This window comes from Ilumatobacter sp. (genome assembly GCF_041688325.1).
Taxonomy (GTDB): domain Bacteria; phylum Actinomycetota; class Acidimicrobiia; order Acidimicrobiales; family Ilumatobacteraceae; genus Ilumatobacter_A.
Map to the genome: position 1 here is coordinate 1 of NZ_JBDNIJ010000353.1, position 57416 is coordinate 57416.

General features: G+C 62.1%; 53 protein-coding genes (1 of these 53 running past the window's edge). 28 read left to right on the forward strand and 25 right to left on the reverse strand.

What is annotated here, in order from left to right:
* Window positions 1–843, forward strand: an 843-nt coding sequence (locus tag ACH2EI_RS18215) for a peroxidase family protein (protein WP_395161071.1), incomplete at its 5' end; no start/stop codon positions are given.
* Window positions 844–868: 25 nt separating this feature from the next.
* On the opposite strand, the gene ACH2EI_RS18220 is transcribed toward ACH2EI_RS18215, so the two are convergent.
* From ACH2EI_RS18220 to ACH2EI_RS18255, 8 genes are all read right to left on the reverse strand, one after another.
* Window positions 869–1462 carry a hypothetical protein gene (locus tag ACH2EI_RS18220; RefSeq protein ID WP_395154465.1) on the reverse strand — a complete coding sequence of 198 codons (594 nt, stop codon included), beginning with the start codon at window positions 1460–1462 and terminating at the stop codon, window positions 869–871.
* Window positions 1463–1507: 45 nt separating this feature from the next.
* The gene (locus ACH2EI_RS18225) at window positions 1508–2710 is read right to left on the reverse strand and encodes an isochorismate synthase MenF (RefSeq protein ID WP_395154464.1); all 1203 of its coding nucleotides are present in this window, start codon (window positions 2708–2710) and stop codon (window positions 1508–1510) included.
* A gap of 11 nt (window positions 2711–2721) precedes the next feature.
* Window positions 2722–3429, reverse strand: coding sequence for a ubiquinone/menaquinone biosynthesis methyltransferase (locus ACH2EI_RS18230; protein WP_395154463.1), 708 nt, complete (start codon window positions 3427–3429; stop codon window positions 2722–2724).
* 21 nt (window positions 3430–3450) lie between these two features.
* Window positions 3451–4017 carry a hypothetical protein gene (locus ACH2EI_RS18235; protein WP_395154462.1) on the reverse strand — a complete coding sequence of 189 codons (567 nt, stop codon included), beginning with the start codon at window positions 4015–4017 and terminating at the stop codon, window positions 3451–3453.
* Entirely contained in the window at window positions 4018–5268 is a 1251-nt protein-coding gene (locus tag ACH2EI_RS18240; RefSeq protein ID WP_395154461.1) for a hypothetical protein, read from the reverse strand.
* A gap of 10 nt (window positions 5269–5278) precedes the next feature.
* Window positions 5279–6484, reverse strand: a complete 1206-nt coding sequence (locus ACH2EI_RS18245) for an SPFH domain-containing protein (RefSeq protein WP_395154460.1) — start codon at window positions 6482–6484, stop codon at window positions 5279–5281.
* Between the two features lie 102 nt (window positions 6485–6586).
* On the reverse strand, window positions 6587–8242 hold the full coding sequence (locus ACH2EI_RS18250) for an acyl-CoA synthetase (protein ID WP_395154459.1): 1656 nt from the start codon (window positions 8240–8242) through the stop codon (window positions 6587–6589).
* Window positions 8243–8253: 11 nt separating this feature from the next.
* Window positions 8254–8709, reverse strand: coding sequence for a MaoC family dehydratase (locus ACH2EI_RS18255; protein WP_395154458.1), 456 nt, complete (start codon window positions 8707–8709; stop codon window positions 8254–8256).
* A gap of 26 nt (window positions 8710–8735) precedes the next feature.
* On the opposite strand from ACH2EI_RS18255, the gene era reads away from it, so the two are divergent.
* On the forward strand, window positions 8736–9608 hold the full coding sequence (era, locus tag ACH2EI_RS18260; protein WP_395154457.1) for a GTPase Era: 873 nt from the start codon (window positions 8736–8738) through the stop codon (window positions 9606–9608).
* Between the two features lies 1 nt (window position 9609).
* Here the strand turns inward: era and ACH2EI_RS18265 are convergent, their stop codons facing one another.
* Complete coding sequence (locus ACH2EI_RS18265; protein WP_395154456.1) at window positions 9610–10335, reverse strand: GerMN domain-containing protein; 726 nt, start codon at window positions 10333–10335, stop codon at window positions 9610–9612.
* Window positions 10332–11720, reverse strand: a complete 1389-nt coding sequence (locus ACH2EI_RS18270) for an ATP-binding protein (protein WP_395154455.1) — start codon at window positions 11718–11720, stop codon at window positions 10332–10334. Before ACH2EI_RS18270 ends, ACH2EI_RS18265 begins: the two co-directional genes overlap by 4 nt.
* A 241-nt stretch (window positions 11721–11961) precedes the next feature.
* Between ACH2EI_RS18270 and ACH2EI_RS18275 the strand changes: the two genes are divergently transcribed.
* Window positions 11962–12645, forward strand: coding sequence for a response regulator (locus ACH2EI_RS18275; RefSeq protein ID WP_395154454.1), 684 nt, complete (start codon window positions 11962–11964; stop codon window positions 12643–12645).
* A gap of 1 nt (window position 12646) precedes the next feature.
* Here the strand turns inward: ACH2EI_RS18275 and ACH2EI_RS18280 are convergent, their stop codons facing one another.
* Genes ACH2EI_RS18280 through ACH2EI_RS18290 form a run of 3 tightly spaced genes read right to left on the reverse strand, consistent with a single transcriptional unit; the run spans window position 12647 to window position 16098 of the window.
* Complete coding sequence (locus ACH2EI_RS18280) at window positions 12647–14464, reverse strand: AMP-dependent synthetase/ligase (RefSeq protein WP_395154453.1); 1818 nt, start codon at window positions 14462–14464, stop codon at window positions 12647–12649.
* A 21-nt stretch (window positions 14465–14485) separates the two neighbouring features.
* Entirely contained in the window at window positions 14486–15328 is an 843-nt protein-coding gene (locus ACH2EI_RS18285) for an alpha/beta fold hydrolase (RefSeq protein WP_395154452.1), read from the reverse strand.
* Window positions 15328–16098, reverse strand: a complete 771-nt coding sequence (locus ACH2EI_RS18290; RefSeq protein ID WP_395154451.1) for an enoyl-CoA hydratase-related protein — start codon at window positions 16096–16098, stop codon at window positions 15328–15330. Before ACH2EI_RS18290 ends, ACH2EI_RS18285 begins: the two co-directional genes overlap by 1 nt.
* Before the next feature lie 66 nt (window positions 16099–16164).
* Between ACH2EI_RS18290 and fbaA the strand changes: the two genes are divergently transcribed.
* The gene (fbaA, locus tag ACH2EI_RS18295) at window positions 16165–17247 is read left to right on the forward strand and encodes a class II fructose-bisphosphate aldolase (RefSeq protein ID WP_395154450.1); all 1083 of its coding nucleotides are present in this window, start codon (window positions 16165–16167) and stop codon (window positions 17245–17247) included.
* 119 nt (window positions 17248–17366) lie between these two features.
* Window positions 17367–18419, forward strand: coding sequence for an isopenicillin N synthase family dioxygenase (locus tag ACH2EI_RS18300; RefSeq protein WP_395154525.1), 1053 nt, complete (start codon window positions 17367–17369; stop codon window positions 18417–18419).
* A 29-nt stretch (window positions 18420–18448) separates the two neighbouring features.
* On the opposite strand, the gene ACH2EI_RS18305 is transcribed toward ACH2EI_RS18300, so the two are convergent.
* Window positions 18449–20353 carry an ATP-dependent DNA helicase gene (locus ACH2EI_RS18305; RefSeq protein WP_395154449.1) on the reverse strand — a complete coding sequence of 635 codons (1905 nt, stop codon included), beginning with the start codon at window positions 20351–20353 and terminating at the stop codon, window positions 18449–18451.
* Window positions 20354–20426: 73 nt separating this feature from the next.
* Here ACH2EI_RS18305 and recO point away from each other — a divergent pair, with 73 nt between their 5' ends.
* The 4 genes from recO to ACH2EI_RS18325 all read left to right on the forward strand — a co-directional run bounded on the left by recO (window position 20427) and on the right by ACH2EI_RS18325 (window position 24622).
* On the forward strand, window positions 20427–21212 hold the full coding sequence (recO, locus tag ACH2EI_RS18310; protein ID WP_395154448.1) for a DNA repair protein RecO: 786 nt from the start codon (window positions 20427–20429) through the stop codon (window positions 21210–21212).
* Between the two features lie 136 nt (window positions 21213–21348).
* Complete coding sequence (locus tag ACH2EI_RS18315) at window positions 21349–22659, forward strand: glycine--tRNA ligase (protein WP_395154447.1); 1311 nt, start codon at window positions 21349–21351, stop codon at window positions 22657–22659.
* A gap of 16 nt (window positions 22660–22675) precedes the next feature.
* Window positions 22676–23452 (forward strand): indole-3-glycerol-phosphate synthase, encoded by a 777-nt coding sequence (locus ACH2EI_RS18320; protein ID WP_395154446.1) that lies wholly within the window; start codon window positions 22676–22678, stop codon window positions 23450–23452.
* A gap of 45 nt (window positions 23453–23497) precedes the next feature.
* Window positions 23498–24622 carry a ResA-like WAxxUGC motif-containing protein gene (locus ACH2EI_RS18325; RefSeq protein ID WP_395161073.1) on the forward strand — a complete coding sequence of 375 codons (1125 nt, stop codon included), beginning with the start codon at window positions 23498–23500 and terminating at the stop codon, window positions 24620–24622.
* 47 nt (window positions 24623–24669) lie between these two features.
* Here the strand turns inward: ACH2EI_RS18325 and ACH2EI_RS18330 are convergent, their stop codons facing one another.
* From ACH2EI_RS18330 to ACH2EI_RS18340, 3 genes are read right to left on the reverse strand one after another with little or no spacing between them, the layout of a single operon-like run.
* Window positions 24670–25518: an SDR family NAD(P)-dependent oxidoreductase gene (locus ACH2EI_RS18330; protein ID WP_395154281.1), complete on the reverse strand. Its 849-nt coding sequence runs from the start codon at window positions 25516–25518 to the stop codon at window positions 24670–24672.
* Window positions 25519–25570: 52 nt separating this feature from the next.
* Complete coding sequence (gene ctlX / locus ACH2EI_RS18335) at window positions 25571–26515, reverse strand: citrulline utilization hydrolase CtlX (RefSeq protein WP_395154282.1); 945 nt, start codon at window positions 26513–26515, stop codon at window positions 25571–25573.
* A complete protein-coding gene (locus ACH2EI_RS18340) occupies window positions 26515–27570 on the reverse strand; it encodes an ornithine cyclodeaminase (RefSeq protein WP_395154283.1) in 1056 nt (351 codons plus the stop codon). The genes ctlX and ACH2EI_RS18340 overlap by 1 nt, the downstream gene beginning before the upstream one ends.
* A 103-nt stretch (window positions 27571–27673) precedes the next feature.
* On the opposite strand from ACH2EI_RS18340, the gene ACH2EI_RS18345 reads away from it, so the two are divergent.
* Complete coding sequence (locus ACH2EI_RS18345; protein ID WP_395154284.1) at window positions 27674–28105, forward strand: Lrp/AsnC family transcriptional regulator; 432 nt, start codon at window positions 27674–27676, stop codon at window positions 28103–28105.
* 166 nt (window positions 28106–28271) lie between these two features.
* Window positions 28272–28925, forward strand: coding sequence for a phosphoribosylanthranilate isomerase (locus ACH2EI_RS18350; RefSeq protein WP_395154285.1), 654 nt, complete (start codon window positions 28272–28274; stop codon window positions 28923–28925).
* 27 nt (window positions 28926–28952) lie between these two features.
* Here ACH2EI_RS18350 and ACH2EI_RS18355 read toward each other — a convergent pair whose 3' ends face one another.
* Both ACH2EI_RS18355 and ACH2EI_RS18360 read right to left on the reverse strand, forming a co-directional pair.
* Window positions 28953–29465, reverse strand: a complete 513-nt coding sequence (locus ACH2EI_RS18355; protein ID WP_395154286.1) for an RDD family protein — start codon at window positions 29463–29465, stop codon at window positions 28953–28955.
* 37 nt (window positions 29466–29502) lie between these two features.
* Window positions 29503–30168, reverse strand: a complete 666-nt coding sequence (locus tag ACH2EI_RS18360) for a nitroreductase family protein (RefSeq protein ID WP_395154287.1) — start codon at window positions 30166–30168, stop codon at window positions 29503–29505.
* A 97-nt stretch (window positions 30169–30265) separates the two neighbouring features.
* Between ACH2EI_RS18360 and betA the strand changes: the two genes are divergently transcribed.
* The 3 genes from betA to ACH2EI_RS18375 all read left to right on the forward strand — a co-directional run bounded on the left by betA (window position 30266) and on the right by ACH2EI_RS18375 (window position 34741).
* On the forward strand, window positions 30266–31963 hold the full coding sequence (gene betA, locus ACH2EI_RS18365) for a choline dehydrogenase (RefSeq protein WP_395154288.1): 1698 nt from the start codon (window positions 30266–30268) through the stop codon (window positions 31961–31963).
* The gene (gene betC, locus ACH2EI_RS18370) at window positions 31960–33480 is read left to right on the forward strand and encodes a choline-sulfatase (RefSeq protein WP_395161075.1); all 1521 of its coding nucleotides are present in this window, start codon (window positions 31960–31962) and stop codon (window positions 33478–33480) included. The genes betA and betC overlap by 4 nt, the downstream gene beginning before the upstream one ends.
* Before the next feature lie 313 nt (window positions 33481–33793).
* Window positions 33794–34741, forward strand: a complete 948-nt coding sequence (locus ACH2EI_RS18375) for a DUF222 domain-containing protein (protein ID WP_395161077.1) — start codon at window positions 33794–33796, stop codon at window positions 34739–34741.
* Between the two features lie 827 nt (window positions 34742–35568).
* On the opposite strand, the gene ACH2EI_RS18380 is transcribed toward ACH2EI_RS18375, so the two are convergent.
* Both ACH2EI_RS18380 and ACH2EI_RS18385 read right to left on the reverse strand, forming a co-directional pair.
* The gene (locus tag ACH2EI_RS18380; RefSeq protein WP_395156792.1) at window positions 35569–35781 is read right to left on the reverse strand and encodes a hypothetical protein; all 213 of its coding nucleotides are present in this window, start codon (window positions 35779–35781) and stop codon (window positions 35569–35571) included.
* Window positions 35782–35789: 8 nt separating this feature from the next.
* Window positions 35790–38069: an aconitate hydratase gene (locus tag ACH2EI_RS18385; protein WP_395156794.1), complete on the reverse strand. Its 2280-nt coding sequence runs from the start codon at window positions 38067–38069 to the stop codon at window positions 35790–35792.
* Between the two features lie 72 nt (window positions 38070–38141).
* Between ACH2EI_RS18385 and ACH2EI_RS18390 the strand changes: the two genes are divergently transcribed.
* The 4 genes from ACH2EI_RS18390 to ACH2EI_RS18405 all read left to right on the forward strand — a co-directional run bounded on the left by ACH2EI_RS18390 (window position 38142) and on the right by ACH2EI_RS18405 (window position 41064).
* A complete protein-coding gene (locus tag ACH2EI_RS18390) occupies window positions 38142–38267 on the forward strand; it encodes a VOC family protein (RefSeq protein WP_395156796.1) in 126 nt (41 codons plus the stop codon).
* A complete protein-coding gene (locus ACH2EI_RS18395) occupies window positions 38267–38995 on the forward strand; it encodes a GntR family transcriptional regulator (protein ID WP_395156798.1) in 729 nt (242 codons plus the stop codon). The genes ACH2EI_RS18390 and ACH2EI_RS18395 overlap by 1 nt, the downstream gene beginning before the upstream one ends.
* Before the next feature lie 126 nt (window positions 38996–39121).
* Window positions 39122–39805 carry a TIGR00266 family protein gene (locus ACH2EI_RS18400; RefSeq protein WP_395156800.1) on the forward strand — a complete coding sequence of 228 codons (684 nt, stop codon included), beginning with the start codon at window positions 39122–39124 and terminating at the stop codon, window positions 39803–39805.
* Between the two features lie 41 nt (window positions 39806–39846).
* A complete protein-coding gene (locus ACH2EI_RS18405) occupies window positions 39847–41064 on the forward strand; it encodes an alpha-hydroxy acid oxidase (RefSeq protein WP_395156802.1) in 1218 nt (405 codons plus the stop codon).
* Window position 41065: 1 nt separating this feature from the next.
* On the opposite strand, the gene ACH2EI_RS18410 is transcribed toward ACH2EI_RS18405, so the two are convergent.
* Entirely contained in the window at window positions 41066–42307 is a 1242-nt protein-coding gene (locus ACH2EI_RS18410) for a hypothetical protein (RefSeq protein WP_395156804.1), read from the reverse strand.
* A 42-nt stretch (window positions 42308–42349) separates the two neighbouring features.
* Between ACH2EI_RS18410 and ACH2EI_RS18415 the strand changes: the two genes are divergently transcribed.
* The gene (locus ACH2EI_RS18415) at window positions 42350–43162 is read left to right on the forward strand and encodes a crotonase/enoyl-CoA hydratase family protein (protein WP_395156806.1); all 813 of its coding nucleotides are present in this window, start codon (window positions 42350–42352) and stop codon (window positions 43160–43162) included.
* 203 nt (window positions 43163–43365) lie between these two features.
* On the opposite strand, the gene ACH2EI_RS18420 is transcribed toward ACH2EI_RS18415, so the two are convergent.
* Entirely contained in the window at window positions 43366–44175 is an 810-nt protein-coding gene (locus ACH2EI_RS18420; protein ID WP_395156808.1) for an alpha/beta fold hydrolase, read from the reverse strand.
* 33 nt (window positions 44176–44208) lie between these two features.
* On the opposite strand from ACH2EI_RS18420, the gene ACH2EI_RS18425 reads away from it, so the two are divergent.
* The 6 genes from ACH2EI_RS18425 to ACH2EI_RS18450 all read left to right on the forward strand — a co-directional run bounded on the left by ACH2EI_RS18425 (window position 44209) and on the right by ACH2EI_RS18450 (window position 52121).
* Window positions 44209–44454 (forward strand): hypothetical protein, encoded by a 246-nt coding sequence (locus ACH2EI_RS18425; protein WP_395156810.1) that lies wholly within the window; start codon window positions 44209–44211, stop codon window positions 44452–44454.
* A gap of 1 nt (window position 44455) precedes the next feature.
* A complete protein-coding gene (locus ACH2EI_RS18430) occupies window positions 44456–44608 on the forward strand; it encodes a hypothetical protein (protein WP_395156812.1) in 153 nt (50 codons plus the stop codon).
* Window positions 44605–45246: a DUF2064 domain-containing protein gene (locus tag ACH2EI_RS18435; protein WP_395156814.1), complete on the forward strand. Its 642-nt coding sequence runs from the start codon at window positions 44605–44607 to the stop codon at window positions 45244–45246. The genes ACH2EI_RS18430 and ACH2EI_RS18435 overlap by 4 nt, the downstream gene beginning before the upstream one ends.
* Window positions 45247–45377: 131 nt before the next feature.
* Window positions 45378–49916, forward strand: a complete 4539-nt coding sequence (gltB, locus tag ACH2EI_RS18440) for a glutamate synthase large subunit (protein ID WP_395161079.1) — start codon at window positions 45378–45380, stop codon at window positions 49914–49916.
* 63 nt (window positions 49917–49979) lie between these two features.
* On the forward strand, window positions 49980–51434 hold the full coding sequence (locus tag ACH2EI_RS18445) for a glutamate synthase subunit beta (protein ID WP_395155593.1): 1455 nt from the start codon (window positions 49980–49982) through the stop codon (window positions 51432–51434).
* Between the two features lie 42 nt (window positions 51435–51476).
* A complete protein-coding gene (locus ACH2EI_RS18450; protein WP_395155592.1) occupies window positions 51477–52121 on the forward strand; it encodes a LysM peptidoglycan-binding domain-containing protein in 645 nt (214 codons plus the stop codon).
* A gap of 26 nt (window positions 52122–52147) precedes the next feature.
* Here ACH2EI_RS18450 and ACH2EI_RS18455 read toward each other — a convergent pair whose 3' ends face one another.
* The gene (locus ACH2EI_RS18455; protein ID WP_395155591.1) at window positions 52148–52840 is read right to left on the reverse strand and encodes an MBL fold metallo-hydrolase; all 693 of its coding nucleotides are present in this window, start codon (window positions 52838–52840) and stop codon (window positions 52148–52150) included.
* A 25-nt stretch (window positions 52841–52865) separates the two neighbouring features.
* Here ACH2EI_RS18455 and ACH2EI_RS18460 point away from each other — a divergent pair, with 25 nt between their 5' ends.
* The 3 genes from ACH2EI_RS18460 (at window position 52866) to ACH2EI_RS18470 (ending at window position 57126) form a co-directional block, all read left to right on the forward strand.
* Entirely contained in the window at window positions 52866–53999 is a 1134-nt protein-coding gene (locus ACH2EI_RS18460) for a Gfo/Idh/MocA family protein (RefSeq protein ID WP_395155590.1), read from the forward strand.
* 62 nt (window positions 54000–54061) lie between these two features.
* Complete coding sequence (locus ACH2EI_RS18465; protein WP_395155589.1) at window positions 54062–55495, forward strand: aldehyde dehydrogenase family protein; 1434 nt, start codon at window positions 54062–54064, stop codon at window positions 55493–55495.
* A 41-nt stretch (window positions 55496–55536) separates the two neighbouring features.
* Window positions 55537–57126: a M1 family metallopeptidase gene (locus ACH2EI_RS18470; protein WP_395155588.1), complete on the forward strand. Its 1590-nt coding sequence runs from the start codon at window positions 55537–55539 to the stop codon at window positions 57124–57126.
* 3 nt (window positions 57127–57129) lie between these two features.
* Here ACH2EI_RS18470 and panB read toward each other — a convergent pair whose 3' ends face one another.
* Window positions 57130–57416: the end of a 3-methyl-2-oxobutanoate hydroxymethyltransferase gene (panB, locus tag ACH2EI_RS18475; RefSeq protein ID WP_395155587.1), read on the reverse strand. It continues 601 nt past the right edge of the window; only the last 287 of its 888 coding nucleotides appear in the window; the start codon falls outside the window, past its right edge; it ends in the stop codon at window positions 57130–57132.

The following is a 57416-nucleotide window of genomic DNA, read 5'->3' on the forward strand; positions in this document are numbered from 1 at the left end:
CACCACTACCAGTGGATCATCGTGCACGAGATCCTTCCGCAGTTCGTCGGTCAGGAGATGGTCGACGACATTCTCGGCAATGGCCGCCGGGTGTACACGCCCAACATCGCTCGCATTCCGCTGGAGTTCCAGACAGCGGCGTACCGCTTTGGGCATTCGATGATTCGTCCGTCGTACCGGGCGAACTTGGCTGGTGACAATGGCGATCCGTTCTTCGCGATGGTGTTCAACCCCGATGCTTCCGGCGACGACCCGGAGGATCTCACCGGCCGTCATCGTGCGGAGCGCCGCTTCATTGGCTGGCAGACCTTCTTTGACTTCGGCGACGGTGAAGTCAAGCCGAACAAGGTCATCGACACGACGATGTCGACTCCGTTGTTCCAGTTGCCGATGTTCACCATTCCGACCGCCCGAGGCGAAGACGTCGGTCCGACGTCGTTGGCCACACGCAACCTGCTGCGCCATATCACGTGGGGGATCCCGTCGGGACAGCGCGTGGCCGACGAGATGGGTGTCGACCGGCTGAGTACCGCAGACCTGAGCGACGTCGGTCAGTTGGGCGCCAACCTCGACCGGTCGACTCCACTGTTTTTCTACGTGCTGCGTGAAGCCGATGTCGTGGCAGACGGTCGACATCTCGGCCCGGTCGGCGGGCGCATCGTCGGCGAGGTCTTCCTCGGTATTCTCGAAGAGGACTCAACGAGCTACCTCAATTCGACGGATCCGGTCGGTGGTGCCTGGCGCCCGACACTTGCGCAGCGCAGCGGCTCGGTCGGGATCGACTTCACGATGGCCGACATGCTCACGATCGCCGGTGTCGACCCCGAGTCCCGAGGCCAGTGATGTTGCTACCCCGGGCTCGAGTTGGTCAACGGTTTGGATCAGCGATGCGTGGGAGGCACGCCCACACCGCAAACAGCAAGATCGGCACGGTGACGGTGTGCGACAGCGTCATGAGTCTGATCGCTGTCGCGCCGAGGTCCCATCGATCGGTGACGACGAATTCGACATCGCCAAGAAAGAGCTGCGAGTAGCCGACCCCAGCGTCTTGGTAGCTCTGGCCAGGCAGTTTGATTGCGTTGAAACGGATCAGTGACCCGGTGAATGAGCCGAAGAGCGAGAGGCTGAGGCCGAACAGCCAGAGCCAGGGGACTGAAAACGACACCTTGTAGGCGTACCAACCGCCGCCTGCGAGGGCAACGATTCCTCCGAATGTGCTGAACAGCGAATGAGCGGCGGCGGCACCCGTTGATGGGGTGGTCTGCTGGCGGGCGCCGCTCCCCGGAGCGTGATCAAACCACGAAGGGTCGGATTTGTGGGCAAAGAACTGCCAGACGCCGGTGATCGTCAATCCAGCGAGCATGATGAACGCCAGGACACCGAGGACTCGCACGATGCGCTGCTGCTCGATCGTCAACGTCGAACGGAACGTTCCAAGAACGCGGTAGACCCGGTCGAACATGCGAGAACCGTATCGCTCCGGCGGGCGCTGGGCCCGGGCCCCGTGCTACGGCCGAACGAGGGCGCTGAGCATGGCCTGGAACTTGGCCTGGGTCTCGGCGAGTTCAGACAACGGCTCCGACTCTGCAACGATGCCGCCGCCGGCAACCAGCCTGGCAACAAGTCGGTCGTCAGACAGTTCGGCGCAGCGAATGGTCACCGCCCACGTGCCGTTGCCGGCGGCGTCGACCCAGCCGACTGCGCCGCCGTACCGGCCGCGCTCGAAGCCCTCGACTCGCTCGATGAGCTCGATTGCTTCCGACCGGGGGTGGCCACCGAGTGCCGGAGTCGGCGACAGTGCACGCACGAGTTCAATCACACTCGGCCCGGGCTGGCTCAGCATGCCCTCCATTCGGGTCCCGAGGTGCTGCACGTTGGCAACCGAGACAATGGACGGCTCTGGCTCCCAGTCGAGGTAACTGGCCCAGGGCAGCAGCGTGTCGTGGACCTCGTCGATCACGATGCGGTGTTCGATCTGGTTTTTCGTGCTGGCCTGCAGCTCGAGGGCAAGTGCCGCATCGTTGGTGGGGTCGCCGGTACGCGGCGTTGTGCCCGCGAGCGGATGCGAACGGACCACTGCGCCATCGACTTCGACGAGGAGCTCGGGTGAAGCACCGATCAAGCCGTCAATGGAGTACCGGTAGCTCGATCCGAACGACGCCTTAAGCCGACGAAGCACCGATCCGATATCGATCGGCTGGTCGGCGGTCACGGTGATCGGGCGGGCAATTACTGCCTTGGTGAGATGCCCGGCACGAACGGCATCACGCGCTGCTGCGACCGCTGCCAAATATGTGCCGATGGGCGCACTGTGGCCTATCGAGTAGTTCGTCGCAGACGGGGTCGGCTCGACTGGTGCGGAGAGCGCGTCGGTCGGGTCGGCATCGTCGAACATGGTGACCCACTGCGTGCCGTCCGCGCGCTTGCCGACAAGGACGGCGGGAACGACGAGATCGCCCTCGTCGCCTGGTCGGAAGGGCACCGAACCCAGAGCGCGCGGAGTAACACCCTCGACGGTAGTTCGGTGCTTGATGGCGGCGAGCCATGCGACTGCTTCGTCGATAGGAATACGTGCAGCGATACCCCGGCCGGCGATGCCGACTCCGTCGCGAACGAACAGGAACCCGTCGCTCCCTGCGACGTCATTGAGGTCGGGGGTTATCCCGTCTGAGCCGATCAGTTCGGCGAGCGGTCGAGTGACTGCGTGCATTACAGCCGCGGTCAGGCCCGCGTGCCGACCATCAACTGGGTGAGCCCGCCTGACAGTTGAGCATGTTCGGCGTCGGCAAACCCGGCGTCGTGGAGTGCGCTGATCATGGTGGCGGGTTCAGGGAGATAGGCAACGCTCTTCGGGAGGTAGGCGTAGGCCGGCCCGTCAGACAGCGCCGCGCCGATCTTGGGAACGATCTTGCCAAAGTAGATGCCGTTGCCCCAGCGGACGACGCGGTTCTTGGGAATGCTGACATCGAGGAGGGCGATTCGGCCGCCGGGCTTGACGACTCGGCCCAGTTCGTTGAAGAACGTCGGCAGGTCGAGCAGGTTGCGAAGTGCAAAGCCGCACATCACACCATCGACCGAAGCGTCAGGGACCGGAAGTCGCAGGATGTCGGTCTGGGCTCGTGGGCTACCCGACCGATCGGCAGAGAGCATCCCGAAGCTCAAATCCATCGAGACTGGCGACATACCAGCCTTGTTGAGGTCGATGCAGAGGTCGCCGGTACCGCTTGCGAGGTCGAGCACAGTGCTACCGGCTGGCAGAGCAAGATCGCGGACGGCACGCTTGCGCCAGCGGACGTCGAGGCGGAACGAGATGATGCGATTGAGCCGGTCGTACTTTGGTGCGATTGCATCGAACATGTCACGAACAGCAGCGACCTTCGCTTCGCCCTCCGGAAGCTTTTCGGTATCCCAAGAACGTGTGTTGCTCACACGCTCAGGCTAGGGCAGGGCTCAGCCCGTTGCCTTGCCCTGCTCGACGTCCGGCATGCGTGGGGCCAGTGTCCCGCTGACAGAACGGTCGAGGGCCTCGACCTCTGCTCGCGCCTCTGCGAGTGCCTGGAGTTTGACGTCAGCGTCGGAGACTGCTTGTTCGAGCAGTTGCTTCGAGTCGCTGACCGTGGTGCTCTTGATGAGCGTCGCAACGGCATCTTCCAATGCCGCGACCTGTGATTCGAACTCGGCAACGGCGCCAGCGCGGTGGCTGGTGGGCAAGCCAGCGGCGGCGACGAGTCGTTCGTCGATGGCCAAGGCCTCGCTCTCGATTTGCTTGGTTTGCTCGGCGAGGCCGAGCTCAACAAGCCGAGGGTTACCGTTCGCTGCACGTACGGCGTCGCCGAGACGACGATGCAGTTTGGCCTCCGGGGAATGTGCGCCGGCCCACGATGCGGGCGCGGGCGACTTCATGCCGGGGACCACTTCGTTCTGCTTGGCGAAATCGCGTTTGCCGCGCACCGAAAGAGCTACGCCGAACCCGACGATGCCGACAACAGCAGCCAGCAGGATCAAGGAGATGATCATCTAGCCACCACCTCCGGCCGAGACAGCAACGGCAATCAGGGCAATCACTAGGACGGTGATGATGATGGCTGTAATGATCTTGACCTTGCTGAACGGGCGGGCGCCGTGGACCTCGCCGGTGACGCCGTTGATATAGACCTGGAACGGCTTGTTCTCGTAGATCACTGTGAGCAGCCAGATCGGCAGCAGCAAGTGCTTGTAGGTCATCTTGAGCCAGTTGATGTTCAGCGAGTGAATGTCCTGCTGATCGCCACCGATGTTCTGCCGGACGGTTTGACGGATTTCGGTCTCCATCTGAGTCGTTGCCTCGGGGAGGCACTCTTCGACATCGTTGTCGTAGGTGCGCGCGAGGTGGCCTGCTGCGTACTCGGCCGAGTACGGCTTTGCATCCTCGGTCGGCCAGGGCTCGAGCTTCGCTATCCGTTTGCGTTCGAATCCCTCGTTCGCAAACACGGTGATGTCGTCGAAGCTGTTGTTCACCTGCCCGCGCGCCGGGCTCCACCGTGTACGAGTCTCGGTGCGACGGTCATCGCCTTGGCCGACGGTGACCGTGTAATTGTCGCCGCGCCGGCCGGTGTAGTTCGTGCGCGTGTCGGCGTCGTACGTGAAGTAGGCCGTGTAGACGCTGGAGAACGCGCCGGTGCGGCCGTACGTCTTGAACTCGGACGGAGCGAACCAGCGCTTGCTGATCCACTTCTCGATCAGTTCCTTGGCCTGCTTGTCATCGATGGAAAAAGGCAGCACGCCATCGACCGGGATGCGGTTGGGTGCGTCTTGCACGTCGTCGCGCTGAATCGGCGTGGCGCAGTACGGGCACTTTTCGGCAGTGAGCGTGCCGGAAAACGTGGTGTGCCCGCCGCAGTTCTGGCAGACGATCTCCTTCTCGACCCCGACGAAGTTGTCCTGATGGGCCTGCTTGCCTGATTTGATGAGCTGCAATGCAGCGCGGAGATCGTTTTCGCTGACCTGGCCCTCGACGCCTTCGACGAGTTCGTGTGTGTTCCCGCAGTGCGGACACTTCAACAGTTGCGACTCGATGTCGAAATGCAGCTCGCCGCCGCACGCCCCGCATGGGTACGTGCGGCTGTCTTCGGTGCTGTGCTTGATAGCCATTGAGGCGAGTGAGGGATCAGCCTCGACGGGTGCCGCTTCGTTGCCGGTCAGCGGTGGCGGCGGAGCAGGCAACGGTGGTGGTGGTGGATCAGGCAACGGTGGTGGCGGTGATACTGGAGGAGGAGGCTGGTTACTCATCGGGGGAGGCTCACTCTGCTGCAGCTGATGTTGGCGGCACCGGTGGCGGCGTGGCGCTCGTTGGCGGCATGGGCGGCATGGGCGGTGGAGCCGAGAACAGAGCCTGCAGATCGGGAACCGACTGGGCCGGAGCCCATGCGGCCATTCCCTGTGCCCAGACGAGGGTGGGGCCGGTGACCTGTCCGTTCTGGATACCGGCCTGCATCTGGGCCATGTTGTACGGACCACCGGACTGGCCACCGTGATCGACGTGGTACATGGTCTGGCCCGGCAGTGGCGGGGGAGCGGGTGCCGCAGCAGGAGCGGGCGTGGCGGCTGGCTGCTGATTTCCGGCCATACCCGGCATGCTCTGGGCCATCTGGCCGGCCATCATGGCGCCCATCCCCATCTGCATCATGTCGCCCATGACCGATCCGCCTTCGTTCTGGGCAGCAGCGAGCATGGAATCGGCGACTTGAGCCTGCTGGTACTTGTTCAGGTCGACGTTCTCGACGAAACCGGATGCTTCGACGCCTTTGGCCACACCGCGGGTCATCGCCTGCGTGATCTCGTCGGGCAGCGAGATGTTCATCGTCATCTCAGGGATGGAAAGACCGAACTCGTCGTCGACGCGCTCTTGCACGAACTCAGCAAGCTTGGCGGACAGCGCAACTTGCTGGCCCTGCAGGTCGATGGCGCCGAGGCCCGTCGCAAGGACCATGTCGGAGAACGCCATCGAGATGACTCGACGCAGCAGCTCGGCAATTTCGTCGGCTTCGACGGCTGAGTCGGTGCCGATGACTTCCTTCAGGAAGATTTCGACGTCAACAATCTTGACGACACACAGCCCGTTGGCTCGGATCTGCACCATTTTGAAGTCGGGGTCGCGAACCGTGACGGGCTGGGGGGTGCCCCATCGCAGGTCGGTGACCGGCCGGGTGTTGATGAAGTAGACCTCGCTGCGGAACGGGCTGTTGAAGCCGTGCTTCCACCCTTGCAGCGTCGACATGATCGGGAGGCTTTCGGTCGTGAGTTCGTAGTGGCCGGGCTCGAATTGGTCGGCCAACGCGCCGCGGTACACAAAGACGGCCTTCTGGCCCTCGCGAACAATGAGTTGTGCGCCATTCTTGATCTCGTTCTGGTAGCGCGGGAAGCGCCACGCGAGGGTGGATCGTGAGTCATCCATCCACTCGATGATGTCAACGAGTTCGCCCTTGAGTTTGCCGAGAAGACCCATGTCAGGCCGCCCTTTCGCGTGTTCGTGATGTCCGATGGAAGTTCTGTATCTAGGTTGTCACCATAGAGGTCAGCTGTGTTGTCGTGTGGCGATTTGCTCAGATCACGTGCTGACGAGTGTTCTCGCCCATCGATAGTCGGCTTTACCACTGGGTGACCGCACAACGTGGTCGACGCGGATGATTGCCTTGGGCAGTTTGTATCGCGCAATGTGGCGTTCCGCTTCGGCAAGGAGCGCAGCGTCATCGGCCTCGTGACCGTCGCGAATTCTGACAACAGCCACAACTTCGCTCCCCCATCGTTCGCTTGGGCGTCCCGCTACCACGCAGTCATAAATTGCCGGGTGGGCTTTGATTGCGGCTTCGACCTCTTCGGCGAAAATTTTCTCGCCGCCTGAGTTGATCGTGACCGCGTCGCGACCGTGGAGTTCGACGACGAGATTGTTCGGATCGTCGTCTTGGAAGCGAGCCCGGTCGCCCGGGACGGCGTAGCGCCGGCCGGCGACCGTTGGATAGGTGCGCTGCGTCTTGGCTTCGTCGCCGAGGTAACCGAGCGCCAACCGGCCGGTCTTGGCGAGCCAGCCGGTCTCGTGGTCGGTCGGGTCGAGCACCCGATCGAGGTCAGCAGACAGCAGCACATTGCCGGGCGTGAGTGCGAAGGTGCCCGTCGAGGCGGTGCCGCCGGCGGACACGTGGGAGACCTGCCCGCCGGCCTCGGACGAGCCGAGCCCGTCGACGATCATGACGGTTGGCAGATGCTGAAGGAATTCGTTCTTGAGTGAAGCCGACAGGGCAGCTCCGCCGGAGAGGATGACCGTGAGCGACGAGAGGTCGTACGCGTTGCGGCCAGTCGGAGATTCCAATTCATCGAGCAGTGGTCGTGCAAAGGCATCTCCGACGATCAACAAGAAGTTGAGGCGCTCGTGCTCGATCAGTGACCACACGTCGATTGGATCGAGCCGTTCCGGAACTGACTGCACGAAGACGGTGCCGCCACCAAGCCATGTACGGAAACTCATCCAATGTCCGGCGCCGTGCATGAACGGGGGAGCAAGGAGCGCCTGCAGACCGGTGGTGGCCTCGGCGACGAACTCGTCGATGGTGTGGGCCGTGTGGGAACCGCCGAAACATTCGACCATGGCGTCGCCGTTGCGCCACATCACGCCCTTCGGCATCCCGGTCGTGCCGCCCGTGTACAGCATGTACAGGTCGTCAGCGCTCCAGTCGACGGCGGGCCGTTCGGGCGAGGCCGCGGCGAGTGTTTCTTCGTACCAGACAGCCCCCGGGAGGAGGTCGTTTCCGGACTCGTCGTTGACCTGCAGGATGACGCGGAGGTGAGGCAAGAGCGGCAGCACTTCGGCCAGCGTCGGTGCGAACTGTGAGTGCACCACGATGGCGGTGGCCTGTGCGTCTGCGAGGAGGTACTGCAGTTCTTCGGCAACGTACCGGTAGTTCACGTTGAGCGAGCAGACGCGAGCCTTCAGCGCACCGAGCATTGATTCCAGGTACTCGTTGCCGTTGTGGAGGTAGATCGCGAGATGGTCTTGCCCACTGACGTGGTTGGCCAGTTCGGATCGCTCGGTATGGCAGCCAAGGCCACGGTCGAGGAGCGCGTTGGCGAGCCGCCTCGTGCGGTCGGTGACTTGTTGCCAAGTGAACCGCCGGTCGCGGAAAACGAGGCAGTACTCATCGGGCCGCGACGCAGCTATTGCTTCATGGACCGCAGCGAGCGGTATGTCGATGGGGATGGACTCGATCATCGTCTGGCGACTCAGACGTAGTAGCGGAAGATCACTTCCGCCACGCACGATGGTTTGACAGCGCCTTCGCATTCGAAAACGAATTCCTGGGTGACTTGAGCGCCGCCGGGGATGTCGTCGACGGATACGAGTGTGATGCCGAGGCGAACGTTGGATCCCACGGGTACGGGGCTGGGGAAGCGGATCTTGCCAGCGCCGTAGTTGACGCCCATCGCAACGCCGGAGACACCGAACACCTTCGGTGAAAGCATTGGGCCGAGCGACAGGGTGAGGTAGCCGTGTGCGATCGGGCCGCCGAATGGGCCAGCCGTAGCGCGCTCAACATCGATGTGGATCCACTGGTGATCGCCGGTTGCTTCGGCGAACTGCTGGACTTGTTCCTGGGTGATTTCGGTGTACGGGGACCATCCGAGGTGCTCGCCGACGAGCGTCTTCATCTCGTCGATACCGTTGATCATGCGCGTCATGGAAATGAGCCTGGCACACTAACGAAGTGACCGAAGAACCGACTGATGCCAGTGAGAGTTACACGTCAGGATTCGTGACCTTCGTTGGTCGCCCGAACGTCGGGAAGTCATCGCTGGTGAATGCGATCTGTGGGCGCAAGATCAGCATCGTTTCCGACAAGCCGCAGACGACGCGGCATCGCATTATGGGTGTGCTCACCCGCCCGACGAGCCAGTTGATCTTTGTCGACACGCCAGGCCTGCACAAGCCAGTCACCGCACTCGGCGAGCGAGTCAACGCGACGGCGATTGAAAGCACCAAAGATGTCGACATGACCTGCCTCGTGCTCGACGCCACGATGCCGTTTGGTAAGGGTGACCGTTGGGTTTCGGACCGCATCGACGTGTCCAAGGCAATCGTCATCGTCAACAAGACCGACGTGGCCAAGCCGCAACAGGTGCTTGGCATGCTCCAGGCGGCCAGCTCGCTTGGTGCCAAGGAGTACTTCCCCATGTCGGCCAAGAACGGCGAGGGCATCGGGCCACTCGTCGACTATCTCGCCGCCTCAATGCCTGAGGGGCCCCAGTACTTCCCCAACGACGAAGTATCTGACCTTCCTGAAGAGAAGTGGGTTGCCGAACTCGTTCGCGAGCAGTTGCTTGCCGTCACCCGTGACGAGTTGCCGTACTCGATCGCCACCGAAGTCGCCGAATGGGAATGGCCCCGTATCCGGGTCAACATCATCGTCGAGCGTGACAGTCAAAAGGGCATGGTGATCGGCAAGGGCGGGTTGATCCTCAAGCGTGCGGGCGAGCTCGCACGCAAGCAGCTTCCCGAGGGCGTGTACCTCGAACTCCGCGTCAAGGTCGACAAAGACTGGCAACGCAAGCCGGAACGCGTTCAGCGCCTCGGCTACTGACCTACTCAGGGACAGTTGTCCCGGTGGTCGGTTCGACTGAACTCTGATCGGGTGGTTCGACAGACGAGCGTGGTGTGCCCGGATCGAGCGAAGCGAAGTCGTCGATCGCGGCGAACTCTCGGTCGCCGCCGTCAGCTGGCACGGGGAACGGTTCGCCATCGAGGGTGAAAGCAACTTGGCCGATCGCTGTGCTGTTCTGGAGGAACGTCCACACAATTTGAGCGATTGCTTGCCGCTGGTTCCGGGCGAGGATCAGGTCGTAGACATCGGCGTCGAGATCGATCGTGATGACGCCACCTTCGACTGTCGGCTGGCCGACGATCAGGCCGCGCCGCACAAACGAGCTGAAGCCGCTGCCGGGTGGTGGGCCTTGCTCCAGTGCAACCACGAGCTGATTGAGATCGCGACGTGCGACGAGTTCGGTCTCGACGACAGTGAGCAGCCCCCGTGAAATGAAGTACAGGTCGACTATCTCGGCTGGTGCCTGCGTGGTGGTTGTGGTTGATTCGACGGTTGATTCTGGGATGTCGGGAAGCGATGTGGTGGTTGTAGTGGTCGTGGTTGTCGACGTTGTTGTCGTCGAATCGTTCAGGCCACCTGGGATCTCGTCGCCGTCAATCGGCTGGAATGTTGAGTCACCTGTCGGAACAGAACAGGCAACAGCGATGACGGCGAGCAGCTGTACGAGTACTGCTGCGAGGATGCGTCGTTTGTTCGAATGCGTCACGCGTTCACCTCGGACGGCAGTTCGACAATGAAGCGTGCTCCACCGCCTTGACGATCTTCGACCCAGGCAGCGCCACCCATGGCGGCACAGTGTTCAGCGACCAACGCCAGGCCGAGGCCCGTGCCGATTCGATGGCGAGCAGAACTGCCGCGAGCAAACCGCTCGAAGATGTGTTCTCGCTCGCCGCGTGCGACACCGGGCCCCCCGTCCTCGACGGTGATCCGCATTCGACTTCCGGCCACTGGTGCCAGCTGGATAGAGAGCGCGCCGCCGCCGTGGTGTTGCGCGTTTTCCACCAAGTTGCTGAGAATGCGTTCGTAGCGGACCTTGTCGATTGAGACCTCGGTGCGGGTTCTATTGGCAACCTCGATTGGCACGTCAGTGGCGCCATAGCGGGCGGCGATACGGCGAGTCAGGTCGACGATGTCGAGCCGCTCGAGGTTCAAGTCAGTCGCTCCAGCGTCGAGACGGGACAGCTCGAGTAGGTCGATCACCATGCTGTCGAACCGGCGCACCTGACTGACAACGACGTCGAGTGCCTGACGTGTGCGCTCGGGGACTTCCTCACGGCGAGCATCGAGCACCTCGACAGCGGCGGTGAGCGCCGTGATGGGGGAGCGCAGCTCGTGGGAAACATCGGATGCGAAACGAGCCTCGCGCTCGATACGAGTTTGAACGGCGTCGGCCATGTCGTTGAACGAGCCAGCCAGGCGGTCGAGATCGGGGTCGGATTCCTCGTCGAGACGAGTGTCGAGCCCGCCTGACGCAATTTCTTCGGCAGCGTCGGCAACGCGGCTCAGCGGACGGAGCAGGCGACGGCTGGTCGAAAAGCCGAACAGGGTCGCCAGTACGAGCGTGCCAATGCCGCCAAGGGCAAGGGCTGTAAAGATTGCGCGAAGCGTCCGCTCGGTGTCGCCGAGCGGAAATGCCTCGTAGTAGCCGACATCGAATGCACCGATGTAGACGCCGACAACCACATAATTTTGGCCATCGATGCCGACGTACGCTGTGCCGTTCCCACCTTGTTCAACGGCGCGGACGATGACTTCTGGGTAGTCGTCGACCTTCCGCTGCGTATCGGTTCCAGCTCGTGGACGTGTCGGGTCGAGCGAACCGAGGTTGGCAAAGCCGTTGTCGTCGATCCTGAATCGGAGTTCCGTGTCGACGAACACGTTGATGGTCTGAGGATTCTCTTCGAGCTGCTGGAGGAGCAGGTCGGCATGGATGATGGTCTGGTCTCGGGCGGCGGTGTTTTCGCGGGCGAGCAGCGTGCTTCGGGCGAACCCGTACGTCACGCCGATGAGGACTGACCCGGCGAACAGGGCAATGAGCGCGAAGAAAAGTGTGACGCGAGTGCGAAGGCGGAGAGAGCGTTGCCAAGCCACAGATCAGAGTGTTGCAGGTGAGCAAGGCGGGGGAGACACGTCAGCGGAAGGTTTTCGCGCTGCCGGTGAGACGCCAGGGGGAGGAAGGCGTCTCACCTGGGCAGCGTGAACAAAAACCAATATGGTCCTCCCGTGTGACGGATCAATTCGCGACCTGTGCGATTTCTGTAACAAAGCAATCGATAGCGAAAAAAATCGCAGAAAAGTGATGCCTACCTGAGGTGTTGTACCCTGCAACTTGATGGAGTCACTGCTGTTCATCGAAGACGACGATGCGATCCGGCTTGCGTTGTCGCTTGCTCTCGAAGACGAGGGCTACTCGGTGCGCCAAGCAGCGAATGGCAATGAGGGCCTTGTTGCGTTCGATGCACACTCTGCGGATCTGATCCTGCTCGATCTCCGGCTTCCCGACATGTCGGGCTTCGAGGTCTGCCGTGCCTTGCGCGTGAAGAGCATCGTGCCGATCATCATCATCACCGCCCAGACCGACACAGTTGACATGGTCGCCGGGCTCGAAGCGGGTGCTGACGACTACGTCACCAAACCGGTCGTCCCGAAAGAGCTGGCGGCGCGCATTCGTGCGCTGCTCCGTCGAGTGCACCTGCAGGACGCGACAGCGACGCCCGCTTCCAGCGTGTTCGGCGACATCGAGTTGCGCCGCGAACAAGGAATCGTGCTCAAAGATGGCCGAGAACTCAGTCTCACCAAGACCGAGTTCCGCCTGCTCGTCGAGTTCGCCGACCACGCCGGCGCCGTGCTGTCACGCGATCAACTCCTCGAACGCGTGTGGGGATACGAGTACCTCGGCGACTCCCGGCTCGTCGACGCGCACGTTCGACGTCTCCGAGTGAAGGTTGAAGAACACCCCGACCATCCCAAGCTGATCGTCACAGCTCGAGGCGTCGGCTACCGCCTGATCAACTGATCTACTTTTTGTAGAGGGCTTCGATTTCGTCGGCGAAGGTGCTGAGGATGCCGCGACGCTTGAGCTTCGAGGTCGGTGTCAGCAGGTCGGTGTCGGGGAGCCATTCGGCGCCGAGCACCTTGACCTTCTTGACGGCTTCGGCGTTGTTGAAGTCGGCCATGGCCACGATGAGGCCGGCCTCGACCTCGGCGATGACATCAGCGTTCTGAGCCATCGCGGCCATCGTGGCGGCGTCGCCTTCGAGACCATGCTCGCGAGCCCACGCCGCCGCTGCGTCGGGGTCGAGGACGACGAGTGCCGTCACGAACGGCTTCTGCTCACCGACAGCGCACGCCTGGCCGACCAGTGGGATCATCTTGAGCGCTGCTTCGAGGTTGGCTGGGCTGATGTTCTTGCCGCCGGCAGTGATGATCAGTTCCTTCTTGCGGTCAACGATCTTGAGGTAGCCCTCGTCATCGATCACTCCGATGTCACCGGTGTGCACCCAGCCCTCATCGTCGATGGACTCAGCGGTCTTGTCAGGCAGCCCGAGGTAGCCCTCGAACATGTTGCCGCCACGAGCGAGGACCTCGCCGTCCTCGGCGATTTTCATCTCGACACCGGTTGCAGGTCGGCCCACAAAGCCCGGCTTTGCAGCCGCTGACCAGGAGAGCACAGCGGTGGTCTCGGACATGCCGTAGCCCTCGCTGAGTGGGACCCCGATTGCACGGAACCAGCCGAGGATCTCGGCTGGGATCGGAGCGGCACCGGAGATACCAATTTCGACTTCGTCGAGGCCGATCAATCCACGGATGGCCTTGAAGCCGACTTCGTCGAGGAAGTTCCAGGTGGCGATCTCTTCGTCGGTGGCGGTGCCGGCGGTCATCTTTTCCATGATCGGAAGGGCCGCTGCGACACCGTCGTTGAACTGCTGCTCCTTCACGGGATCCGCAGCCATGGCAGCGTTGACACCGGCGTACATCTTCTCCCACACCCGCGGAACGCCGATGAAGATGTTCGGCTTGGTCTCCCGGACGGTTGCCGGCATCTGCGAGGTCTCGGGGCAACAGTAGACCTTGGTGGCGAAATCGATCATGTAGTAATGGCCGAGGAGGCGCTCCATGACGTGGGCGAGCGGCAGGTACGACACGTGGCGCTTGCCTGCAAAGTCGGTGATGTCGGTTTGGTCACGCATCGACTGGCCGACGGACTCGAGGGTCCAGGCCACGTTGCTGTGGCTCAACATGACGCCCTTGGGCGGGCCGGTTGTGCCGGAGGTGTAGATGATCGTGGCGGTGTCGGACAGCACGGCCGTTTCGGCCTCGACTGCCAGGTCGACCGGCTCGAAAGCGAGCATGTCGCTGTAGCGAATGATGTCGTCAGCGGCGCCTTCAGACTCGATCAGCACGGTGTGCTTGATGGTTGGGATCTTCTCGCGTACCGCATCGAAGCGAGCGAGGAAGCCGGCGTCTTCGAGGATGGCGACTGTCGCGCCGCAGTCGTTGATGAGGTACCGAATCTGGTCAGGAGCTGACGAGTTGTAGATCGACACAGGTGTGGCACCGCAGAACAGAATTGCCATGTCGAGGGCATGGAATTCCTGGCGATTGCGAATCATCATGACGACCGTGTCGCCGGCGCCGACACCGAGATCCTTGAGTGCAGCCGTGAGGCGTGCGGTGTCGTCTGCCATCTCGGCGAGCGTCTTGGACTCCCAGTCGCCTGCAGAATTCTTCCAGTTGAGTACTTCGATACTGCCGTTGCGTTCGACGTTGGTGAGGAATCGCTTCGGGAGGTTCTGTCCGACGATGCGTTCGTGCAGGTCTGCGCTGGTAGTCATTGGCCAATTATCGCATGAACCTCAGCGATCGAGAAAGTTGACCACCGCATCTGTGAACACATCGTTCTTGTCGCCGGCGATCATGTGCGCGGCTCCTTTGACATCCACGTATTCGGCGTGCGGCACCATCTCCAAGAACGCCTGGACCTCGTCTTCGGTGACCAGGTCAGAGAGCTTGCCGCGAATCAAGAGGGTCGGCATCGTGATGCGCCGGGCCATCTCCTCCAGCTCGTCGTGATGGCCGTCACGGGCATGCTCGCTGTTCAGTTGGCCGCGAGATGTGATGAAGGCTGGGTCCCAGTGCCAGTACCAGCGGCCGTCGTCGCGGTGGCGCAGATTCTTGGCCAATCCGGTCAAGTCGGTCGGCCGAGGCCGATGCGGCTGATACTCGGCAATGGCGTCGGCAGCTTCGTCAAGGCTTGCGAAGCCGTCTTCTGCCCGAGCGGACATGAAGTTGAGGATGCGGGTGACCCCGGCCTTGGCGGGCCGCGGCGTGATGTCGACGAGTGTCAGTGAGGTGTACGAATTTGGATTTCCGTCGACAGCGTGCAGGCCAGTCATCCCGCCGAGCGATGCGCCAACCCAGGCAACCGGCTCGCCGATCCACTCGACGACGTGCTGAGCGTCGGCACAGTAGGCAGCCATCGAGTAGTCGCCCTTGGCATCCCACGACGAGTCGCCGTGGCCACGGAGGTCGATGGAGATGACGCGATGGCCGTTTGCAGCAAGCTTCTCGGCGGTGCCGCCCCATGAGTGTCTCGTCTGGCCGCCACCGTGGGCGAGCAACACGGGTGTTTGGTCACCGGGCCAGTGGTCAGCGGTGAGGTGCTGGCCAGACACCGTTGAGATCTGAATGGTTTCCATCAGATGCGCTCGCCGCCCCAGATCGGCAACCGCTTCTCCTTGAATGCCTCCATGCCGATCAGCGCCTCAGGGCTGCGAAACAACTCGTCCGAGAGTCGACCCATCTCGTCGAACGCAACGTTACGGTCCAACGTTGGAACCCTTTTGAGGAGTGCTTTTGTTTCCCGAACAGCCCTCGGTGCACCGGCACGAACGCCGTCGATCAGTGACTGCACTGTTGCGTCGACGTCGTCAGTCACGTGGGTGACGAGGCCGATTGACCGGGCTTCGGCTGCATCAAACTGCTCACCGGTCAGCATCGCCGCAGCGATCTTCCCCGCAGGAACACGCTGCAGGATCGGCACGGAGATGATTGCCGCGGCCACACCGATTCTGACCTCCGTCAGCGCGAACGTGGTGGTGCTGTTGACGACCACCAGGTCGCACGATGCCATGAGGCCGATACCGCCGGCGCGCACCGCACCGTTCACGGCAGCAATCGTCGGACGCTCGGTGTCCATGAGGCGCTGGAGTGCAGTAACCATCTGATTCGGCCCGATTTCGGGGGCGTCATGAGCGGCGGCAGCACGTTCCTTCAGGTCGGCGCCTGCGCAGAATGCCGGCCCCTCGTGGCGGAGCACGATGGCTCGGGCGTCGGCCGCCTCGGCGGCGTCGATGCCTGCGTGGAGTTCGGCGAGGAGCTGGCGAGACAGTGCATTGCGATTGTGCTGGGAGTCGAGAGTGATCGTGGCGATACCGCCATCGACCACGGTTCGAACGAGTTCCGTCATGGCGCTGAACGTACTCTTCGTTCAGATGTTGGGCCATGGTCGGAGCCAACGCGTAAGGTCGCACGCGTGACTGATCTTCGTAACGATTTCCCCGCAGGTGTCCTCACCGGAGAGGCCGTGAACGAAGTGTTCGCGCTCGCCAAGGCTGAGCGGTTTGCACTGCCAGCCGCCAACTGCATTGGCACGAATTCGATGAACGCCGTGATGGAAACCGCCGGGAAGGTGAACAGCCCGGTCATCATCCAGTTCTCCACGAGTGGTTCGGCTTTCGTTGGTGGCAAGAACGTCCCGGTCGATGCTGCCAAGGCATCGATCCTGGGCTCGGTCGCCGGCGCCAAGCACGTGCAGACCATGGCCGAGGCGTATGGCGCTCGCGTCATTCTCCACACCGACCACTGCCCGAAGAGCAAACTGCCCTGGATCTCTGGCCTCCTCGATGTCGGTGAAGAGCACTTCGCCGCGACCGGTTCGCCGTTGTTCAGCTCGCACATGCTCGACCTCTCCGAAGAGCCGATGGAAGAAAACCTCGATATCTGCGTCGACTATCTGAAACGCATGGCGCCTCTCGGGATGACGCTTGAAATCGAACTCGGTATCACCGGCGGCGAAGAGGATGGCGTCGACAACTCTGATGCCAACCCCGAAGACCTCTACTCGAAGCCTGCAGAAGTGGCGTACGCCTACGAGCGGCTCATGGAAGTCAGCCCGAACTTCACGATCGCAGCAGCCTTCGGCAACGTCCACGGCGTGTACAAGCCCGGCAACGTCAAGCTCACCCCGACCATCCTCCGCGATGCTCAGGCCCACATCGCTGAGAAGTACTCGACCTCGAGCGATAAGCCGGTCAACTTCGTGTTCCACGGCGGCTCGGGTTCCTCGGCTGCTGAGATTGAAGAAGCGCTCGGCTACGGCGTTATCAAAATGAATATCGACACTGACCTGCAGTGGGCGTACTGGGACGGCATCCGTGCCTATGAGGCTGATAAGCACGACTACCTGCAGGGCCAACTCGGGAACCCTGACGGTGTCGACTCGCCGAACAAGAAGCACTACGACCCGCGGGTGTGGCTCCGTGCCGGCGAAGTGAGCTTCATTGAGCGCCTCGAGCAAAGCTTCCGTGAGCTCAACAACATCGACACACTCGGATAGTTACGTATGGGGTCAGGCCCCTTTCGCAACTCTGTGTCGGTCGGATAGCCAATCCGGGACACGCTGTGCCGTCGATTTCGACGCGATGGCTCTCCAGGCGCCACGATGGGGTGGTGAGCATGCTTGCAGCTGAGGCCGGACGAATTCCTGTGATGAGCCTGAAGCGGCTGCGCGGGAGCGACGACGACCGGCGCAGCCTCGCCGACGAACTGACGGCGGTGTACCACGACATTGGGTTTGCGGTTCTCGTTGACCACGGTCTGCCCGATGGACTGATCGCTGGGGTCTTCGACATGATGAGCACGTTCTTCGCGCTGCCCGACGAGCAGAAACGGATGATCGACAAGTCGGCATCGCCGTACTTCCGTGGGTGGGAATCTGTCGGGACGGAATTCACGAATAACCGGCCCGACATCCGAGAACAGATCGATGTGTGGAGTGAGCACCCGCCGAGCGATCAGGCTGACGGTCCGGACTACTTGCAGCTGCTTGGGCCGAACCAATGGATGCCTGAGGACGTACTGCCGGGTCAACGAGAACTCGCTCTCAACTGGTTCGAACGGCTCGGAACGCTCTCCGACGAAGTGCTCAGCCTTTTCGCCACCGGGCTCGGTCTACCGCGGGAGCAATTCGCTGCGGCGTTCGGCAACGACGCGATGTCGCTGACCAAGTTCATCAGCTACCCGCCCACACCCGAAGGCGCAGCCGGGGTCAACGCCCACAACGACACGGGCTTCGTCACCTTGCTCGCTGCCGGCGAGACGCCTGGCCTGCAGGTCCTCGACCCCACCGGTGTCTGGATCGATGTTCCGGTCGTACCGAACTCGTTCGTCTTGAACATCGGCGAGATGTTGCAGGCGATGACCGGGAATTATCTCCTGGCCACGGCGCACCGTGTGATCACCCGCGAGCCACGAATGTCGGCGGCGTATTTCCACGGCCCTTCACTCGACACGCCCCTCGATCCGATCGGGCTCGACCAGCGATTCGTCGATGCGGTCACAGCGAGCGAGCGGCACAGGTCGGCAGGATTCATGGCGACCAAAGAGCAAACCGAAGCGGGCATTGGCGACATTGCGAGTACGACGCATACAAGCACGTACGGCGAACAGCTCTGGAACTACTTCTCGCGTAGCTATCCGGACATGATGGAACGGCACCACGGCAGATAGTTGCGAAAGGGGCCTGACCCCATGCGTGACTATTCGCGGAGGGAGCGGAGGAATGTCTCGACTTCTGCTCGGTGTCGTGTGCGCTTCATTGGAGGCAGTGCCTTGACGATGTCCCAGCGGTAGCGGGCTTTGCCGAGGCGCGGGTCCATCACCGCGACGACACCCTTGTCGTCGGCGGTACGAATCAGGCGGCCACACGCCTGGGCGAGCATCATCGAGGCGCGCGGGATGTCGATTTCGCTGAATGCGGCAGGGCCGAGCAGGTCACGACGGGCCGACAGCAGCGGGTCGTCCGGCCGAGGGAACGGGATCCGATCGATGACGACAAGCGACAGTGTGCGGCCTGGGACGTCGACGCCCTGGAAGAGCCCGGCCGTTGCGAACAGGCAGGTTTCCTCCGAGTCGGCAAACGTCTTGACCAGCGCGGGCTTCGGGAGGTCGCGTTGGGTGAGGATGGGGAAGTCCAACCGGGACTTCATCTCTTCGGCAGCCTCGTCCATCGCCCGGTAGCTCGTGAACAACGCCAGCGTTCGGCCGCCCGCAGCGTTGATCAGTGCTTCGAGTTCGTCGTTTGCTTTCGCTCTGAACCCAGGGTCGTTCGGGTTCGGCAGGTGGATTGCGTTGTAGAGAATCGAGTTGGCCTCGTAGTCGAACGGGCTGCCGACATCGGCGACCTCGACTTTCTTACCGCCGAATTCCATGCCGACTCGACTTGCCAACGATGTAGGAATCGTGGCGCTGGTGAGGATGGCGGTGCGTTTGGTCCAGACGCCTTCTTTGAGCGTTGGCCCGACGTCGAGGGGCTGAATTTCGAGGCGGGGGGAGTCGCGGCTGCCTGAGACAAATGCGACGTAGCCCGCTTTGCCTTCGATGGCGACGTCGAGATACTCGATCGTTCGCCCGACCATCGTCTGGGCGCGGAGTTTGCGTTGCTTCGCGTCCTCGTTCGATGTGTCAATCGCGACCAGCGTGTTGTTGGCGTCGCCCAACGTGAGGCGAGCGTCAGTGAGCACCTCTTGCAAATCGTCAGGCAGCGGCGTCGGTAGCCGTTTTCCAAGCTCTGGCTCAAGGACATCGCGGAGGCTTGGGCCAACGTCGGAGATTCCACCAGTGATCGACGGGTCGTCGATGATCTTGCGGACCACACCGGACAGCGCGGTGAATCGCCCGGGAGAAATTTCGACACCGACCGTGTTACTCATCGTGTCTTCGAGCGTGTGCGCCTCGTCGAACACAACGACGTCATGGTCCGGCAGTACGGCGCCGTCGGCTGCCACGTTGAGCCCGTAGAGGTACGTGTTGACGACGATCACGTCGGCAGCAGCAGCTTTACGACGCGCCTGCTCGGCAAAACACGGGTCGCCGAGTGGGCACTTGTCGGCACCGGGGCATTCGTCGCTGCCGACGCTGACCGAGCGCCAGGCATTGTCGCTGGGGGACCAGTCGAGTTCGGCTTGATCCCCGGTCGGCGACTTCGCAGCCCAGAGAGCGATCTTCTGGATCTCTGCCTTTGTGACGACGGCCATCGATTCGAGTTCGAGTTGGCCTTCGCCTTCGGCGCTCACCTCGCGTAGTCGCTGCAGGCAGACGTAGTTGCTGCGTCCCTTGAGGATTGCCCAACTGAAGTCGACGCCGAGGTGTTCGGCGAGGAACGGAAGGTCCTTCTCGGCAAGCTGGTCTTGCAGTGCTTTGGTCGCAGTTGCGACGACGACGCGCTTGCCACCGGTGATGGCCGGCACAAGATAAGCAAGTGTCTTGCCAGTGCCCGTGCCTGCCTGCACGACGAGGTGCTTCCCGGTGGCAATTGACTGCTCGACGAGCCGCGCCATCTCGAATTGGCCCGGACGGTCTTCGGAGTTCTCCAGAGCGGCAGTGACGGTGGCGAGCGCAACGAGTGCGGCTCCTGGCTCGGAGCCGGCAGGGGGGTCGCTCATCAGGATCCGCACGATACCCCGTGGAGCCGACGGAGATCGGGTACCCCAACGGGCGCCGCGTGGGCCTGCTCCCATGGAAGAATGGCCCGGTGACGTGCTCGCTCCTCTCGATGGCTTGCAGGGCGAGTGCATGAGCGAGATCTATCGGGATGTGGGGGTCGTCCTGCGGACCTACAAGTTGCGTGAAGCCGATCGCATCATTGTCATCCATACACGCAATAACGGCAAGGTTCGTGCGGTCGCGAAGGGTGTCCGTAAGACCAAGTCGAAGTTTGGCGCTCGGCTTGAACCAATGAGTCACGTCAACCTGCAGTTGTACCGGGGACGCGAACTCGACATCGTGACGCAGGCTGAATCGGTCGAGCCACTCGCTCCGATGCTGTCGTCGCTCGACAGGGCATCGCAGGGGCTTGCCGTGCTTGAGGCTGCCGACCAGTTGTCGCTCGAACGAGAGCCGAACCCACGGCTGTATCAGATGATCGTCGGGGTGCTTCGGACGATTGCTGTCAAACCATCTCCGCTGAACGTGCCTGCCTTTTACTGGAAACTGCTGGCTCATGAGGGGGTTCGGCCGCAGCTCGAGGAGTGCGTGCGCTGCGGCGAATCCGGCCCGGAAACGCAACTGGTTGCCTTCGACGTGAACGAAGGAGGCGTACTCTGCCGATCGTGTCGTTCAGGACAGTCGATCAGCCCGGGCGCACTCGACCTGCTGCGCAACATTCTTGGAGGTCGGTTGGCCTACGCGCTTGCTCAGGAAGAGTCGCCAATCACGCACGAAGTCTCAGGCCTCGCGACCCGAGCCCTCGAATTCCACATCGAGCGACGGCTGAAGGCGATCGCGATGTTTGAAGCGCACTGAGGGGTCAAACGCTTCGGCCGAATCACAAGCCGAAGCCGAAGCAGTCCAGCTCGCCAGGGTGGATCGCTCAGTTGGAGTTCCGGTGACACAAATGCGCAGGGTGGGTCCGACAGTGCGCTCATAGACTCGAATGCCTATGCCGGCCACGGATCTTGATCAAATTGTCAGCCTCTGCAAACGACGTGGGTTCGTGTCCCAGTCAGCAGAGATCTACGGCGGCTTCCGCTCGACCTACGACTACGGGCCCCTCGGCTCGCTGCTGCTGCGCAATGTGAAAGAAGCATGGATCCGGTCGATGGTGCAACTGCGCGACGACGTGGTGCTGATCGACGCCGCCATTCTGGGGCCGCCGCAGGTGTGGGAAGCATCTGGGCACCTCGGCAACTTCTCGGACCCGCTCGTCGACTGCACAAACTGCAAAACGCGGCACCGCCTCGACAAGCTTGACGACCCCGATACCTGCCCCGACTGCGGCGAGAAGAACAGCTTTACCGAGGCCCGCGAGTTCAACCTGATGTTCAAGACTCAGGCTGGCCCGGTCGAAGGTGCAGGCGCCGACGCCTACCTCCGCCCCGAGACCGCACAGGGTATGTTCACCAACTTCACCAACGTGCTACAGACGAGCCGCAAAAAGCCGCCGTTCGGCATCGCCCAGGTCGGCAAGAGCTTCCGCAACGAGATCACGCCGCAGAACTGGATCTTCCGCACACGTGAATTCGAGCAGATGGAGATGGAGTTCTTCGTCCCGCCGGAAGACAGCGACACGTGGTACGAGTACTGGTGTAACGAGCGCCTCAACTGGTACATCGAGCACGGCATCCCTGAAGAGATGGTCATGCTGCGCCCGCACGACGAAGACGAGCTGTCGCACTATTCGACCGGCACGTCTGACGTCGAGTTCAAGTTCCCGTGGGGCTTCGACGAGCTTGAGGGCATCGCAAAGCGCACCGACTTCGACCTCAAGGCACACGCTGCTGCGTCGGGTGAGAAGCTCGACTACTTCGATCCGCAGACGCAAGAGCGCTATGTGCCGTATGTGATCGAGCCAGCCGCCGGCGCCACTCGTACGATGGCGGCGTTCTTGCTTGCGGCGTACGACGAAGACGAGGTGAACGGAGAAGTACGTACTGTGCTTCGCCTCCACCCGCGCCTCGCTCCGTACAAGGTCGCCGTGCTGCCGCTCAGCAAGAAGGACACGCTGACGCCGTTGGCCCACGAGATCCGCAAGCTGCTCGCCGATCGATACATGGTCGACTACGACGAGACCCAAAACATTGGCAAGCGGTATCGCCGTCAAGACGAAATCGGTACGCCGTTGGCGGTTACTGTCGACTTTGAATCGCTCGACGACAACGCCGTCACCGTTCGTGATCGCGACACGATGGAACAGGTTCGCGTTCCGATCGACCAGCTGCTGGCAACGGTGAGCGAGAAGCTCGGCTTCTAGGCGCAACCGGCTCAACATGGCTGCGACCTACCTGGACAAGATTCTCGATCGCCATCGCGAGATGGCCGCTGCCGACACGCGCCCGATCGATCGACTCATCGACGAAGCAACAGCCATGCCTGCCGTGCGTGGGTTCCGTGCTGCGTTAGCTGACAGCGCGAAGCTTGGGGTTGTCGCCGAGATCAAGCGTCGCTCGCCGTCGAAAGGCGATCTCAACATCGGCCTCGATCCGGCTGAGTGGGCCAAGATATATGAGGCCGGGGGAGCATCATGTCTCTCGGTGCTGACTGACGCCGACAGCTTCGGCGGCTCAGTCGCTGACCTGCAGGCGGCTCGTGATGCGTGCTCGCTGCCGGTGATTCGCAAAGACTTCACCGTCAGTGAACGGGATGTGCTTGACGCCCGATTGATGGGCGCCGATTGCGTGCTCCTGATTGCTGCGGCCCTCGACTCGGCAGAACTTGCTGGGTTCCACGCGCTCGCCACACAGATTGGGCTCGACGTGTTGGTCGAGATCCACGACGAAGCTGAACTTGAGCATGCGCTCGAGGCCAATGCGACGCTCGTCGGGGTCAACCAGCGCGACCTCGTCACCTTCCAGGTCGATCACGAACGGGCGATCCGAATGGGCGGAGTCATTCCCGGCCATGCGGTGAAGGTGGCCGAATCCGGCGTGCGGGGCGGCGACGACGCTCGGATGCTCGAAGCCGCTGGCTACAACGCCGTGCTTGTCGGCGAAACGCTCGTGACGAGTGCACACCCGAAGCAGGCGCTCGCCGAACTCATTGGCTGACGGCTGGTCTGTGTCCCGAAGAGTCTCGGCTCGTACGGTAGAGACATGCTGACACGGACGCTTGACATCACCGCTGCTGACTTTCTCGACGGCACCGGTTGGGACATCAAACCGCAGGGCGCATGCAAAGCAGAAGTGTGTGTGCCGTTGGCGTCGTCCAACGGTGGCTTCGACCTCGCCTCCGCTGCTGAGCGGCTCGGTATGGCGATTGTGACCGATGAGTCGAGCGGGCTGACAGCCATTGGCCCCGAGTCGATCGGCGACCGTGCGCTGGCCACAGCGCAGGCCCCTGAATTGATCTTGAGCGACTTGGACGGCAACGAGTTTCGGCTGTCGTCGCTCCTCGGGCGGAAGGTCGTGATCGTCTCCTGGGCGCCGTATTGAGGTTGCTCATTCGATCTGCCAGGTTGGCAGACACTGCGCAATGAACTCCACGACGACGGCCTCGAGATCGTCACGGTCTCACTCGAACTGAGTGGCCCCGAGGCATCGCGTCGATACATCGAAGCAGCGTCACCGGAACACCCGTCCCTGCTCGATCCGACCCACCAAATGGACGCCCTTTTCGGCGTCGTCAACATTCCCAACGTTGTGTGGATTGATGAAGCCGGAATGATTGTCCGACCGCCCGAGCCGGGCTGGCCGGGTGGCCGACAGGAGTTCCCGAAGGAGATGCTCGAGGGCATGCCAGACCTCGGCAAGGCGCATGGCGCACCTGACGAGCCTGCCGACGGCCCGGGTATGTGGGCCGTGCTCGGTTCGGGTCAGGACCGCATGTCGTACCCTGACGCAATTCGCGACTGGGTCACCAAAGGTGACGCGAGTGAATTCGTGTTGTCGCCTGACGAAGTGGTCGCCCGGTCCGAGCCGCGCAATGCCGCCATGTCGAAGGGGGCCGCTCACTTCGAGCTGGCCAATCACCTTTGGCAAGCGGGCAATCGCGATGCAGCGATTGAGCACTTCAATGCCTGCCACCGGCTGCAACCTGACAACTGGACCTACAAGCGGCAGGCCTGGTCACTGTTGGGCCAAGAACGCGTCGGTGGCGACTACGGCCGCTTCGTGCAGGGCCCGGTCAAGGGCGAAGAAGATGCGTGGCCGTTCGACTCTGACTTCCGTTCGGAAGTTTCGTCGCGAGCAGTTGGCAGCTACTACCCGAAAACGATCTAGAGGCTGGGAATGCGGTGGTTGCCGTTCTTGGCAGTGTCGTCGTTCGGCTACTTCAGTTCGCGTCGGCCGCCGGCGATCAGCGCACGCTGATACAGCCCGGCGGGGAGGCGCGATGCGATGTCGAAGAGAACGGCATCTGGGCCGATCAATGCGCGGCGACGGTTGCGTTCGACGGCCTTCAGGATCTGACGGGCGGCTTTCTCCGGAGTCGTTCGAGCCAGCTTGTCGAACTCTGTCGTGAAGTCACTCGCCTCGGCACCGACGTCGTGCATGCTGTCAGTGAGTCGAGCGTTGCGGGCGATGTTGGTCTTGATGCCGCCCGGGTGGATGGTGGTCGTGGAAACAGGGGCACGCTCGATTTCCAGCTCGATGCGGAGTGCGTCGGTGAAGCCGCGAACTGCGAACTTCGCCGCGTTGTATGCAGACTGGCCCGGGATCGACACCAGCCCGAACACGCTCGAAATATTGACGACGTGGCTGTGTTCCGGTCCGGCATCGCCAGCGGCGCGGAGATGCGGCAGGAATGCCTGGGTGCCGTGAACGACCCCCCAGAAGTTGATGTTCATCAGCCACTCGAAGTCATCGATCGATGAACCTTCGAACGTGGCCCCGAGCGTGACACCGGCATTGTTCACGATCATGTTCACGCCGTCGTGCTGGTTGGCTACATCGTCAGCCCATTCGAACATTGCATCGCGGTCGGCAACGTCGAGGTGCTGGGACGTCACTTTGACGGCATGGCCTTCGCAGAGGCCGACTGTCTCGGCGAGGCCGGAATCGTCGACATCGCTGATCGCCAGGTTGGCGCCACGCTGCGCGAGATCGATGGCGAGCGCTCGCCCGATGCCTGACCCGGCGCCGGTGATCGCTGCGGTCGTGCCACGGAAGTTCTTCATGGCCTGAGTCTCGCGCAATGACGACGAAGGGTGCCAAGCACCACGACGTTCGTCAGGCTGATTTTTGAAGTGGCACTGCTACTGGGCGTCGGTCAAGGTGAATGCCAGCGATCATGCAGCGCACGCTGCCGCCGGCGAGTTCGATGGTCGGCACGTCGAGGGGGAGCAACGTGCAGCTCCGGCTGATCACATCACGCTGTTCGTCGCGCAGGCTGTCGTAGGCCCGCTGGGAAAGTGCCAGGACACGACCGTCTCGACCGCGAAGTTCGATGGCGTTGCCGGCGAAGTTGTTGATCTGCTCGTAGCTGAGGCCGACGACGGCCCGACCCGGCGAGGTGAGGCGTTCGATTACTTCGCGCCGGCGGTGGGTGTCGGCGATCATGTCGAGGCCGACCATGACGAAATCGGTGGCGATCGTCATCATCACGTTGGTGTGATACACCGGCACACCCGCTTCGTCAGTTGCGTCGAAGGCCATCGGTTCATAGCCGAAGTTCGTGCAGAACCGTTCCAGTGCGATCGGGTTTGCACGGTTGGATCGGACCGCGTACGCCACCCGAGTGACGTGGTCGAGGACCATGGCGCCGGTGCCTTCGAGGAACACGTCGTCGTGTTCGAGCCCTGAGTAGTCGATGACGTCTTGGACGCGGAACTGCTCTTTGAGCGCGTCGATCACGTCGACGCGGCGCTCGGTCCGACGGCTCGGCGAGTACATGGGATAGATCGCGACGTGGCCGCCCGAGTGAGTCGAGAACCAGTTGTTCGGGAAGACGCTGTCTGGGCGGGTGGTCTCGTGGTCGTCGAACAGGTGCACGTCGACACCGACCGAGCGGAGCGTGGCGACAGCCGTGGTGACTTCACGCTCCGCGTCTGCAGCGATTTCGACGCCTGATCTTTGGTCGTCGAATGCTTGGAATGAATTATCGGCCGCGGTGTCAGGGTTGGGGGAAAAATGATGGGGGCGGACCATCACGACGGCGCTTGGCGCCTGGATCATCACGCACCGCCAGATAACACAGGGACCCGGGCGTCGGCGACGAGGCCGAAGAGGTTTTTGGGGTCGGAGGGGTCGGCGATGAGATCGACGAGTGCGTAGAAGTCGGTGCCGTCGACGGCGTCACGGAGGTAGCGCAGTGCTGCGAAGTCTTCAATGGCGAAGCCAACCGAGTCGAAAATCGTAATTTGGTCGGGGGAGGTGCGCCCGGCGGCTTCGCCAAGGAGCACCTGCCACAGCTCGGTGATGGGAAAGTCGGCGGGCATCTGCTGGATCTCGCCCTCGATCCATGTCTGCTCGGGGAACTCGACGAAGACGTCGCCCAGGGTGAGGATCGCAGCATCGAGTTCGGTCTTGCCGGGGCAGTCACCGCCAATAGCGTTGATGTGCATTCCCGGCTCGATCATGTCGGCAGTGAGGATGGTGGCGCTGGCCTTGTCGGCTGTGCACGTGGTGACGATGTCCGCGCCGCGGACTGCGTCGTGGGCACTCGAGGCGACGTACACGTCAAACCCGAGCGGTTCGGCGTTGCCGACAAATTTCTGCATGGCGGCGGGGTCGGTGTCCCAGATTCGCAGGGAGTTGATGCCGAGCGCTGCACGCATTGCGAGCGCCTGAAACTCAGACTGAGTGCCGTTGCCGATCAGGGCAAGCGTTGCGCTGTCGGGCCGTGCGAGATGCTTTGCAACCATGGCCGACGTGGCAGCTGTACGGAGGGCGGTCAGTACAGTCATCTCTGACCAGAAGGTCGGGTAACCGGTGGCAACATCAGCGAGCACGCCGAATGCCGTGACGGTCTGATGACCGCTGGCGGGGTTTGACGGGTGGCCGTTCACGTACTTGAATCCGTATTCCTGGCCGTCGCTCGTCGGCATCAACTCGATGACGCCGACATCGGAGTGGCTGCCGATACGAGCGCACTTATCGAACACGGGCCAGCGCCGAAAGTCGGCCTCGATGTAGTCGATCATGCCGAGCATGATGTTCTCGACACCCTCCTGTGCGGCCCAGCGCGTGATGTTCTTGACGTCAACAAATCGAACAGCAGTATCGCTCATACGACCACCGTACGACTGTGCAATGTGTAGCAGCAATGGCATAATTGTGGCAATCTGACTACTGTACTGTTCAGTATGCTCGTCTTGACCTAGCATTGTGTACATGCAGGAGCTGGACGAACTCGATCAACAGCTGATCTCGGCGCTTCGTGCCGATGGGCGAGAGCCGGTGACGACGCTTGCTCGCCGGCTTGGCGTCACCCGGGCAACGGTCAACAGTCGTCTCGATCGACTCCAGGAGTCGGGCACGGTGCTTGGCTTCACCGTCCGTATCCGCGAAGATCACGACCCGCAGTCGGTCCGGGCCGTGTCGCTCATCGAGGTCGAAGGCCGCACCACAGAAGACGTCATCAAACGACTTCGGGGTATCCCTGAGTTGCAGACGCTCCACACGACGAACGGCGGCTGGGACCTCGTGGCCGAGATTCGCACCAACTCGCTGGCCAGTTTCGACCGCGTCCTCGTCCAGATTCGATCAGTTGAAGGGGTCGTCAACAGCGAGACCAGCCTGCTGCTCACCAGCGTCCTGCGTTAAGCGCCCCGCCTTCTGACGTTTCACACCGCGGTCAGCTTGGGTTCAGAGGGTGACAGCGTTACGGGGAGTTCCAAAGGTCGACCCGGTCCAGGCATGTCATGAGTTGCAACAGCCAAGAAACAGATACCGACGCACGGGTGCTGGTGCAAGTACCGTTCGAGATCTCATGTTCGTGAAGATCTGCGGTATCACCAACGAAGACGACGCACTCCTGTCGGTAGCAATGGGCGCTGACGCTGTCGGCTTCGTCTTTGCACCGTCGACACGACAGGTTGCACCGCAGAAGGTGTACGACATCACGCGCCGATTGCCGCCCGAGATCCTGACCGTTGGTGTGTTCCGCAACGAGCACCCGTCGCGCGTTATAGAGATTGCCCACAAGGCCGGCATCAAGGCCATTCAACTGCACGGTCGTGAGACTCCAGACCAAACCAAAGAGATCGCTGGGCATTTTCGCTGGGTGATTAAGGCGTTCGCGTCAGACGACGAAAACCTTCCCAATGCAGATCGATACGGCACCGACATGCTCTTGCTCGATGCACCGAGCCCGGGCAGCGGCAAGCTGTTCGACTGGTCGATCGCGGGCGATGCACCCGACTCGATGAAGCTGATTCTCGCCGGTGGCCTCACCCCCGAGAACGTCGGGAACGCGGTCGAGGAAGTTCGGCCGTGGGGCGTCGACGTGGCGAGTGGGGTCGAGAAAGAGCCTGGCAGGAAAGATCCAATGAAAGTCAAGCGGTTCATCGAGAACGCCAAGGCACATGCGATCGAGCAGTACCGCGGCGACGACAACATCCCGTACGACTGGGATTTCGAGTAGCCAGTTCGGCCCTGCTGCTCTCTGGCTTTACGGGCTGATCACCCGGGTGCCCATAATCAGGTCATGCGCGGCGCGGCGTTCGCGGTTGGTGATCGCCACGAGCATCCCGACGAAGAAGAACAGAAAGCTCAGCGCTGACAGCAGCGTGCGGAGCACAGCACGGCGGAATGAGATCGTCTTGCCGGTTTTCGCATCGATCACCAGGATCTCGGTCGACCGCTTGCCGACCGATGCTCCCTGTGAGATCGATCGGCTGTACCAGAGGACCCACAACGCCGAGAGGGCGTAGAACACGATGCGGGTGAAGCGCAATGCCTCGGCCGAGGCGATGCATTCGCCGTCAAGGTTGGCGGTGGTGAGGCCGCAGCCGGTCATGCCGCCAGGGCCGAACCCCCATGAAATGATCCACGCAGGGACGAGAACGAGCACGCAGAACAGCATGCCGTCGACCATGATTGCCCCGATCCGCTGCGGGAACGATGCACGTACGTAGCGACTGACCAGGTGGCCGGCAGACGGTGCTGTCGACGGGTCGGCCACAAGACAAGTGTGCCACGGCGGCTTGGGCCCAGCCGGGTCAGTTGGAGTGGGACTGCAGCGGAGCGCCGTCGAAGCCGTCGATTGTTGCGAATGACGCGACTGGCTCACGATTGAGTCGCGTGGGCTGCTTCACAGGGCGACCGAGGAAGATCGTCGCAACGAGTGCGTGGTCTTTGGGGAGGCCGAGGAGGCCAGCAGCTTCTGGTTCGCGACGACTCAGGAAGGTGGTCATCACGCCCCCGAGGCCGTGATGCCGCGCCGACAGCATGAGGCTCCAGCAGAATGGATAGATCGACCCGCCGCCGGTTATTGGCGGCCGTTCGAGGTCGGCGTCCATCATTGCGATCTTGCCGAGATCGGCAGCGATAGCCAGCACGACTGGGACGGAGTCGATGTTATCCAAGAGTTCGTTGGGCTTGCCGGGCGTGATCTTGTCTGGCGTGTCGTATCCCACCACGGTGTATGGCTGGCCGCCGGCCATGCGGATCTCGAGGTACTCGTCCCACACCGGCTGCATCAGGTCGGCCAGGCTTCGCCGGAGCGGGCGGTCCTCGACGACAGCGACGCGCCACGGCTGGCCGTTGCCACCTGACGGAGCGAACCGGGCGTCATCGAGGATCGCAGCGACGGTGTCGAGCCCGACCGGCTCGTCCTTGAATGAGCGAACGGTGCCGTTGGTGCGAAGTGCGTATTGCAGATCCATAGGCGTGAACCTATGGCGTGCAGACGTTGTCAGGCGAAAAGCGGGAGCGGTTCGGTGTTCGCAACCGTGGGCACTGCCTCGATGGCAGACTGTATGGGTGTACGACTACATCATCGTCGGTGGCGGCTCTGCAGGCTGTGCGCTTGCCAATCGTTTGAGTGCCGATCCATCCAACGAAGTTCTTGTGATCGAGGCAGGTCGCCGCGACTGGAAGTGGGATGTCTTCATCCACATGCCCGCGGCGCTGGCCTTCCCGATCGGGAGTCGGTTCTACGACTGGAAGTATGAGTCCGAGCCCGAGCCGTTCATGGATGGCCGACGGGTCTACCACGCTCGCGGCAAGGTGCTGGGCGGCTCGTCGAGTATCAACGGCATGATCTTCCAGCGGGGCAACCCGATGGACTACGACAAGTGGGGCGCCCTACCCGGCTTAGAGAATTGGGATTGGGCGCACTGCCTGCCCTACTTCAAGCGGATGGAGAACTGCCTGGCCGGCGAGGAGCCGGAACACCCGGGCCTGCGCGGCGACGGGGGTCCGCTCAAGTTGGAGCGCGGCCCGGCCAACAACGCGCTGTTCGACGCATGGTTGCAAGCGGGGGTCGAAGCCGGCTTCAACCGCACCGACGATGTCAACGGCTATCGCCAGGAGGGGTTTGCGCCGTTCGATAAGAACGTGTCACGCGGTCGCCGCCTCAGTGCAGCCCGGGCGTACCTGCACCCCGTACTCGACCGGCCGAACCTGACGTTGATGACGCGGGCGCAGGTCAGCAAGGTGAACTTCGACGGCAACCGCGCGACTGGTGTCGACGTCGAAGTCGGCCTCCGCAAGAAGAAACAGACGATCGATGGCAAGGAAGTCATCCTGTGCGGCGGTGCCTTCAACAGCCCGCAGCTCCTCCAGCTTTCAGGTGTCGGCGATCGCGAGCACCTCGAATCACTCGGCATTCCCGTCGTGGCACATGTGCCAGGCGTGGGGGAGAACCTGCAGGATCACCTCGAGGTGTACATCCAATACGAATCGAAGCTGCCAGTGTCGATCCAACCGCACTTGGCGCACTGGAAGAAGCCGTGGATCGGCCTGCAGTGGTTGTTCCGCAAGGGGCCGGGCTCGTCGAACCACTTCGAGGCCGGTGCCTTTGTGAAGAGCAATCCGAATGAGTCGTATCCGAACCTGATGTTCCACTTCCTGCCGATCGCGATTCGCTACGACGGATCGGCACCGAGCAGGCCCGACGGGAGCGACGCCAAGATCGAGCACGGTTATCAGGTGCACGTGGGGCCGATGTATTCGGACGCTCGCGGCACGGTGAAGATCACAACGCGTGATCCGCGCCAGCACCCAGCCGTGCAGTTCAACTACCTCAGTACCGAGCAAGATCGCCGTGAGTGGATCGAAGCAGTTCGCACGGCGCGCAAGATTCTGACGCAGCCGGCATTCGAGCCAATGAACGCCGGTGAAATCTCACCGGGCCCTTCCGTCGAGACGGATCAAGAGATCATGGACTGGGTCGCCAAAGACTCCGAAACTGCGTTGCACCCGTCGTGCACGACCAAGATTGGCGGTGCTGACGATCCAATGGCGGTGCTCGACCCGAACTCGATGAAGGTCTACGGCACCGAGGGCCTCCGTGTCGTTGACGCGGGTTGCATGCCCAACGTCAGTAACGGCAACACCTATGCACCGACGATGATGATCGCGGAGAAAGCCGCCGACTTGATCCTCGGCAACGATCCGCTGCCTCCAGACCACACCGAGGTGTACCGCGGCGCAGCCGTCGAAGGCGGGCGTCGATGACCGAGCCGGCGGCAGGGCCGGCGACTTCTTCGACGCGACAGCAGCCGAACATTTTGCTGATCATGGCCGATCAGTTGTCGGCGCCGTTCCTGTCGATTCACGGTGGCCCGGCGATCACGCCGAACATCGATCGGCTTGCTGTCGAGGGAACGACGTTCACGAGTGCGTACAGCAATAGCCCACTGTGTGCGCCTGCTCGCTTCGCGATGATGAGCGGCCAGCTGAACAGCAGAATCGGTGCGTACGACAACGCATCGGAGTTCACGTCGAGCATTCCGACCTTCGCTCATTACTTGCGGTCTGCTGGCTACCAAACGTCGCTTGTCGTCAAGATGCACTTCGTTGGCGCCGACCAACTGCACGGCTATGAAGAGCGCCTCACCACCGATATCTATCCGGCCGACTTCGGGTGGACGCCGAACTGGGGCGACCCGGACGGCCGTTTCGATTGGTGGTTTCACAACATGGATTCGGTGCTGCACGCTGGCATTGCTGACGCGTCGAACCAGCTCGACTACGACGATGACGTTGCTCATCACAGCATCCGTAAGTTGCGCGATTTGGCACGGACTGCCGATGATCGCCCGTGGATGATGACGGCATCGTTCACACACCCGCACGATCCGTACATCGCTCGTCAGCAGTTCTGGGATCTCTACGATCATGATGCCATTCCGATGCCGTCGGTCGACCCCATCGCCGACGACGCGAACGACCCGCATAGCCGACGCCTCCGCCAGGTGATCGGGGCTGACAACACCGAGATCAGCGACGGCCAGATTCGCAACGCCCGTCACGCGTACTTGGCCAACATCAGCTTCGTCGATCACCACATCGGTGAGATGCTTGACACGCTCGACCGGCATGGCATGGCCGACAACACAGTCGTGATTTTCACGGGTGATCACGGCGACATGCTCGGCGAGCGTGGCCTCTGGTACAAGATGAGCTTCTTCGAGCACAGCGCCCGGATCCCGCTGATTGTCCGCCGGCCCGGCGTGGCTGGCGGCGAGCGGATCGACGAGCACGTCGGCCTGCTCGACATTGCCCCGACCATGCTCGACCTCGCAGGTGTCGAGGTGCCAGCGACGATGGACGGCTGCAGCGTGCTCGATGGTGGCGTCGGCAAGACCGTCGTGGGGGAGTACCTCGGTGAGGGTGCGGTGGCGCCGATCTTCATGATCCGCCGAGGCGATTGGAAGTACGTGTCGTCGCGTGCTGACCCGCCGCAACTCTTTAATGTGGCTGTGGATCCGGCCGAGTTGAGGAATCTGGCAGCCGACCCCGAACATGCCGACGTCGCTGCAGCGTTCGAAGCAGAAGTGGCTGAGCGTTGGGACGCGGCTGCGATTGACGCGGCAGTTCGGGCCAACCAAGTGGCGCGGGCGACAGTCGACCGAGCGTTGCGCCAGGGTCGGTTCGAAGCGTGGGACTACGTGCCCCAGAGCAACGCGCTCAACCAGTACATGCGCAACCACCTCAACCTCAACGACGTTGAATCCAGCCGCCGCGCCTGATTGGTTGGATTGCCGCCACCCGGCGGGGCGCGACACCCCGATCGCCGTCATCTGATGCAGAAGGCGTCTCTTCGACGAGACACTCAAATTTCTTGAGAATTTCTCTTCCAGCACAGCGCGCGGAGTGGCCCGTAACCAGGTCACCAAGACGTCGAATTGGAGGTGTGTCGATTGGCCCCTTGTGGTGGTGTTCGACCCGGTAGCGCGCGCTCGACAGGGGCCTCTGACGGGTCTGTCGCTGGGCCCACCTGTAGGAGTATCGCACCTGGTAGACGGATAGAAAGGTCGACCGACGGAGGGGAGAGTTGTACCTATGTTCGCAGAGCTAATCGGGGAGTTGACGACGTTGTCGGCTCGCGGTTCGTTTCGTGTCGGCGGCCACCGGTCGATCCGGACCTACCTCAAGGGAACGCTGAACTGTTCGGGTGCGCAGGCGAACAGAATCCGCCGCCGCGCCGACCTGGTCAACCATCATGAGGCAGTCGGCGACGCACTGCTGTCCGGCCAGATCGGCATCGACCAGATCGATCGGCTCTCCACGGCAGCATCGCATCCCCGTGCCGGTGATCAGTTCGCCGACTTCGTGCCGATCCTGCTGGAGCAGGCTGAGCAGCTCGAGTACAGCCAGTTCGACAAAGTGATCGATCGCTTCATCGACCGCGCTGACCCCGATGGTGCGTTCGATACACAAAAGTTCCACGAAGACCACCGCACAGCAAGCGTCCGTGACGACAGCGGAGTTGTCACGGTGCATGCCTCCGGTGGGTGCACGCAAGCTGCTGCCGAGATGGCCAAGATCTTCGAACTGGCGGTGCAAGCCGAGTTCGAATGCGACTGTGCAGCACGGCGTGCAGACCACGGCGACGACGCACTCAACCATCCACTCCCACGGACCATCGTGCAGCGCAAGTTCGATGCACTGCATCAGATCTTCCTGGCATGGGCGACTGTTCCGGCCGATGGCACCACACCCGACCCACTGGTCAACATCCTGTTCGACCACGTCTCGGCCGGGCACGCAATGTTCGCTCACGGCCTTGTCGACTCGCCGAACATCTTCGGGCTCCCCGACGATGTGTTCGAGGCCGCGGCAGCAGACCTGTCGAAGCATCGGTGCGAAACCACGACCGGAACGTCGGTCCAGCCCGCAGTGCCGCACGCAGCGATTGTTCACCGCAAAAGCCCGAGAAGCCGCCCAGCTGTTGGTCACCACCTGCACCCACCGCGGCTGCGACATTCCGGCGACCTTGTGCGACGTTGATCACCGCAGAGAATGGGCCAGCGATGGTGGCTCAACCGATCAGGCCAACGCGATGCCACTCTGCGGATCCCACGACCGGTGGAAACACGCGAACAAGATTCGAAGTCGACGTGCCAGTAGTGGCCGGATCTTCCTGATCAGACCCGACGGCACCACCGTTCTGCCCGTCGGCGCCCGCGAACCCGACTGGGCCGAATCACGACCATCTGAACCACCATCTGAACCACCATGTGAACCACCATGTGGACCACCATGTGAACCACCATGTGAACCGCAATCTGGACCGCATGCCGAACAGCCGTTGAACGTCGACGTTCTGTGGGAACAGGTCGGCGAAACAATCGAATTTGGCGAAGCAGCTCTGACGATCCCGCCGGGCCCCGCTGCACGGCACCGGTATTGCTACTGGTTCGACGGACACGACCTCCACCGAACGAGCTGAACACCATTCCGGAACACCATTCCGGAACACCTGAGGGGCGCAACTGTCCGGAGTGCTTGACCGATCGTTCTGGTCGCGCCTGATCGGGCTCTCGAGCGTCAGCGCAAATCGACGATCGAACGTCGGAAGGTCAGGGTCATCGTCACACGCATGGTGAACACCCCGACGACGCGCATCGTGACCTGCGCACCAAGTTGCGGCGCAAGAACGCTCGACGACCAACGAAGATCGCAATGTTCACGCCGTGGCGCATTCCGCTCCGTCTCGTCACGACGATCGAACTGACCAACATGCCAACGCCGAACGAACCGAGCACGATTGACAATGCAGTGAGCACGGTCAGGGTGACCATGAGGCGGATGGAAGTGTGTCGGGGCGTCCCGCCTCAGCGTTTGAAGAAGCGGCGCAGTGCGCTCTGGTAGGACGCGGTCAGCCAGGCGAGTGATCCGCCAAGGAAGAACAGCGCCATGATCCAACGGAAGGCCATCTCGCCACTGAAGTCATTGAAGACCTGAACGGCCCCGGCGATCATCGATGCGACGAGCACGATGACGCCGATCGACCAGATCACGCCGACTGCTCGGTCGTGTCCGGTCACTGGCAGGATCAGCCCTTCGACTTCTGGCGGATGATGTTGAGTGCCGAACCGGCCTTGAACCACTCGACCTGCTCGGGGCTGAACGTGTGCTCGCATTCGAACGGCACGATCGAACCGTCAGGCTTGACGATCTCGCACTGCACCCTCTCGCCAGGGACCGGCGGCAGCGAGATCACGTTGATGCGATCGTCTTCGCCAATCTTGTCGTAGTCGGCGGGATCAGCAAACGTCAGTGGGACCATGCCCTGCTTCTTCAGGTTGGTCTCGTGGATGCGAGCGAAGCTACGCGCAATGGCAACGAGACCCATCCGGAAGCGGGGTTCCATGGCTGCGTGCTCACGGCTCGAGCCTTCGCCCATGTTCTCGTCACCAATAACAATCCACGCCTGATCGGCCTCGTGGTACTCCTTGGCGATCTCTGGGAAACGCTGCGTTTCGCCCGTGAGTTGGTTCTTGCCGAACCCGACCTCGTAGGGCGCGCCGCTTTCTTGTGCGTATGCATTGACGGCACCGAGGTAGAGGTTGCCCGAGATGTTCTCGAGGTGGCCGCGGTACTTGAGCCATGGGCCCGCCATCGAGATGTGGTCGGTGGTGAACTTGCCCTTGGCCTTGACGAGGACCGGGAGGCCGTTGTAGCGATCGAGCGAAACAGGTTCGAATGGCTGAAGAAGTTGCAGACGATCGGACGTGGGGCTCACTGCAATCGGGATGTCGTGGCCATCTTCCGGGGGAGCGGTGAACGTGTCTTCGCCCGGGTCGTAGCCGGCGTCCGGCAGGACCTGGCCAACCGGAGCGTTGAGTTTGACCTCGGTGCCGTCGGGGGCGGTGATCGTGTCGGTGGTCGGATCGAAGTCGAGGCGACCCGCCAGTGCAATGGCCATCACCGTGTCGGGCGAGGTGACGAAGGCCAGCGTGTTTGCCGAGCCATCGTTGCGCTTCGGGAAGTTGCGGTTGTACGAGGTGACAATCGTGTTGGACTGGTTGAGAATCGACTCTGGGCGGCTCCACTGGCCGATGCACGGGCCGCAGGCGTTGGCCAAGACGGTGGCACCGATGGCTTCGAGGTCGGCCAGGAGGCCGTCTCGCTCGATGGTGGCTCGGGTCTGTTCGGAGCCCGGCGTGATCATCAAGTCGATCTTGGTCATGAGGCCCCGTGCCGCGGCCTGGCGTGCAATCGATGCGGCGCGAGTGATGTCTTCGTACGAGGAGTTGGTGCATGAACCAATCAGTGCAGCTGACGGCACGAGCGGCCAATCATTGGCACGGGCGGCCTCGCCGACGCCGGCCCCGACCTTGTGTGCAAGGTCGGGGGTGTGGGGGCCGTTAATCAGCGGCCTGAGGTCGTCGAGGTTGATCTCGATGATCTGGTCGTAGAGGGCACCGTCGTCGGCACGGAGGTGGTCAATGACCTTGTCGGCGGCATCAGCGATCGCGGCACGTCCAGTGGCCTTGAGGTACTCACCCATGTTGGCGTCGTAGCCGAACAAGGAGGTCGTGGCGCCGATCTCGGCACCCATATTGCAGATCGTGCCTTTGCCGGTGGCGGAGATCGAGTCGGCGCCGGGGCCGAAGTATTCGACGATGGCGCCTGTGCCACCCTTGACGGTGAGCTGACGAGCAACTTCGAGGATGACGTCCTTCGGGCTACTCCAGTCGGAGAGCGTTCCCGTGAGCTTGACCCCGATGACCTTTGGCCATTTGACGTTCCACGCAAAGCCAGTCATGACGTCGACTGCGTCAGCGCCGCCCACACCGATGGCGACCATGCCGAGGCCGCCGGCGTTCGGGGTGTGACTGTCGGTACCGATCATCATGCCGCCGGGGAACGCATAGTTCTCGAGGACGACCTGATGGATGATGCCCGAGCCTGGGCCCCAGAAGCCGATGCCGTAGTTGGCGCTGACCGACTTCAGAAAGTCGTACACCTCAGCGTTGGTGTCGACGGCGACACCGAGGTCGATCTTGGCGCCAACCTTGGCCTGGATGAGGTGGTCGCAGTGCACAGTCGACGGCACGGCGACTTCGGGAAGCCCGGCGGTCATGAACTGGAGGAGCGCCATCTGGGCTGTCGCGTCCTGCATAGCGACTCGGTCGGGATGGAAGTCGGCGTAGCTGTCGCCGCGCTCGAGTTCTTGGTTTTCCGGGTCAGCGAGGTGGTTGATGAGAATCTTCTCCGTCAGTGTGAGCGGACGCTGCAGACGGTCGCGTCCGATCTGGACGTTGCCCGCCAGAGCGGCGTAGACACGCTCGACCAGTTCGATAGGGGTGGTTGCACTCACGGAAGCCATACGATCGACCATAGCAGACAAGTTGTAGACAAGTGAGTGTCGGTGGTCATTCAGTGGTCGTAGGGTGCAGTCATGAGTGACAACTCGACGTCATCGCCCTCTTGGGTCGACATCGAAGGGCTGACGTATTGCCACGTCGATGACCCGTTCGGGAACCGAATCGAACTGGTCCAGGTCGATGGCGATGGGACGAACTGATGGCGCGCCGAATTCGATACCAGGAGATCGCCGTGGAACTTCGTGAGCGGGCCAAAGTTGCACCCCCTGGCTCGATGCTCCCGTCCGAATCCGAGATGTCGAAGGAGTTCGAGGCGTCACGTGTCACGGTGCGTCGAGCACTGGAACTTGTTCGCGAAGACGGGCTGATCGCAGCCCGACAAGGATTCGGGTGGTTTGTCGCCATCGAACCCGTCCGCCAGCGCCTCGAGTCACTCGGAACCATCGAGTCGCAAGTCGAGGGTGTTGGGAAAATCAGCGAACGCAAGGTGAGCGAGTTCGCATTCGAGCAAGCTCCGGCGCGAGTCCGCAAGTTCTTGAAGACTGACCAGGTGTTGCGCGTCAAGCGCGTCAACCTGGCCGACGGCGAGCCCTTCGCCATCGTCACGGTGTGGTGTCCAGCCGACCTCGGCGCAAACCTGTCGCGCCAAGATGTGGAGCAGCGGCCGTTCTATGAACTCCTCGACATCGAGTTCCGCGGTGCGACCCAGACCATTGGTGCCGATTCGGCCGAGCCTGCCGATGCCAAGCTGCTCGGTATTCCGGTTGGATCGCCGCTCCTGCGCTGCCAGCGCGTCACGACCAACCGCCAGGGCGAGGCGATCCTCGTCAGTGAGCATCTCTTCCCGGCGCACCGCACCGAGTTCGTTGTCGATCTGCCACAGGCGGAGCCCAGCATGACTCCGTCAGGCTTGCGCCTGGTCGACTGACGTCGACGGCGACTGCGTCGCCCCGGAGTGCTCGGGCTGCGCCCGAATCGCCTGCGGCTCGGGGGCCCACGCCCACGCCCACGCCCACGCCCACTGGCCTCTGGCTTCTGCACTAGCTTTTCCTCCATGGACATCCAGACACGCCACAATCCCTCTTTTTCCGTTGCACGCACATTGCTCGGTCCGAACGAGTCGCTGCGGCTTGAGACCGGCGCAATGATGGCCATGTCCGCTGATATCAACGTCGACGCCAAGATCGAAGGTGGCCTCAAAAAGGGCCTGAAGCGCAGCATGCTGGGTGGCGAGTCGTTGTTCATGACAACAGCTACTGCTGGTCCGAGCGGCGGCTGGATCGACGTAGCGCCGTCACTCCCGGGCGATGTCACCGTGGTCGACCTCGTCGAAGGTTCTCCGATGTTGATTCAGAAGGGCTCGTTCCTGTGCGCCGAACAGGGCGTCGACATCGACACCAAGTTCGGTGGGCTGAAGTCGATGTTCGGCGGTGAGGGTGCATTTCTTCTCCGGGCGACTGGTCAGGGCAAGCTCGTGCTCTCGACGTACGGTGCACTCGATCGCTTCCATCTCGAGGCGGGCCAAACCGTGATCGTCGACACGAACCACATGGTTGCCTTCGCGGAGAGCGTCACCATGGAACTGAAGAAGGCCAACGAGTCGAAGATGAAGTCGCTCAAAAGCGGCGAGGGTCTCGTGTTCAGCTTCACCGGCCCCGGTGAGCTCATGATGCAGTCACGAAACCCCGATGACTTGATCCGCTACCTCTCGGCGAACATGCCAGGCAACCGGGCCTGAGTCCGCGGCGCGCCTCGCGCCTCGCGCCTACGATCCCAGACATGGGCATGATCAAGACATTCCGGTCAGTCGTTCAGTTTGATTCGATCACGCTCGACCCGGTCGAACGCCGTTTGAAGAAGGCTGCATGCATCGACGATTATCGCAAGATCGCCAAGCGGCGTCTGCCGTTCGGTGTCTTCGATTACATCGACGGCGGGGCCGAGGACGAGCGCACGTTGGCCAGCAACACGTCGACATTCGGTGACATCGAGTTCAAACCTCGCGTCCTTCGCGACGTGAGCAACATTGATACGTCGACGACGATCTTTGGCCGGCCATCGTCGATGCCGCTCATCTTGGCGCCAACAGGATTCACTCGCATCGCTCACTCCCAAGGCGAACTCGCCGTCGCTCGTGCAGCGGCCGGCGCCGGTATTCCGTGGTCACTCTCGACCATGGGGACGCGTTCGATCGAAGAGGTCGCAGCAGTCAGCGACGGCGAGAAGTGGTTCCAGGTGTACACGTGGAAGGACCGAGGCCTCGTCAGGGATCTGATCGGCCGGGCAAAGGAGTCCGGGTTCACAGCGATCTGGTTGACCGTTGACACGGCAGTACTTGGTCGGCGTGAACGTGACGTTCGCCGCGGCATGACGTTGCCGCCGAAGATTGGCCTCGGCACGTTGATCGACGGAGCAATCCATCCGTCGTGGACGCTCGACTTCCTCCGAAACGAGCCGATCACGTTCGCCAACGTCATTGGCAAGAACGATGAAGACGGCAGCACGGCGGTGTCGCTTGCTGACCATGTCGCCCGACAGTTTGATCAGGCACTGTCGTGGAACGACATCGACTGGCTGCGTTCCGTATGGGACGGCCCGATCGTGCTGAAGGGCATCCAGACCGTCGCCGACGCGAAGCAGGCGGTCGCGGCAGGCGTCGAAGGGATCGGGTTGTCGAACCACGGTGGCCGTCAACTCGATGATGCTCCGGCACCGATCACGCTCGTCGAGCCTGTCCGCCAAGAGATCGGTGATGCCGGGACCATCATTTGTGACGGTGGTGTGCGACGGGGGAGTGACATCGTCAAGGCGCTGGCACTCGGCGCTGACGCCGTTTCGATTGGTCGACCGTACTTTTACGCACTCGCCGCCGGTGGCCAACGCGGTGTTGAGCACATGCTCGACTTCATACGGTCGGGGATGGAGCGCACGATGGCGCTCAGCGGTGTTTGTTCTCTCGCTGAAATCGATCGCGACCTCGTTCGCTGGAAGCGTTAGATCAGCCGACCTGCGGAACCAAAATCGCGCGAGGCGAATCGGATGCATCAACGAGGAAATAGGTCGACGTGCCAGCGTTGGGCACCGACACGGCGAGCCGGGTTCCGATCCCATCGGGACTTCCGACGATACTGACGAGGATCTGTCCGGCACCGGCCGTTTCGGGCATTTTGTCGGTGAAACCGACGTTCGGCAACGGAGCAATCGTCGCGTCGATTCCCCAGGCCGTGAGCCAGGCCGTGCGAGCCTCGGGGTTCTGTTCGAAGAGGGCGACATCGTCGATGAGGAACTGCCCAGCAGCTGTGTCATTGCTCTTTGACAGGATGATGAAGTCGCGGATGCTGGTGGGGAGTGCGGTCTCGAAGGTCACCAGCGAGGCGGCGTAGCTGGCCACCATTAACTGATCAGGCTCAGCCTGGGCCACATTCCAGGTTGCGCCATCGTCGATCGACTCGAAGAATTGACCGCCCACGAAACGAACGTCATTGAGTGACACGAAGTTGGCATCGAAATCTCCGGTGCTGCTGTTCACGGCCATGATCATGGTGTCATTGGGGAATGCCCAACGGAAGGTCCAGCTCTGAGCTTCGGCTGCCGAGACGAAGCCGTCGCCGATGATGTCGCCACTGGTGATGACAGCGTCGGAGTTCGGTTCGAAGGGGCCGTTCGCCACCGGGATGAGCTTGGCAATCAGTTCGTCCTCGCTGGCGTTGTCGTTGATGGCGTCAACCGTGTCCTGTGCTGCTTCGAAGATGGCCAGTTGGCCACTCTCGGCCGCCACCGCATCCGACGTCGTGTCATCAGTGTCGTCTTCCAATGTGAGCTGGGTCTGGTACACGAACCAGCCTCCAACGCCGAGCGCTCCCAACACGGCGAACTGGATCAGCCGCTTGGAGAATTTGCGGCTCTTCGAATTCTGTCGTCGCTTCCACTCAGGGATCTCCCGGGGCACATTGGCAAATGCGTCTGCGGGAAGCCCGAGATGACTGAGAGGAGGCGCGGAGTCTGCCGTTCTTGGTATGCCGGCCGGCGGGAGCGTGGGCGTGCCGAACATTGCCTCCGGGCTGGCAGGTGCCAACGGCGCCAGGCTGGGTGCGACCAATGGAGTCGCCGCCGGTGGCGGCGGGATGTCAACTGGTGCACCGTTGGGGACTTTGGGGGCGCCGGCTCGGCCGTAGGAGTCCATTGACTGCTCGCTCATGGTGTCGTCATCGGCACAACCTGACGGAACCTTGATGTCCATCGGGCTTCGTTTTTGATCGTGCCACGGTGCGACAATGGAGGTATGTCAGATCGCGTCTCCATCACTATCGACAACGGCATTGCCGATGTGCGTCTCACCCGTGCCGACAAGCGCAATGCACTCGACAGCGAGATGTTCCGCGCAATCGCTGCAGCGGGCGAGCGCCTGAAGACCGAACCAGGTGTTCGGTGCGTCGTGCTCTCTGGCGAGGGTAAGTCGTTCTGCGCCGGCCTCGACATGGGCTCGATGCAGCAGTTGGCCGGAGCGCCGCCAGCCGAAGGAGAAGAGCAAACCAACGCCGGCGACATCGATGACGGCCGAATCACTCACCTGGCGCAGCAGATCTGCTGGGTCTGGCAAGAGTTGCCGATGCCAGTCATTTCGGCTGTCCACGGGCACGCACTCGGTGGAGGTATCCAGTTGGCGCTCGGTACCGACATTCGTTTCGTCCATCCTGAGACCAAGATGTCGGTCCGAGAGACCTACTGGGGCCTGGTGCCCGACATGACCGGCACCTTCATGCTCGGTAAACTTCTTCGCCCCGACATCGCCAAGGAACTCACGTTTACAGCGCGAGTTTTCTCGGGCACCGAAGCCTACGAAATGGGCTTGGTCACACACTTGACCGAGACGCCGTACGACGACGCAATGGCGCTCGCAGCCGAGATTGCCGGGATCAGCCCCAGTGCAGTGCGCGCCTCCAAGGAACTGATCAACAACATGGCAGTTGACGGCGCAGCCGAGCAGTTCGCCGAAGAGCGTCGTTTGATCCAGACGCAGATCGGAACGCCGAACCAGATCGAGTCCGTGATGGCCAGCTTCGAGAATCGCTCACCCGAGTTCGTTGATGCCTAATCAATTTCGAAACGACGTGGCGTACACGTTCCGCGGTCGAGCCAGTGGTCCTCGGGGACGGACTCGCTCTCAAGCTTGTTGCCACAGAGAGGGCAGGGCGGTTCAGAGTTGCCAGCATCGAGGTCACTGACCTCCCGGGGCCCGGGTGAAGTCGACACCGAGGCCGGCAGGGATGCCGTCGCGCGCGGCAACCTACTCCGGCGTTAAATGTTCGACCAGAAGCGCTCGACGGTGTCCACGAAACGTTGCGGTTCGACCAGGTGTGGATAGTGGCCGTGGTCGGTCCAGACATCGATGATCGCCCCTTCGATGCGGTCACTGAGCCAGGAGCCATAGCCGTTGCCTGGGTCGATGCCGAATAAGGCCAAGTACGGAGTGTGCTTGTTCGCGTAGCCGGCAAGCGCCATCTCGACGGTCTGGCTGATTTCGTCGACCGGCTGCGTGAGAATCACATCCCAGATGCCCAGGATCACATCCTGATCGGCTCGGCGCCCGGCATTGATTCGCTCCCGCTCGGCGGCCGGCAACAGGTCGCCCTGCATCGCATCGAACATGGCGTCGACCACCTGACGGTATTGGTCAGCATCGCGCAGCATTGGTTCGGCTGGCGACAGCATCTCCTTGAATCCGTGGAGCTGAAGGGACTGGTCGATGTCGACCACGCTGGCGACGTCGGCCACGCCACCGACTGCTGACACGACGGCCCCGCCGAGCGAATGGCCGATCAGGTGTGGCGCATTGACCCTTGCGGCTGCGATGACGGCGATCACGTCACCGGTCATCACTTCGAGGTCGTACCGCGTTGCCGTACCTGACTCCCCGTGGCCGCGGAGGTCCATTGTGATCACATCGTGCGACTCGGCCAACAACGCAGTGACCGGATCGAACGACCCGGCTGACTCGGTGATGCCGTGGACGAGAACAACCGTGCTGTTGTCCTCGCCCGTCGGTCCGGTGCGGCTCCAGGCAATCGACGTTCCATCGGCTGCTGTGGCTCTGAGTTCGTGTCGCATCTCTCCAGTCTCGCAAACCCGTACCCTCGATGCGTGCCAGACGTGATCCTGCCAGCACTCAACGAGGCTGGCGAGCACGACGCATTGGCCGTCAGTGAGCAACAAAAGGGGTTCGGCGCTGCTTGCTGGGCCGGCCGGCAGGCGTCGACCTCTAACATTGTGTGTTTCATGGACTGTGATGCATCGCTCGATCCGCTCGCGCTGCCCCTGGTCACGGGCTACGCCGAGCACGGTGCTTGCCCTTGGCATGACCGACCGACGTTCGGGCTGGCCTCTTGAGATGGTGCTCCGTGCTGTCACCGCCGGGCTGAAGGTCCGCAACGTTCCCGTCGAATACACCAAACGGTCTGGCCGCTCGAAGGGCACCGGCACGATTGGTGGAACGGCCGGGACCGTCATGGACATGGGTCGAATCGTTGGTGAAATCCGATGACGGTGCCCTTCCATATCACGGTCATCGCCAGAGAGCCGGTTGCCGGCAACGTGAAGCCCCGCCTGGTTCCACCGCTGAGCCACGAGCAGGCCGCGCAGATCGCGGCCGCCTGCCTCCACGACACGTTTGCAGCGGTTTCTGATGTGTGTGCAGCTCATGATGACGTTCGGGCTGTTGCACTCATCGACGGAGCTGCCGGACCTTGGATTCCAGCCGACTACGACGTGCACCATCAGCGCGGCGGCAGCCTGGGGGAGCGGCTCGCCAATGGCTTTGCCGACCTCGGCCCCGGCCTCGTCATTGGGATGGACACCCCGTCGTCCGGCAAGCACCTTGCGGCGGCACTCGAAGCGCTCCGCGGCGGTAACGATGCGATTGGAATGACGTACGACGGCGGCTACTGGGGGATTGCCCTGGCATCGGCTGACCCAGCGGTGTTCCACAACGTGCCGATGAACACCGATCACACCGGGCAGGCACAGCTCGATGAGCTCCGCCGTCTCGGACGCCAAGTGACATTGTTGCCAACGGTGCACGACCTTGACCACTTCGAAGACATTGCGCCGATCGTTGCCGACCTTCCCGGCTCACACCTTGCATCGGTGTCAGTGTCGTTGTTCAACCGTCGGTGGGGCTGACAGCACCAGGATCACGACCGAACGATCCGGGGGAGGCGGGGAATGACCCTCTACACTGTCATTCCCCCCCGCTTGAGCCAGCGTTGTCTCGAGCATCTCGTAGCCGAACACTCGACCTCGCGGATGTGACAATGCAGAAGCCCCCTGGCCCCATTGGCCTGTACGACCCACGGCAGGAACGCGATTCCTGTGGCGTGTCTTTCGTTGCCAACTTGAAAGGCGTCCGCTCGAATGAGCTCGTCGTCACCGGCCTGAAGGCATTGACCAACCTCGAACACCGAGGTGCGACCGGCGCTGAGCCGGACTCTGGCGACGGCGCAGGCATTCTCCTGCAGATCCCGGATCGTTTCTTCCAGGAGGTCACCGACTTCGACCTGCCCGAGGCCGGCGCATATGCAGCTGGCGTCGCCTTCTTGCCGGCCGACGTTGATAACGCTGCCAAAGCAATGACTGCAATCGAGGCGAGCGTCGCCGATGCTGGCCTGCAAGTTCTCGGTTGGCGTGACCTGCCGACGAGTCCGGGTTGCCTTGGCAAGACCGCCCGCGCTGCGATGCCAACCTTCAAGCAGCTGTTCGTCTCGGATCCAGACGGCAGCACAGGCATCGACCTTGACCGCAAGGCGTTCGTCGCCCGCAAAACATCACGCCGTGAACTCGTCGGCGATCTCGACAGCTACTTCTCGTCGCTGTCGAGCCGCACCATCGTCTACAAAGGCATGCTCACCACGCCGCAGCTGAGCCAGTTTTTCCCCGACCTCGGCGACCCGCGAGTCGAGTCGGCACTGCTGCTCGTCCACAGCCGCTTCTCCACCAACACGTTCCCGTCGTGGCCGCTTGCGCACCCGTACCGATTCGTTGCCCACAACGGTGAGATCAATACCGTGCAGGGCAACCAGAACTGGATGCAGGCTCGCGAAGCCATGCTCGAGAGCCCGTTGCTGCCAGGTATCGACCGCGCCTTCCCGATTTGTACGCCCGGATCGTCTGACACGGCTCGCTTCGACGAGGTACTCGAACTCCTTCACCTCGGTGGCTATCCGATTCACCATGCCATTCTGATGATGATCCCGGAAGCGTGGGAGAAGAACGAGACGATGTCGCAGGAGCAGCGCGACTTCTATCGATTCCACGCTGCGATGATGGAACCGTGGGACGGGCCCGCTTCGGTTACCTTCACCGATGGTGAAATGATCGGCGCTGTCCTCGACCGAAACGGTCTGCGCCCCAGCCGTTACTGGGTCACCGATGACGACCTCGTCGTGATGGCCTCAGAAGTTGGCGTGATCGACATCGCTCCGGAACGCATTGTTGCTAAGGGCCGCCTGCAGCCCGGAAAAATGTTCTTGATCGACACCAAGGAAGGTCGGATCATCGGCGACGAAGAGATCAAGACCAACCTTGCGGCTCAGCATCCCTACGGCGAGTGGCTCGCCGCGGGCATGACGAGCCTGTCGGACCTCCCGAGTCGTGAGCACGTCGTCTTCAGCCACGACAGTGTGTTGCGTCGGCAGCAGATGTTCGGTTACACGCACGAAGAGCTCAAGATCCTGATCACTCCGATGGCTGCCAGTGCCTACGAGGCACTTGGCTCGATGGGCACCGACACGCCGCTCGCCGTGCTGTCAGAACGACCACGGTTGTTGTTCGACTACTTCAAGCAGCTGTTTGCTCAGGTCACCAACCCGCCGCTCGACGCGATCCGCGAGGAAGTCGTCACAGCGGTGTCGTCATCAGTCGGCCCCGAAGCAAACCTGCTTGCACCGGGCCCCGACAGCTGTAAGCAGCTGTCGCTCCCGAATCCGATCATCAACAACGACGAGTTGGCGAAGATCATCCACATCAACGACGAGGGCAACCACGAGGGGTTGCAGGCCAAAGTGCTGAGCGGCCTGTACCGCGTCGCCGATGGCGGGCCTGGCCTCGCTGCAGCGCTCGAGCGTGTGTGCGCGGAAGCATCCGATGCCATCGACGCAGGCGTACGCGTGATCGTGCTGTCGGACCGCAATGCCGACACTGTCGATGCTCCGATTCCGTCGCTCCTCCTGACGGCTGCAGTGCATCACCACCTGGTGCGCACCAAGCAACGGACAAAGGTCGGTCTGATCGTCGAAGCCGGCGATGCCCGTGAAGTGCACCACATGGCGCTGCTCATCGGCTACGGCGCCGGCGCGATCAACCCGTATCTCGCGTTCGAATCGATCGAAGATTTGATCGCCGAAGGCATGCACGGCCTCGGTGGCCTCGATCCGCACCAGGCGATCACCAACTACATTTTGGCCTGCAACAAGGGCGTGCTGAAAATCATGTCCAAGATGGGCGTGTCGACAGTTGCGTCGTACACCGGCGCGCAGATCTTCGAGGCCATTGGGCTCGGCCAAGACCTGATTGATGCCTACTTCACCAACACGATCAGCCAACTGGGCGGCATCGGTATCGGCGAGGTCGCGGCCGAGGTGGCGGCTCGTCACAAGATGGCGAACCCCGCCCGGCCAGAAGACCGTGCGCACCGCAAGCTCGAACTCGGTGGCGAATACCAGTGGCGCCGCGAAGGCGAGCAGCACCTGTTCAATCCCGAAACGGTCTTCAAGTTGCAGCACGCGACGCGTGCGAAGCGTTATGACATCTTCAAGGAGTACACCGCAAAGGTCGACGACCAGTCGAAGAAGTTGATGACGCTGCGCGGGCTGTTCCAGTTTGCCGATCGTCCGTCGATCGACATCAGCGAGGTCGAGTCGATCGAGGAGGTAGTCAAGCGATTCTCCACCGGTGCAATGAGCTACGGGTCGATCAGCGCTGAGGCGCATGAAACGCTTGCCGTTGCCATGAACCAAATTGGTGCCAAGTCGAACACCGGCGAAGGCGGCGAAGATTCCGATCGCCTCTATGACCCTGAACGCCGCTCGTCAATCAAGCAGGTCGCGTCCGGTCGATTTGGTGTCACATCCGAGTACCTGACAAACGCCGACGACATCCAGATCAAGATGGCCCAGGGCGCGAAGCCCGGCGAGGGTGGTCAGCTACCCGGACACAAAGTATGGCCATGGATCGCCAAGACGCGTTACTCCACGCCGGGTGTCGGGCTGATCAGCCCGCCGCCGCACCACGACATCTACTCAATTGAGGATCTCAAGCAGCTGATCCACGACTTGAAGAACGCCAACCCTGCAGCTCGCATCCACGTCAAGCTTGTCGCTGAAGCGGGTGTCGGCACGGTCGCTGCTGGCGTGTCGAAAGCCAAGGCTGACGTCGTGCTTATCTCTGGCCACGACGGCGGCACCGGTGCCAGCCCACTCACCTCGCTGAAGCATGCTGGCGGGCCGTGGGAACTCGGTCTCGCACAGACCCAGCAGACGCTGATGCTCAACGGCCTGCGTGACCGCATCGTCGTGCAGGCCGATGGTCAGCTCAAGACGGGCCGTGACGTGGTCATCGCTGCGCTCCTCGGCGCCGAGGAGTTCGGCTTCGCCACGGCGCCGCTCGTCGTGTCCGGTTGCATCATGATGCGCGTCTGCCATCTCGATACCTGCCCAGTCGGCGTTGCGACGCAGAACCCCGAACTCCGCAGCCGGTTCACCGGCAAGCCAGAGTTCGTTGTCAACTTCTTCCAGTTCATTGCTGAAGAAGTTCGTGAGATCATGGCGCAGCTCGGCTTCCGCACGATCGACGAGATGGTCGGCCACGTCGAGTGCCTCGACGCCCGTGAAGCCATCGATCACTGGAAGGCGTCCGGACTGGACATCAGCCCGATCCTGGCTGTGCCACAGAACCCGTACGAGCAGTCGATGTATGCGACCACGGGCCAGGATCACGGCCTCGCCGAAGCCATGGACCAGCAGTTCATTGTCGAGGCACAATCGGCGATCAACGACGGTCATCCTGTCAAAATCAATCTCCCGATTCGCAACGTCAACCGAACGGTCGGCACGATGCTTGGTCATGAGGTGACCAAGAAATGGAGGGGCGAGGGTCTGCCTGACGGCACCATCGACATCACGCTGACTGGGTCAGCCGGCCAGAGCTTCGGCGCATTCGTGCCGGCTGGCATCCAGATGCGCCTCGTTGGCGACACGAACGACTACCTCGGCAAGGGCCTGTCCGGCGGTCGCTTGATCGTCCACCCGCATCCGAATTCGACGTTCGCTGCCGAAGACCACGTGATCGCTGGCAACGTGATCGGCTACGGAGCAACAGCTGGAGAGATCTTCCTGCGCGGCAACGTCGGTGAACGTTTCTGTGTCCGTAACTCCGGTGCGCTTGCGGTCAGTGAGGGCATTGGCGACCACGGTTGTGAGTACATGACCGGTGGACGCGTTGTCGTCCTCGGCGAGACCGGCCGCAACTTTGGTGCCGGCATGTCGGGCGGCATTGCCTACGTGTATGACCCGAACGGTGAGTTTGCCAACAAGGTCAACTACGAGATGGTGAAGCTCGAACCCTTGACGTCTGACGACCTGGCATTCCTGAAAGACACGGTGCAACGTCACCGCGACTTCACGGGCTCGACCGTTGCAGAGGGGATGCTGGCCTCGTGGGAGCTGAAGTCGAGCGAGTTCCGCAAGGTCATGCCGTCTGACTACAAGCGAGTGCTCGAAGTCATCGAGCAGTCCAGGGCAGCGGGTCTTGACGAAGATGCGACGACCGACGCGATCATGGCTTCAGCAAGACCATGACGATGACCATGACGATGACGAGCAATCGAATGAGCGACCGAACGAGCGAGAAGGAGAATCAACATGGGTAAGCCAACCGGATTTCTCGAGTGGGATCGTCAGACCCCTGAACACCGTCCCGTCCCGGTTCGCCTGCGCGACTGGAACGAGGTCTATGAGCCGTTCGACGCCGAGGTGCTCAACCATCAGGCTGGCCGCTGTATGGACTGCGGTATTCCGTTTTGCAACAACGGCTGCCCTCTGGGCAACCTGATCCCTGACTGGAACGACCTCGTCTTTCGGAACCAGTGGCAGGCCGCCATTGAGCGGCTGCACGCCACGAACAACTTCCCCGAATTCACCGGTCGGCTCTGCCCGGCGCCGTGCGAGTCAGCGTGTGTGCTCGGTATTAGCCAGGACCCGGTCGCCATCAAGCAGGTCGAAGTCGAAATCATCGACCGGGCCTTCGCCGAAGGTTGGGTCACACCGCACGTGCCGTCGGTGCGAACCGGCAAGCGCGTTGCGGTGGTCGGTTCGGGGCCAGCGGGGCTGGCAGCTGCACAGCAGTTGACGCGTGCTGGTCACGAGGTCGTCGTGCTCGAACGTGCGGACCGCATTGGTGGTCTGTTGCGCTACGGCATCCCGGAGTTCAAAATGGAGAAGCGGCATATCGATCTGCGACTCGAGCAGATGGAAGCCGAGGGCACCGAGTTCCGCACGAATGCAGTCGTCGGAGAGAACGTCAACATGGAAGTGCTGCGGGCCAGCCACGACGCCATCGTGCTGGCATGTGGCGCAACAGCGTGGCGTGACCTGCCCATTCCCGGCCGCGAGCTGGTCGGGGTCTATCAGGCAATGGAGTACCTGCCGGAGTCGAATCGCGTGCAGTTCGGTGATCAGGAGAAGTCACCGATTGATGTCAACGGCAAACACGTCGTGATCATCGGCGGCGGCGACACCGGAGCGGATTGCCTGGGCACAGCGCACCGTCAGGGCGCAGCCTCGGTCACACAGCTTGAGATCATGCCGATGCCTCCGCAGCATCGGGCGGCCGCGGGTAACCCGTGGCCGCAGTTCGCAATGGTCTATAAGGTCACCAGCGCCCATGAAGAGGGTGGCGAGCGGATGTACTCGGTCAACACCGAGCGTTTCCTCGATGATGGCGACGGCAACTTGCGGGCGCTACAACTCCATGAAGTCGAGATGATCGACGGCAAGTTCAGCAAGGTCGAAGGTACCGACAAGGAGATCCCTGCCGATTTCGTGTTCCTCGCCATGGGCTTCGTCGGCCCCGAGAAGGGCTCGTGGCTCGACAATCTCGAGGTTGAGTACGACCAGCGTGGCAACGTTGTTCGCAACGACCAGTACATGACCAACCAGCGCGGGTTGTTTGTGGCCGGCGACATGGGTCGCGGCCAGAGTCTCATCGTGTGGGCGATCGCCGAGGGGCGTGCAGCGGCCGCAGGGGTCGACTCCTACCTCATGGGTGAAACCCGCCTGCCGGCGCCGGTTCTTCCGACCGACCGGCCACTTCAGTAGGCCTGCCACCGCTGGCGTGTGTCGAGCGCGTACGCTGGCCCCATGCGGTCATTGAACATACGCAAGCTGGGTGTGGTGTCGCCGATTCTGATCGGTGCACTGGTGCTCGCCAGTTGCGGGAGCGATAGCGGGAGCGGTGCTACCGCGTCGACCCAGGTCGACCTCGACACGGCAGCGACCAACTACATCGTGAAAGACCCGGTCACAACCACAATTGCGCCACTCGAGACCGAGACCGACCCCATCGCTGACCCCATCGCCACTGGCTCGCAGGTCTACGTCGTGCAGCCAGGCGATTATGCGATCAAGATCGCTGATCTGTTCGGTGTGCCGCTCGACGTTCTCCTCGCCTTCAACGGCTGGGCGACAGGCAACGAGTTCCCGTTCCCAGGCCAAGACGTCAAGATCCCCCCGGGCGCAGTGTCGGCTGATGCGGCGACGGCGTCTCCTGGGACCGAAGACGACTCGGTAGCTGTGGCTCCGGTTGGCGAAACGATTCCAGACTCCGGCTCGAACTGCCCTGCAGGCTCGTACACGATCGAAGAAGGCGACACCGCCCGCACCTTGGTCGCTGAAAAATTCGATGTGACCGTCGAGGCGCTCGATGCTGCCAACGCCGGCACCAGTGGTTACAGCGCCTTCTACCCCGGCCTGAAGATCGTCATCCCTGCCAAAGCTGGCTGTTAATCCCGGCGTTGGCGTCACCTGACTCGTCAGATGGCGTCGAAAATGTAGTTGTACTTCACCACGTGGCTCATGGGAGCGGACGAGGCTTCGCTGTATTTGTGTCCGGGATACAGGATTGTGTCGCTGGGGACCTTGGCGAGGCGCTGGAGGCTCTTGATCATCTGGTTCCCGTCTGACCCGGGGAGATCGGTACGACCGCAGCCATCGAGGAACAGTGTGTCGCCGGCAACGAGTTTCCCGTCGACGAGAAAGCACTGGCTCCCGGGCGTATGGCCCGGAGTGTGCAACAGGGTGATGTCGATGTGGCCAACCGTGAGCACATCGCCGGACGAGTGCTCAACGAGATGGTCGGGGCTGATGTGGGTGGTCTTGCGGACCCACTCGGTCTCTTCGGACTGCACATGGATCGGGCAATCGACTTTGTCGAGCAGTGTCGTGATGCCGTCGATCGAGAGGCCCATCATGGAACCTCCAACATGGTCGGCGTGGTAGTGAGTCGCGAGGACACCGGTGACGGTCATGTCGTCAGTAGCGACCAGGTCGATGAGCTCACCGGGGGAGTAGGCCGGGTCGACGAGGACACACTCGCCGGTGACTCGGTCTCCGATCGCATAGACGAAGTTGACCATCTGTTGGGCGAGCTGGTCGCCCTGTGCGAAGTCGCGTCCAGACAGGAACTGACGGAAGTAGAGACGATCGTTTTCGGGTGCGCTGTTCACCTGGCCCAGCGTACGCTTAACGGCCATGTCGACCAATGGCGGGCCAGCACAGATTCGATACGGCGTGATCGGTACCGGGATGATGGGCATCGAGCACATCCAGAACATTCTGGCGCTCGACAACTGTGTGGTCACGGCTGTGGCCGATCCGGAGCCCACCTCGCTGCTGTGGGCACAAAAGGCAGTGGGCCCCCACACACCACTCGCTACGTTCCGAACTGCGCAAGATCTCATCGCGGCAGACCTGTGCGACGCACTCGTCATCGCGTCGCCCAACCACACGCACCACGACGTGCTGATTCCGTGTATCGAGTCGGGCCTGCACCTGCTGATCGAAAAGCCGCTGTGCACCACGCTCGACGATTGCCGAGAAATCGTCGACCTTGTCGCCGACCGGCCCACCTCGCAGGTGATCTGGATGGGGCTTGAGTACCGCTACATGCCGCCGTTGCGGCGAGTGATGTCCGAGATCGAAAAGGGCACCGTTGGTGACGTGAAGATGGTTGCGATTCGCGAGCACCGATTCCCGTTCCTTGTGAAGGTCGGCAACTGGAACCGGTTCAGCAAGAACACCGGCGGCACATTGGTCGAAAAGTGCTGTCACTTCTTCGACCTCATGATCGAGGTGACCCAGAGTCGCCCGGTGCGCGTGTATGCGTCTGGTGCTCAGGACGTGAACCATCTCGATGAGGTGTACGACGGCAAGCAGTCCGACATTCTCGACAACGCCTACGTCATTGTCGACTTCGCCAACGGGAGTCGCGGGATGCTCGACCTCTGTATGTTCGCCGAGGCCAGCAAGAACGAGCGTGAGATAGTCGTCACCGGAACCGCCGGCAAGGTCGAGGCGCTCGATACCGAGAGCATCATCCGGATTGGCGTCCGGACCAACGACATCGTCAGCGGCGTGAATGTCGTGACCGAGGAGAAGATCGTCGACAATTCGATCAAGCACCAGGGGCTACACCACGGTGCGAGTTACCTGGAGCACGTCGACTTCGCAGCGGCGATCCGTGCTGGCGAACCGGCCGCCGTGACTGTGCTGGATGGCCTCTGGTCGGCAGCGATTGGTTTCGCTGCGCATTCCTCGCTGGACAGTGGCATGCCGGTCATGATCGATGATCTTCCCCAGGTCGCCGGGCTGGACTTTCGCCCGTGAGCCGGCTGACGTCATTGACAGCAGGTCAGCCGATCGTCTTCGGTGGTAATCGAGTCACCCACGTGTCCAATGAGCTTGCAGCGGCCTTCGTTGATGGCGACCGGATGGTGGTCGTTCAGGCCGACGGAGCGCTCTTGCACATCCCTGCGGCGGAACACCAGCTTGTCGAAGCTGCCGTTGGTCGAGCTGCCAGTGGGTTCGCCCAACTGTCGAACTCCAGTGACGCCCAGATCACTCACTTCTTCGATCGATTCGCCGACCTGCTCGCTGACGATGTGGTCTTCGCGCCGATTGTCAGCGCCAATCTCGGCGATGTCGAGCGGGCCCGCACCCGAGGCCGTTCGACAACCCGCTTGGCCATTGATGAGTCGATGCGGTCGGACATGATCGACGGGCTCCGGGTCTGGCGCGATGCCACGACGGGTCGCGATGTGGCACTGCACCGTGTGGACCATGACGGCTGGTCGGTCGAGGCGCGACGTGCGCCACTTGGTGTCGTCGGTTTCGTGTTCGAAGGCCGACCGAATGTCTTTGCCGATGCCTGTGGTGTTGTCCGCACCGGCAACGCCGTCGTGTTCCGCATCGGCTCCGACGCGCTGGGCACGGCACGAGCGATCGTCGAACATGCCCTCGAACCCGCGCTCGACGAAGCAGGGCTGCCCAGCGGCCTGGTGCAACTCGTCGACTCAGCAGCACATGCTGCCGGCCACGCACTCTTCAGTGATCAACGACTCGCGCTCGCTGTTGCACGGGGATCGGGCCCGGCCGTCGCACAACTCGGCGCTGTGGCTGCTCAGTCGGGCGTGCCCGTCAGCTTGCACGGCACAGGTGGAGCCTGGGTGGTCGCGGGCGAGTCAGCGGACGCTGCGCAACTCACAGCCATTGTCACGCATTCACTCGACCGCAAGGTCTGCAACACGCTCAACGTCTGTGTCATCGCCGCCTCGCGGGCCAGTGACTTGGTGCCTGCTCTCCTCGCAGGTCTGGAGGCGGCAGGGTCGGCCCGTGGCACATCGGCGCGGCTTCACGTCGTCGTCGGATCCGAGGCTCATGTTCCGTCTGAGTGCTTCGAGCGTCGTGTTGCGATCGACCGTGCAGACGGAGTACACGACGAACCGTTTGCCTCAACCCTCGACGAAGCCGAACTGGCAACCGAGTGGGAGTGGGAAAACTCACCCGAAGTCACGCTTGTCGTCGCCAGCGATGTCAGGGCGGCAGTCGAGCTGTGCAACGCCTACAGCCCGCATTTTGCGGTCTCAATGGTGAGCAACGATCAGACCGAGCACGACGACTTCTATGTCGCAGTCGACGCGCCGTTCGTCGGCAACGGATTCACCCGCTGGGTCGACGGTCAATATGCGTTGAATGCCCCCGAACTGGGCCTGTCGAACTGGCAGGGCGGGCGAATGCTCGGCCGCGGAGCGATTCTTTCGGGCGACTCGGTTCACACCGTGCGGTACCGGGCGACGGTGAACGACCACACAACACACCGCTAGCTGCGTCGTCAGCAACGTGGCGCAACGGTACGGTTTGAGGCATGCGGCGAATGGCAGTGCTGATGGTCGCAGGATTGCTTGTTGCCACGGCATGCTCGGGCGAAGCCGACGTCACCACTGAGCGGGCCGACCCGGTCAGCACTCCGGTCAGCACTCCGGTCAGCACTCCGGTCAGCACTCCGGTCAGCACTGCAGCCGATGAGATCCTTGACGTGCCGGCAACCACGTCAGCGCCTGGGTCGACATCCGCTGAGGTCCCGACCATTTCCGATGGTCGGGGCACCCAATCAACCGACACCGGGCTTGCCGATCGACTGTTTCCTGGCCTCGGTGCACCTGCGGTTGACGTCGTCTCGTACCTGGTCAAGCTCGATGTCGACGTTGCCGCTGGAAGCTTTGATGCTGTGGTCGACGTCGTTGCCGACGTCGACACTGCCGTCCGCCAGATGGCGCTCGACGCGGCAGGCTTCACGGTCGACTCGGTGCAAATAGACGGTGACGATGCTCCATTCGAACAGCCCGGCGACGAATTGATCATCGAACTGCCTGCTGATTCTGACCGACGGGTGACCGCCACGATCACCTATTCGGCTGCTCCTGACGAGGCGTTCTCGGCGGTGGGGTTGCCTGCGGGCTGGTTCCAGACTGACGGTGGTTCTTATGTGCTCAACGAGCCTGACGGCGCTCGTCGATGGCTGCCCTCGAACGACCATCCGAGTGACAAGGCCACGTGGCGATTTGAGATCACCGTCCCGGACGGCATCACGGTGTCGGCCAACGGTGATCTCGTGCAGGATGGGCAGCTGGGCGAGCCGTGGATCTGGCAGATGTCGCAGGAGATGCCGACCTATCTCGTGCACCTCGTCATCGGCCCGTACGACGTCGTCGATGGCGGATCGCTCACGTCCGTCGATGGCGATAACATCAATTTGACGCACGTCGTTCCCGCCGGCGAGCAGGCCAAGTTTCAACGATTCATCGACGAGACGCCGAAGCAGTTCGACTTCTTCGAGGAACGCTTTGGGCCGTATCCGCTCGACGACTACGGCCTTGCCTTCGTCGACAGCACCCCCGGGCTGGCAATGGAAACGCAGGGGCGGTCGCTCTTCAGCCAGCTCGACTTCCAGGTATCCGGGTTTGGCGATGACGAGACGCAGATCAACTTCCTCCAACAGCTGTTGCTGGCTCACGAACTGGCCCACCAGTGGTTCGGCAATGCCGTGAGTCCCGCAACGTGGTCAGACATTTGGTTGAACGAAAGCTTTGCGACGTATGCGCAGTTTCTGTGGCTCGACGAGATCGGACTCGTTGATCTCGATAGCGAGATGAGCGAGTTACTGCTCGCTCGCCAAACCGGCGACGTTGCTACGGGAATGCCCACGCTCAAGAGCATGTTTGGGTTCGAGAGCTACGACGGTGGCTCGGTCGTTGTCCACGCCCTGCGGCTCAAGGTCGGTGACGAAGCGTTTTTCGAATTGCTCGCCGAGTGGATTGGATCGAACACCGGAACGTCGCAGACCAGTGCTGCGTTCATCTCCCTGGCCCAAGACCTGACGGGCGCCGACCTGGGCGAATTCTTCGACGCCTGGCTCTACGCAGCGCGCCTTCCAGCGGAGTTCCCGCAGGGCTGACAGTTACTCGGTGTACTCGTGCTCGGGCCCGGGGTACACGCCTGATTCGACTTCCTCGCAGTACTTGCGGGTTGCTTCGAGCAACGTCTCGCGGATGTTCGCATACTGCTTGACGAAGCGTGGGAGGCGACCGCCACCGAAGCCGGCCCAGTCGGTCCACACCATCAGCTGGCCGTCGCAATGCGGCCCTGCCCCGACCGAGATGGTCGGGATTGACAGTTCTTTGGTGATCTGTCCGGCGATTTCCGACGGCACCATCTCGAGCACGACAGCGAATGCTCCGGCCTTCT

Bases quoted from the DNA above. Each gene is read 5' to 3' on its own strand.
- ACH2EI_RS18375 (WP_395161077.1), top strand. From the start codon at position 33,794: ATGTTCGCAGAGCTAATCGGGGAGTTGACGACGTTGTCGGCTCGCGGT.
- ACH2EI_RS18290 (WP_395154451.1), bottom strand. From the start codon at position 16,098: ATGACGGAACTCGTTCGAACCGTGGTCGATGGCGGTATCGCCACGATC.
- ACH2EI_RS18435 (WP_395156814.1), top strand. From the start codon at position 44,605: ATGACGGTGCCCTTCCATATCACGGTCATCGCCAGAGAGCCGGTTGCC.
- ACH2EI_RS18390 (WP_395156796.1), top strand. From the start codon at position 38,142: ATGAGTGACAACTCGACGTCATCGCCCTCTTGGGTCGACATCGAAGGG.
- ACH2EI_RS18360 (WP_395154287.1), bottom strand. From the start codon at position 30,168: ATGGATCTGCAATACGCACTTCGCACCAACGGCACCGTTCGCTCATTC.
- ACH2EI_RS18280 (WP_395154453.1), bottom strand. From the start codon at position 14,464: ATGACTACCAGCGCAGACCTGCACGAACGCATCGTCGGACAGAACCTC.
- ctlX (WP_395154282.1), bottom strand. From the start codon at position 26,515: ATGATCCAGGCGCCAAGCGCCGTCGTGATGGTCCGCCCCCATCATTTT.
- ACH2EI_RS18330 (WP_395154281.1), bottom strand. From the start codon at position 25,518: ATGAAGAACTTCCGTGGCACGACCGCAGCGATCACCGGCGCCGGGTCA.
- ACH2EI_RS18315 (WP_395154447.1), top strand. From the start codon at position 21,349: ATGCCGGCCACGGATCTTGATCAAATTGTCAGCCTCTGCAAACGACGT.
- ACH2EI_RS18400 (WP_395156800.1), top strand. From the start codon at position 39,122: ATGGACATCCAGACACGCCACAATCCCTCTTTTTCCGTTGCACGCACA.
- ACH2EI_RS18320 (WP_395154446.1), top strand. From the start codon at position 22,676: ATGGCTGCGACCTACCTGGACAAGATTCTCGATCGCCATCGCGAGATG.
- ACH2EI_RS18275 (WP_395154454.1), top strand. From the start codon at position 11,962: ATGGAGTCACTGCTGTTCATCGAAGACGACGATGCGATCCGGCTTGCG.
- ACH2EI_RS18220 (WP_395154465.1), bottom strand. From the start codon at position 1,462: ATGTTCGACCGGGTCTACCGCGTTCTTGGAACGTTCCGTTCGACGTTG.
- ACH2EI_RS18250 (WP_395154459.1), bottom strand. From the start codon at position 8,242: ATGATCGAGTCCATCCCCATCGACATACCGCTCGCTGCGGTCCATGAA.
- ACH2EI_RS18285 (WP_395154452.1), bottom strand. From the start codon at position 15,328: ATGGAAACCATTCAGATCTCAACGGTGTCTGGCCAGCACCTCACCGCT.
- gltB (WP_395161079.1), top strand. From the start codon at position 45,378: ATGCAGAAGCCCCCTGGCCCCATTGGCCTGTACGACCCACGGCAGGAA.
- ACH2EI_RS18345 (WP_395154284.1), top strand. From the start codon at position 27,674: ATGCAGGAGCTGGACGAACTCGATCAACAGCTGATCTCGGCGCTTCGT.
- ACH2EI_RS18300 (WP_395154525.1), top strand. From the start codon at position 17,367: ATGCTTGCAGCTGAGGCCGGACGAATTCCTGTGATGAGCCTGAAGCGG.
- recO (WP_395154448.1), top strand. From the start codon at position 20,427: ATGGAAGAATGGCCCGGTGACGTGCTCGCTCCTCTCGATGGCTTGCAG.
- betC (WP_395161075.1), top strand. From the start codon at position 31,960: ATGACCGAGCCGGCGGCAGGGCCGGCGACTTCTTCGACGCGACAGCAG.
- ACH2EI_RS18470 (WP_395155588.1), top strand. From the start codon at position 55,537: ATGCGGCGAATGGCAGTGCTGATGGTCGCAGGATTGCTTGTTGCCACG.
- ACH2EI_RS18410 (WP_395156804.1), bottom strand. From the start codon at position 42,307: ATGGACATCAAGGTTCCGTCAGGTTGTGCCGATGACGACACCATGAGC.
- ACH2EI_RS18415 (WP_395156806.1), top strand. From the start codon at position 42,350: ATGTCAGATCGCGTCTCCATCACTATCGACAACGGCATTGCCGATGTG.
- ACH2EI_RS18225 (WP_395154464.1), bottom strand. From the start codon at position 2,710: ATGCACGCAGTCACTCGACCGCTCGCCGAACTGATCGGCTCAGACGGG.
- ACH2EI_RS18420 (WP_395156808.1), bottom strand. From the start codon at position 44,175: ATGCGACACGAACTCAGAGCCACAGCAGCCGATGGAACGTCGATTGCC.
- ACH2EI_RS18245 (WP_395154460.1), bottom strand. From the start codon at position 6,484: ATGGGTCTTCTCGGCAAACTCAAGGGCGAACTCGTTGACATCATCGAG.
- ACH2EI_RS18405 (WP_395156802.1), top strand. From the start codon at position 39,847: ATGGGCATGATCAAGACATTCCGGTCAGTCGTTCAGTTTGATTCGATC.
- ACH2EI_RS18255 (WP_395154458.1), bottom strand. From the start codon at position 8,709: ATGACGCGCATGATCAACGGTATCGACGAGATGAAGACGCTCGTCGGC.
- ACH2EI_RS18340 (WP_395154283.1), bottom strand. From the start codon at position 27,570: ATGAGCGATACTGCTGTTCGATTTGTTGACGTCAAGAACATCACGCGC.
- ACH2EI_RS18305 (WP_395154449.1), bottom strand. From the start codon at position 20,353: ATGAGCGACCCCCCTGCCGGCTCCGAGCCAGGAGCCGCACTCGTTGCG.
- ACH2EI_RS18350 (WP_395154285.1), top strand. From the start codon at position 28,272: ATGTTCGTGAAGATCTGCGGTATCACCAACGAAGACGACGCACTCCTG.
- ACH2EI_RS18385 (WP_395156794.1), bottom strand. From the start codon at position 38,069: ATGGCTTCCGTGAGTGCAACCACCCCTATCGAACTGGTCGAGCGTGTC.
- ACH2EI_RS18395 (WP_395156798.1), top strand. From the start codon at position 38,267: ATGGCGCGCCGAATTCGATACCAGGAGATCGCCGTGGAACTTCGTGAG.
- ACH2EI_RS18235 (WP_395154462.1), bottom strand. From the start codon at position 4,017: ATGATCATCTCCTTGATCCTGCTGGCTGCTGTTGTCGGCATCGTCGGG.
- ACH2EI_RS18460 (WP_395155590.1), top strand. From the start codon at position 52,866: ATGTCGACCAATGGCGGGCCAGCACAGATTCGATACGGCGTGATCGGT.
- ACH2EI_RS18240 (WP_395154461.1), bottom strand. From the start codon at position 5,268: ATGAGTAACCAGCCTCCTCCTCCAGTATCACCGCCACCACCGTTGCCT.
- ACH2EI_RS18450 (WP_395155592.1), top strand. From the start codon at position 51,477: ATGCGGTCATTGAACATACGCAAGCTGGGTGTGGTGTCGCCGATTCTG.
- ACH2EI_RS18430 (WP_395156812.1), top strand. From the start codon at position 44,456: ATGGTGCTCCGTGCTGTCACCGCCGGGCTGAAGGTCCGCAACGTTCCC.
- ACH2EI_RS18445 (WP_395155593.1), top strand. From the start codon at position 49,980: ATGGGTAAGCCAACCGGATTTCTCGAGTGGGATCGTCAGACCCCTGAA.